Origin of the sequence: Bradyrhizobium sp. CCBAU 11430 (genome assembly GCF_028128855.1) — a bacterium.
Lineage (GTDB): Bacteria > Pseudomonadota > Alphaproteobacteria > Rhizobiales > Xanthobacteraceae > Bradyrhizobium > Bradyrhizobium ottawaense.
Map to the genome: position 1 here is coordinate 1 of NZ_LBJV01000060.1, position 54,477 is coordinate 54,477.

Here is a 54,477-nt window from a genome sequence, read left to right on the forward strand (position 1 = left end):
TGGAACCCCCAGGACGAACCCGAGTCAATCCGCCGCACCAGATATGTGCATGCCCTAGCGCGTTCGCGGGGACCCATACCGCGTGATCTGTCGATGAGCACAGCTGGCCATACCAACTGAAAGATCGCCCACGAACAGTCTTCGCCAAACTGCTCCCTGGGGGTATGGGTCCCCGCGTTAGGGGGACGACGCTGTGGAAGCAGTGCGGCCTACTACCACGCTTCCGGCGGCGGCGAGCGGTCGAGGACGTCGCCCTTGGCGCCCTCCAGCAGATCGACGCTGTAGGTCTCGACCACGAGGGGCCCGCGCTTGCGCTGCAATTGCGCGACCTGCGTCACCTTCGCAAAGAGGTCGTTGAGGACGGGATGACCGTCCGGGCGCAGCTCGTCGATATAGAGCAGCTTGCCCGCGAGCAGCTTTGGATCGGGCTCGCCCATGTTGACCCAGCGGATGCGCTGGTTCTGCTGCACCACGCAGGTGCCGCGGGGCAAGTAAAAGGCCAGCCAGCCCGTGGTGCCGTAGTCCTGCGCGAGCACGCAGGTCGCGCCATGGCGCGCGCGCACGGCTTCGATTTCGGCAGCGAGCTCGCGCCAGCCGACGCCGACGCTGCGCACGGTGGCATCGCGGCGATAACCCGAGAGCCAGCCGGTGTTGGCCTGCACGATGAGTGCTGCAAACATCACGATGCCGACAGGCGCGGCCCAGCGCAGGCAGAAATCCACCAGGCGGCGCTGGCGCGGCTTCCATTGCACGAGGTTGGCGGCAGCGGCCGCGGCGACGACGAAGGGCGGATAGACCGGCGCGAACCAGTTGGCCTCGACGCGGGCATGCAGCGAATGCCAGACGAAATAGGCGACGATGGTCCAGAACATCGCCTCGATCAGCACACGCGAGGCCAGTGCGCCGGCCCGGCGCCAGGTCAGCGCGTGCAGACCCATCGCGCCGAGGATGAAGACCAGCGGGGTTGCGAACGCGATCTGGGTGGGGATCAGCTCGGCGATGAAGACGGGTCGGAAGTCCTCGATCTTCGCGCGCCCGAGCTGCTTTGCGAACGAGACCCATTGATGGTCCGCATTCCAGAGGATCACCGGCGAGAACAGCGCCAGAGCAACGAGACCGCCGAGATAGGGCCAGGGCGAGAGGAACCAGCGCCTGAGCTTCGGCACGCAAGCGAGCCAGATCAGGATCCCGGCGCCAAAGAACATCGCCGTGTATTTCGACAGCAGTGCCGCACCGACGGCCGCGCCGACCGCAAGCCACCAGACGCCGCGGCCGGTCTCCAGTACTTTTGCGAGGAAGAACAGCACGAAGCTGGATGCGACCAGGAGCGGCGCATCCGGCGTCACGATCAGCGTGCCGACGGAGGCCATCATGGTTACGTTGAGCAGGACGGCGCTGGTCGCCGCCACGCGCGCGCCGCCGAACAGGATCGCAGCGGAGCGGTAGATCGCATAGCTCATCGGCAGTGCGAGCAGGATCGAGACGAGGCGGACGCCGAGTTCGGTATCGCCGGCGATCATGGTGCCGGCGCGGATGACATAGGCGACCATCGGCGGATGGTCGTAATAGCCCCCGGCGAGGTTGTTCGACCACATCCAGTAATAGGCTTCGTCGAAGGTGATCGGCGTGAACGCGGCCGCGACGAGCCGCAGGGCCACCAGCGCCAGAATCAGCAGCACGGTATTGCGGACGATCCGCGCGTCAGCCCCGCCCATCGTGGGTTATTTCTTGCGCCAGACGAACAGGCCTGACATCGCGTAGTTCCACACCACACCCATCAGCGCACCGGCCATGCCGGCCAGCCACCAGATCGGCTCCTGGTCGTAGACCGAGAAGGCGACGCCGACATTGGCGAGCAGGCCGACGCTGCACACGATGTAAAAGGCGATCAGGCCGCGCAGCAGCGCAAAGCCCTTCAGCCGCTGGTCGCGATAGGTGAGGAAGTTGTTGAGGATGAAATTGCTGGTCATGGCGACGATGGCGCCGGCGGCCTGCGCCTCCGCGAACGGCACCTTGAACAGCTGAAGTCCGATGAACAGCGTGGTGAGATGCACCACGAGGCCGATGCCGCCGACCATCGCGAACAGGATGAAGCGCAGCGAGACGATGTCGTTGCTCAGCTTGGCCAGCACGAGGCCGAGGAAATCGAGCGCGACCATGGAATCGAGCTTGCTTTCGCCGTGCTGACGGGCGCCGAAAGTGTAGGGAATCTCGACCGCCCGCAAGCCGCCGTGCGCGGTCGCGACGACGTCGAGCAGGATCTTGAAGCCGTGCACGGACAGCTTCGGCGCGAGCTGCTCGAAACGATCGCGGCGGATCATGAAGAAGCCGCTCATGGGATCGGCGATCTCGACCCGCAGCATCTTCCTGGCGAACTCGGTTGCCAGCGCGCTGGCGCCGGCGCGCTGCTTGTTGAAGCCCTCGCTCTTGTAGCCCTCGATGTAGCGGCTGCCGACCACGAGGTCGGCCTCGTCGCTTGCGAGCAGCAACAGCATCTTCGGCAGTCGCGTCTCGTCGTGCTGGAGGTCGGCGTCGATCACGGCCACAAAGGGCGCGCTGGACGCCAGGATGCCCTCGATGCAGGCGCCCGACAGGCCGCGGCGGCCGATGCGGCGGATACAGCGCACGCGGCTGTCCTGCTGCGCCAGCGCGCGCACGACGTCCCAGGTGCCATCAGGTGAATTGTCGTCGACGAACACGACTTCCCAGGCGACGTTGGCGAGCACCGCCTCCAGCCGCCGGTACAGCACCGTGACATTGTCGCGCTCATTGAAGGTCGGGACGATGACCGACAGTTCCGGCCCTGCTTGAGCCTGCAGCGGATTGTCGGAGCCCGGTCTGATCGCTTCATTCATGACGGCAGCGTATATCCGCCGCGTCCTGCGCTGCCAAGCCGGGGTTTCCAAGGGAATTTGGCCAAAAGAGGCCCTAAAATGCCAACGACCCCGGAACGGCGGGCCGCGCGTACATCCGGCGCGAGCCCAAGCTATTCCAAGGTCGTTCCAACGCCGGAGTTTTCGCTCAACGGCGCCGTTAAAAGCTAGATAGGAATGACAAGACCGCTTCGCAAGGGGCGAAAAGGACGATTTTCGTGCCTTATTGGTTGGGCACTTCCCGGATGATCGGCCCGCGCGGCGCCGGCGCGGCGGGAGCCGCGGGTGCGGCAGCCGGCGCCGGCTCGACTTTCGCCGGCTTAGGCGGCTTGCCGTACTGGCCAATCGGCCCGAACACGACGGCGACTGCAAGCACGATCGCGGCAGCGATCACGCCCAAAATGCCCCCTACCGACTCAGACGCCATGGAAACCCATCCCCGTTCCAGATACGCCCCGTGATATCACGGATGCGCGCGGAGCCGGAAGGGCTGCCGAAAGGCGAATGGCGGATGAGGCGGTCCAGGCTTCTCCCCTGCTCGCTATTGGCCATTGCCTACTTCGCCGGCGGCCTCTGCTTGACGAAGGCCGTCACGATGTCCTTCTGCGCGGCCTCCACTGCCCTGTTCGCGGTAGCGAGATGGGCGCCGGCATCGATGCTCGGGTACTGCGTGGTGAGATAGTCGAGCAGCGCCACTCGGTAATATTGCCGCTCCGACGAACAGGCGCCCGCGACCGAGCGGCCAAAATCCTGTTCCGTCATTCCCCGATTGCTGTCGCGCGAATATTCCCGCGCCAGGCAATGCCAGTAATCGTCGCGGCCCTGCATGGCGAGCTTCTGCGCGCCCTTCGCATCGTCGTCATCCGCCATGACTGGAGATATCATGGCAGCAGATGTCATCATGACGAGCGCCGCTCCCACCATCAGCATCCGCATCCTTTTTCTCCTTTTTCGCAGATCCTGCCGCGACCTTAGACGGGACGCAGCAACTGGCCAATCACAACTGGTTTGACTAGGATGACGGCATCCCCTCCACGTCGATGCGAGATCCTTCCGTGGCCAAAGCAAAAACTGCGTCCAAAAAGTCAGGCAACATCTTCATCGGCATCGGCGGCTGGACGTTCGAGCCGTGGCGCGGCGTGTTCTATCCGGAGAAGCTGACGCAGGCGAAGGAGCTGTCCTACGCGGCCTCGAAGCTGACCTCGATCGAGATCAACGGCACCTATTACGGCTCGCAGAAGCCGGAGAGCTTTCGCAAATGGGCGAGCGAGGTGCCCGACGGCTTCGTGTTCTCGGTGAAGGGACCGCGATTCGCCACCAACCGCCGGGTGCTGGCGGAAGCCGGCGATTCCATCAAGCGGTTCTATGATTCCGGCGTGCTGGAGCTCGGCGACCGTCTCGGGCCGGTGCTGTGGCAGTTCGCGCCGACCAAGAAATTCGACGGCGCCGATTTCGGCAAGTTCCTCGAGCTATTGCCGCGCAAGCTCGAGGGACGCGCGCTGCGCCACGTCGTCGAGGTCCGCCACGACAGCTTCTGCACACCGGACTTCGTGGCGCTGATCCGCGAGTTCGAGACGCCCGTGGTGTTCGCCGAGCACGGCAAATATCCCGCCATCGCCGACGTCGCCGGTGATTTCGTCTATGCCCGGCTGCAGAAGGGCAATGACGAGATCAAGACCTGCTACCCGCCCAAGCAGCTCGATGCCTGGGCCGAGCGCCTTCAGGCCTGGGCTTCGGGCGGTGAACCGGACGACCTGCCCAAAGTTGACAAGGCCAAGCCAAAGAAGGAGCCACGCGACGTGTTCGCCTACGTCATCCACGAGGGCAAGGTGCGCGCACCGGCCGGCGCCATGGAACTGATCGCAAGGGTGAGCTGAGGTGCGCCATGGCAAAGGCGAAAAAGCTGTTCACCATCGGCTATGAGCAGACGCCGCCCAAGGCGGTGCTGGATGAGCTGGTAGAGGCCGGCGTCAAGCTCGTGGTCGACGTGCGCGCGGTGACATCCTCGCGCCGGCCGGGCTTTTCCAAGAAGCAGCTTTCGGCAGGGCTCGACGAACGTGGTATCGCCTATGTCCACCTCGCCGCGCTCGGCACGCCGAAGGAAGGCCGGCTCGCCGCACGCAGCGGTCAGTACGATGTGCTGGAGAAGATCTTCTCAAAGCACCTCAAGGCGCCCGAGGCCAAAGAGGCGATGGACGAGCTCTCGGCGCTGGTGAAGAAGGCCGGCCCCGTCTGCCTGCTCTGCTACGAGAGGGATCACACGCATTGCCACCGCCAAATGATCGCGGAGATCATCGAGGAGCGCGATGGGGTTGCGGTGAAGAACTTGGCGGGACGGCAGGTGTAGCCGGAGCTCGGGCGGGGAACGAAACCACGACGGCGTGCCCCAGGTTGCACCTCGGCCGCGCATCCTTCGAGGCTCGCAAGGGCTCGCATCTCCAGCGACAACGGCTTCGCCATTGCGCGGGGATGATGGTTCCTATCCCTCCCCTGCCAGCTTGAACGTCCCCTCCATCATCCGCACACAGCTGCCGCCGACATGGGCGGAGACGATCTTGCCGTCCTGCTTGCGCACGCGCGTCAGCAGGATGCTCGGCCGGCCCATGTCAAAGCCCTGGCCGACCGTGAGCTTGAGCTCGCCATCGCGCACGGGATCGAGATCGGCGAACAGCGCGGCCGCGGCAACCGTGGCGCTGCCGGTGGCGGGATCCTCAGCGTAGCCGCCGGCGCCGCGCATGAACATCCGCGCCTGGATCTCGCTAGGCGCCTCCGCCGCGGGCACATCGCGCGTATAGAACCACACCGAGACTGCACCGTCGCGCGGCAAGAGCCTGCCGAAGGCCGCCGCGTCGGACCTGGCCCGCTTCAGCGCATCGCGCGAACGTACTTCCGCCACCACGAAGGGCGTTCCGACGCCGACGACCTGCGGCGCATGGCGATCGGTCCTGATGTCATCGGCGCTCAGGGAGATGCAGGCCGCGACGTCTTCGGCAGAAAGCTGCGCAAGCCGTGACAGCGGCTGCGGCGCGGTGAGCTCGGTGCTGACCACCCGGCCCTGCTCGCGAAAAATATCGACCGGCACGAGCCCGGCCTTCTCCTCGAATAGCAGGCGCGGCTTCGGCTCCTTGGCGAGGCTCGCCAGCACGAAGGAGGTCCCGATATTGGGATGGCCCGCAAACGGCATCTCCCGGACCGGTGTGAAGATACGCACCTCGGCATCATGGGCCTTGTCGCGCGGCGGCAGCACGAAGGTGGTCTCGGAATAGTTGAACTCGGTCGCGATCGTCTGCATCTGCGCCGTCGTGAGCCCGCCGGCGTCGAGCACCACGGCGAGCTGGTTGCCGCCGAAGGCGCGGTCGGTGAACACGTCGACGGTGATGTAGCGGCGCTGCATCGTCACTTCCTCATGCAAGTCGCGGCCGCGACCGGCCGCATCGGGCGGCAGTCTATAAGCCGGCGACATCGCTCGTCATGCCCCAAAATTCGGAGCAATCGGAGCAATCGCGGAAGAGATTCTAGAAGCCTTCAACGAACCGCGGCTCGCTTCAACGAAACGCGACTCACATTTGAAGGCCCCCTCAGCCGAGCTGAAACACCGCCACCTTCCGCTCATAGCCGCGCACCTCGACCTCGCCGAGCGCAACGGCATCGTCACCATCGTTGCCCAGCGCCTCGCGCACGGTCGCGGAAATCAGCAGTTGCGAGCCGAACTCCTTGTTCAGCGCCTCCAGGCGCGATGCGAAGTTCACGGTGTCACCGATCACCGTGTACTCCTTGCGCCGGGGCGAGCCGATATTGCCGGCGACGACCTCGCCGAAATGAATGCCGATGCCGATGCGCAGCGGCCAGCTCGTCTGCGCGTTGATGCGGTCCATCGCACTCAGCATCTCGCGGCCTGCGGCAACCGCGCGATGCGCGGCGTCGGAGGCTTCCAGCGGCGCGCCGAACAGCGCGAGAAAGCCATCGCCGAGAAACTTGTTCACGATACCGCCGTGGCGATCGAGAACGTCGACCAGCACCGCAAAGGCGCCATCGAGCCGGTCGACCACCTCCTGCGGGGTGCGCGACTGCGCGCCCGCCGTGAAGCCGCGGAAATCGACGAACATCACAGCGACGCGGCGGACGTCGCCGCCACCACTGGTTCCCGCCGCCATCAGCCGCTCCACCACCTGCGGAGAGACGTGCTGGCCGAACAGGTTCGTCACCCGGTCGCGTGCGGTCGCCGCCGCGATGCTCGCGGCGAACTGGCGGCGCAGCTGAGCGCCGACCGCGCCCGCCAGCGCGCCACAGATCAGGATGACGATGCTGCGCACAGCGTGGAAATAGATCAGGGGCTCGCCGGCCTCGTCGGCCGCGTTGTAGAGCAGCGCGACGGACAGAAGCCCGGCTGCGGCGACGAAGCCTGTGAACGCAGAGAGCCAGAAGTCGAGCCGCAAGGTCGAGAGGATGACGAAGATGAAGTACATCAGCGGCACGGCGAAACCGAGCGCCTGGCTCGCACCCATGGTGCGGGTTTGCAGGATCAGGATCACCGTTGGCAGCGAAGTCTCGATCAGCGTGCCGATATAGCGCCGGATCACCGGCAGATCGCGATCGAGCCGGAGGTTCTTCCTGATCTGGGTGTGGACCCAAACCTCGAACAGGATGAAGCCGCCGAGCAGGCCGTAGACCTCGACAAGCCCTTCCGTTCCGCGCCACACCCGGTTCACCACACTGGGGTCGATCAAATAGATCGCGGTGAGCAGCACCATCATGACGCAGCCCGTCATGATCAGCGCCCGCACCCGGAGCAGCTCGGTGCGAAGCACTTCGCGTGTCAGCTCGCGCTCGAAATCCTCCGATAGCACGGCGTGCTGCCGTGTCCTCCTGCTGGCAAATCTGACCATTCCGCCCCTCGATTCCGGGGTATTGTGCCTCAATCCAGCGTGCGGCGGAAGCGCGTCACGGCGATGGTCATGGCGAGCGCCATCAGGATCGCCAGTGCCAGGGCGTCGAAATGCAGATTCTGCATGGTCGCGCCCTTCAGCATGATGGCGCGGACGATGCGAAGGTAATGCGTCAGCGGCAGGCATTCGCCGAGATATTGCGCCCAGGTCGGCATGCCCGCGAAGGGAAACATGAATCCGGACAGCAGAATGCTCGGCAGGAAGAACATCATCGACATCTGCATGGCCTGGAGCTGGTTCTGCACCACGGTCGAGATGGTGTAGCCGATCGACAAATTGGTGGTGATGAACAGCGTCGAGAGCAGTGCCAGCAGGAATAGATTGCCGAGCACGGGGACGCCGAACAGGCCAACCCCGATGCCGATGATGAGAAACGCCTGCACGAAGCCGACGAGCACGTAAGGCACGATCTTGCCGAACATCACCTCCACCGGCTTGATCGGCATCGACAGCAGGCTCTCCATGGTGCCGCGCTCGACCTCGCGCGTGACCGACAGCGCGGTGAAGATCAGCATGGTCATGGTGAGGATGGTGCCGACCAGGCCCGGCACGATGTTGAGGCTGGAGGCCGCGGCCGGATTATAGCGGGCATGCGCGCGGATCTCGAACGGCATCTCCGGGGGATCGCCGATGTAGAGATCGTGCTTGAGCGCGGTCTGCACGACCATGCCGAGCGAGCCGATCGCCGCGCTCGCCGCCACCGGGTCGGTGGCATCGGCCGCAACCAGCAGCGCCGGCCTGTCGCCGCGCCGCACCGCGCGCTCGAAGCCGCGCGGGATCTCGACACCGAACAGCACCTTGCCGGATTTCAGCAGATTGTCGAAATCCTCGACATCGTGCACCTCGTAAAGGAAGCGAAAATAGGCAGTGTTCTCCAGAGCTTTCAGGATCGAGCGGGCGAGATCGGAGTCCTCCTGGAGCAGCACCGCGCTCGGCAGATGATGCGGCGTGGTGTTGATGGCATAGCCGAACAGCATCAGCTGCATCACCGGCAGCATCACGATCATCGCGAACGAGACGCGGTCGCGCCTCAGCTGGATGAACTCCTTGATCAGCATCGCATAGGAGCGCCGCAGGAAGCCGAAGCGCTCGCGGATTTCGTGCTGTGGTGCGGGATGATCGACGGCACTCATTGGAAATTGTCCTTGGAGCGCCCCATCAGTTCGATGAACACGTCTTCCAGTGAGGGGTGCGACTTCTGCCAGTGCAGGCCGCTCCGCTCGCGCCACGGCGCGATGCTGGCTTCCAGCGCGGCAACGTCCCGCCCCGAAACGTGCAGCGAGGTGCCGAACGGCGCCACCATATCCACGCCGGGCTTGCCGGTGAGCTCGGCCGCGAGCTCGTTCAGGTCTTCGCCCGTCACGGTGTAGGTCGTCAGCGCGGATTTCGCGATCACCTCCTCCACGGTGCCGTGCACCAGCAGATGGCCGTAGGCGATGTAGGCGATCTCGTGGCAGCGCTCGGCCTCGTCCATGTAATGGGTCGAGACCAGCACGGTGAGGCCCTCGGCGGCAAGCGCGTGGATCTCGTTCCAGAAGTCACGCCGCGCCTTGGGATCGACGCCGGCGGTCGGCTCGTCCAGCAGCAACAGTTTCGGACTGGGCAGCGTGCAGGCACCCAGCGCCAGCCGCTGCTTCCAGCCGCCGGAAAGCTCGCCCGCAAGCTGCTCCTCGCGTCCCGAGAGCCCGAGCCGCTTGATCATGTCGCGCGCTGCCCCGCGCGCATCGGCCAAGCCATAGAGCCGCGCGACGAATTCGAGGTTCTCGCGCACCGAAAGATCCTGATAAAGGCTGAAGCGCTGGGTCATATAGCCGACCTGGCGCTTGATCTTTTCGGCATCGCGGCGGATGTCGTAGCCGAGACAGGTGCCCTCGCCGCTATCCGGGGTGAGGAGACCGCAGAGGATACGGATGGTCGTGGTCTTGCCCGAGCCGTTGGGCCCGAGGAAGCCGTAGATCGAGCCGCGCTTCACCTGCATCGACAGATCGTGCACGACCTCGCGGCCGCCGAACGATTTGGTCAGGCCCTTGACGTCGATCGCGATGCCGCTCTCGCCATTCATCGCTTGTCCGCCACCGGTGTCTTCGGATTGAGATAGACGTCGATCGGCTGTCCGACCCGCAGCGCGTCGGGGCGCGACGGCCGCGCCTGGATCAAATAGACCAGCTTGTTGCGCTCATCGAGGCTGTAGATGACAGGCGGGGTGTATTCGGCCGAGGTCGCAATGAAGTAGATCTTTGCGGTGAGATCGGCCGCGCAATTGTCGCAGCCGATCTGCACCGTGTCGCCGATCGCGAGCTTCGGCAGCGCGGTCTCAGGCACGAAGAAGCGCAGCTTCATGTTGCCGGGCGGCATGATCGACAGCACCGGGCGCTGCGCCGCTACCATCTCGCCCTCGCGGAAATAGATCTGCTGGATGGTGCCGGCAACGGGCGCAAAGCCCTTGCGCCGCGCCATCCGCGTCTCCGACGTCGCCACCCGCGCTTCCGCGACGCGCAAGGCAGACACGGCCGAATCGAGATTGGCCTGCGTGCCGGAGCCGGTCTTGCTCAGCGAGGCCGCGCGATCATAGGTCTGTTGCGCGTTGGCGAGCGTCGCCTTTTGCTGATTGAGATCGGCAAGCTGAAGGTCGTCGTCGACGGAATAAAGGGCATCGCCGACCTTGACCTCGTCGCCCTCACGGACATTGAGCTTCGTCACCCGCCCCGCTTCGTCCGGGCTGACGAAGATCATGTCGGCCTCGACCCAGCCCTGGAAGCCGGGATCACGCTTCTCGTTGCACCCGGCGAGACCGGTGGCGAGTGCCAGAACCGCGATCGCACAGAGGCGCGACAGATTCGGCTGTCGATCCCTCACCCTGAGGAGCCGCGAAGCGGCGTCTCGAAGGGCGAGAAGCCACAGCCGGGCCTGCATCCTTCGAGACGCGCGTTCCGCGCTCCTCAGGATGAGGTGAGAGATGGTTCGTGACGACGTCATGTCGTCCTCCGTTCGCCAAAAATCAAATCGAGATGAACGCGCAGCATGTCCTGCGCGTCGAGCGGCGCGTGCCGCGCAAACAGGCTTTGCCAGATCACCGCAATCATCGCGGGCGCGACCAGGATCTGCGGATAGCGCGCGAGGTCCTTCTCCCGGATCTCGCCGCGGGCGATGCCGAGCTCGATCAGCGTGCGCATCGCGGCGATCCCGCGCGAGACGACCTCGCGGTAGTAGAAATCGGCGACGGACGGAAAGCGCGGGCCCTCCGCCACAATCAGGCGCACCAGATCACCCCGCCTGGTGCCGATGACCTCTTTCAGGAAATTGCTGGCAAAAGCCTCGACGAGGTCGCGCACCGAGCCCGTCGGCGGCGGCAGCGCGGTCAGCCGCGCCACGACAGGCACGATCACGACGCGCACCAGTTCCTCGAACATCGATTCCTTGTCCTTGAAGTGCAGGTAGATCGTGCCCTTGGCGACGCCGGCCCGTTTGGCAATGTCGTCGAGGCGCGTTGCGGCAAAACCGCGGGCGATGAACTCCTCCATCGCGGCGTCCACGATCGCCGCGCGCCGCTCCTGCGCGCGCGCAGCACGGTTCGATGCAGGCACCTCTCGGCGGGCTGACGCAGGCTCCGCGCCCTGTGCCGACTTGTTGGAGAGCTTGGTCGACTTCTTCATCATTAGATGAATATGACTGACTAGTCAGTCATAGTCAAGTTGAGGCTGTTATCTGGGTAGACTCAGAAGAATTAGTATTGACTAATGAATTAGCATCGACTAATTGAACGACATGATCGAAACCGCTCCAAACCCCGTCACCACTGTGATGCGCGCCCTCGCCGACCCGACGCGCCGGGCGGTGTTCGAGCGCGTGTTCGAGAGCAAGGAGATCACCGTCGCCGAGCTGACGCGCGGCAGCGGCGTAACTCAGGGCGCCATCTCGCAGCACCTGAAGTCGTTGAAACAGGCGGGCCTCGTCGCCGAGCGCGCAGAGGGCCGCAACGTCTATTACCGCGCCGCGCCGCAGGGGCTCGAACCGCTGGTCACCTGGATGGACCATTACGGCGTGTTCTGGCGCGAGCGCTTCCAGAATCTGCGTGACCTCTTGAAGGAGATCGATCCGTGAGTGCTGTTGCTTCCAAGATCCAGACCCAGGACATCGTCATCGACGAGGTCTTCCCTCACGCCGTCGCGACGATCTGGAAGGCGCTGACCAGCGCACAGCTGATTGCGCGCTGGCTGATGCCGCCGACCGGTTTCGAGGCCGTCGAAGGCAACACTTTCACGTTCAAGACCAACCCGGCCGGCGCGTGGGATGGCACGATCCATTGCCGCGTTCTGGAAGTCGTGCCGAACCAACGCTTCGCCTATGCCTGGAAGGGTGGCGACGAGGGTAACACCGGTTACGGCTCGGCGCTCGACACCGTCGTCACCTGGTCCCTCACGCCGGTCGAAGCAGGGACGCGCGTGCGCGTGGTGCACTCCGGCTTCGTGACGCCGACGAACGACACCGCTTATCGCAACATGTGCGACGGCTGGGTCAAGGTGCTGCAGCGGCTGGATGCCATCTCCGGCGAAGACAAGTAGGGAAGCACTTAAATGGACAAGCCCTATACCGGCGGCTGCGCCTGCGGCGCGATCCGCTATTCGATTGCCGGCGAACCCCTGTTCAGCAATCACTGCCAGTGCCGGGACTGCCAGCGCGAAAGCGGCAGTGCGCATGGCTCATACGCGACGTTCGCACGAGCCGGCGTCACGCTAACCGGCGAGGCGAAGCATTGGGATATGGTCGCCGACAGCGGCAACGTGAAGACGCGCGGCTTCTGCACGCAGTGCGGCGTGCCTGTGTACATGACCTTCGCGGCGCAGCCCGACGTCTTCACAATCCGCGCCGCGAGCCTCGACGAGCCTGCCCGCTACAAGCCGCAGGCAGTCACTTTCGCCGCGCGCGGCCATGACTGGGATCGCCTCGATCCCAGCCTGGTAACGTTCGAAGGCATGCCGCCTGGATGAGGCGCTAGCCGAAATCAAGCACCATGCGACCGTCGATCTTGCCGGCCTTCATCCGCTCGAAGACATCGTTGATCTGCGCGAGCGGCACCTTCGTCACTTCGGCCTTCACCTTGCCATCGGTGGCGAATGCGACGGCTTCGTCGAGGTCGCGCCTCGTGCCGACGATGGAGCCGCGCACCGTGATGCGCTTGAGGACGACGTCGAAGATCGGCGTCGGGAATTCGCCCGGCGGCAGGCCGACGAGGCTGACGGTGCCCTTCCGGCGCACCATCTTGAGCGCCTGGGCGAACGCGGCGGTCGAGACCGCCGTCACCAGCACGCCGTGGGCCCCGCCGTCGGTTGCCGCAAGAACCTGGTCCACCGCACCAGCGGTGAGGGCATTGACCGCGAGATCGGCGCCGGTTTCGCGCGCCAGCTCCAGCTTGTCCTCGGCGATATCGACGGCAGCGACCTTGAGCCCCATCGCCTTGGCGTACTGAATCGCGACATGGCCGAGCCCGCCGACACCTGAGATCACCACCCACTCGCCGGGCCTGGCCTCCGTCTCCTTCAATCCCTTGTAGGTGGTGACGCCGGCGCACAGGATCGGCGCGATGGCGGCGAAATCGACCGTCGCCGGCAGCTTTGCGGCGAAGGCGGCCGAGGCGATCACATATTCTGCGAAGCCGCCGTTCACGCTGTAGCCGGTATTGTGCTGGTGCTCGCACAGGGTCTCCCAGCCGGTCTCGCAATATTCGCAAGACATGCAGGCGTCGTGCAGCCAGGCGACGCCGACGGCATCTCCGACTTTCAGATTCTTCACGCCGGGCCCGAGCGCGGCGACGGTGCCGGCCGCCTCGTGGCCGGGAATGAAGGGCGGTACCGGTTTCACCGGCCAGTCGCCGGAGGCTGCATGCAGATCGGTGTGACAGACGCCGCAGGCCTTCACCTTGACCAGAATCTCGCCGGGGCCGGGCTGCGGAACCGGCACGTCCTCGATCACCAGCGGCTTGCCGAATTGCTTGACGATTGCGGCTTTCATGGTCGGCATCTGTCTGCTCCTCTGCATTTTGGAGCAGAATAACGACCCCGCGCCGCGCTCCTTTGATGGGCGTCAAACAGCACAAAGTTTGCGCAAGGCGGCCCCATCATGACACCACGATGACGCCGCGCCGATGCCGGCGTGTCAGCTATGGAACTTCAGGCCGTCGACGATCTTGTCGATCACCTTGCGCTCGGCGCGCATGGCGATGCCGACGAGATTGAGATCGTTGCGCGCCACGGCCCTCACCGCCTCGCGATTGGCGGCATCGTGCGTGGTGCTGAACATGTCCTCGGTATAGACCGCCGGCTTGACGTTGCGCACGAGCGCACGATCCAGCGCGCGCGATAGTGCCGGCCCGTCGGCGCCGTAGATCAGGATCGGCTGGCCGATCAACGCATGATAGTTCGTGCCCGAGGCGTCTTCATAGGCATCGCCAATGCATTCGGGAAAAGCCGCGGCAATGCCGCTGGTGAGGAAGGACGCGACGTTGAGCTTCTGCCAAGCCTGAAGATCGGTGCGGATCACGACCGCGATCTTGGTGTCGAACTGCATCTATTCCTTCCACTGTCATTCGGGGGCGGTCCAAAGGATCTCGAGATTCTCAGGTGCGCAATTGCGCACCATAGCTCGATGCTACGCATCGCCCCGGAATGACAGCAAGAGGAAATCAACCCTTGGCGTCGCAGGCCCAGGCGCGGATCACGCATTCCTTGCCGCCGTATTTGTAGCATTCGCGCGTGGCGGCGTTGAGCGAGGCGGAGATCTTCGGCTTGACGGCATAGCCATAAGCGCCGCAGGGGTTGGCGAGATCGACCGACATCGCAGCGCAGGCGCGCTTCATCGTCACGGTCGTGCAATCGCCCTTGCACTGCTTCTGCGCCGCGGCACGCGCCTCGTGCTCGTGGCCGTAATCAAAGGCCTGGCCATAAGCGCCGCATTTGCCGACTGCAATCGCGCCGGCGGCATGGGCTTCGGTGATGTAGCGGGCGCCCGTGACGGCAACTGACAAGACAAAGCAAAACATCGCGCAACGGCGCGCGACGACGTTCGAAGCCATGGAAAATCCCCTCCCCCAAGGCAGGTGGAGGCGACTCTAAGCGGCGGTCGTTTCCAGATGGTGAACGGGTGGTTGAAATCGTGCGCGCACGGGTGGATTAGCGAAGCGCAATCCACCTCTTTTGTCTCCGCGCAGACACACAGGTGGTGGATTACGCCTTCGGCTAATCCACCCTACGCAGCTACGGCACCGTCATCCGCCTCGCGCAGCTTCCAGCGCCTGCGGCGTGTCGATATCGAGGAAGGCGCTTTCGCCGTCGACGGGCACCTCGGCTACGGCCTCGGTGTGCTTGGCGATCAGATGGCGCGCGCCGACGTCGCCGTCGAGCGTCATCAGCTCCTTGAAGAAGCGGCGCGACCACAGCACGGGATTGCCGCGGCGGCCCTCGCTCACGGGCACGACGATGAGATTGCCGCGATCCGGTGCGAAGCCGTCGATGAGACGATCGATCAGGCCGGCATCGATCAGCGGCATGTCGCCCAGGCACACCACGGCGCCGTCGCAAGCTTCTGGGACGGCAGCGATGCCGGCCTTGACCGAGCTGGCGATCCCGCCGGCAAAATCCGGATTCCTGACGAACTTCACTCTCAGGCCCTGCAGCGCCTGCTCGACCAGCTCGGTCTGGTGGCCGGTGACCACGATCACCTCGGATGCCCTGGAGGCCAGCGCCTGCTCGGTCGCGATTCGCACCAGCTTCTTGCCGTCGAGTTCGGCGAGCAGCTTGTTTGGCCCGCCCATCCGGGTCGAACGGCCCGCCGCGAGCACGATGGCGGCGACCTGGCTATTGCCCTCGGTCTCGGGCTGTGCGCGCGGCTGCGGCCGCGTCACGATCTCCATCAGGAGGCCGCCGACGCCCATACCCATCAGCTCCGAGCGCGTCACCTTGATGCCGGCGAGGAGCCGCATCAAGACCCAGTCGAAACCGTTCTCGACCGGCGAGCGCGCACAGCCCGGTGCGCCCAGCACCGGAACGTCGCCGGCCCGCGCGATCAGCAAGAGATTGCCGGGGTCGACCGGCATGCCGAAATGCTCGATCTCGCCGCCGATCCCCGTGACGGCCGCCGGAATCACGTCGCGGCGGTCGGCGATCGCGGACGCGCCGAACACGATGACGAGCTCCGCACCGAGGCCGAGCAATTCCTTGATCGCCGCCGACAGCGCGGCTTCGTCGTGCTGGACCCGCCGCTCAGCGATGATGCTGGCACCGGCCGGTGCGAGCCGCTCGGCCGTGACGCGCAGCGTCTTGTCGATCACCTTGGATGACAGGCCCGGCAGCAGCGTCGAGACCACGCCGACGCGCTGGATCACGTAAGGCGCGACCTTCAGCACGTCCTTGCCTGCGGCCTTCACCGCGGCATCGCGCAAACTGCCTTCGACGCCGAATGGGATGATCTTGACGGTGCCGACCATCTCGCCCTCGACCACCGGCTTGTAGGCGGTGAGCGTCGCAAAGGTGATGGCTTCGTCGATGTTGTTGATGCGGTCGACCGCGGCGCGGTCGATCACCAGCACACCCGGACGTGCGGCGAACAGATTGGCACGGCCGGTGAAGGCACGCTCGACATGAATGCCCTCGCCGCCGACGGCCAGCGCGATGCCGGCGGCCGCAACGTCCTCGGAGACGTCGCCCGCCTCCATGCGCACCACGACGATGTCCTTGATGCCGGCGCGCGTGAGCTGCTCGACCTCGGCAGGCCCGATCGTCGTGCCCTTCTTCAGCACCAGCGGTCCCTGGCGCAGGGTGTGGACGGTCACCCCGCCGATTGCATCCTTGGGGCTCGCCGAGCCGAACTTCATGCCGCTTCTTCTTTTTCTTTGGGTGGCAGGCGGAGCACCGCGGTGATCTCCGCCATGATCGACACCGCGATCTCGGACGGGGAGACCGCGCCGATCGCAAGGCCAATGGGCGCGTGAATGCGCGCGATGTCGCTTTCCTTGGCGCCCTGCGCCCGCAGCCGGTCGCCGCGCTTGGCGTGCGTCTTCCGCGAGCCGAGCGCGCCGATATAGAAGCAGCCGCGCTCGAAGGCGTGCAGTAGCGCGGGGTCGTCGATCTTGGGGTCGTGCGTCACCGCGACGAAGGCGGTGTAGGCATCGACATTGAGCGGCGGCAGCGCGGTGTCCGGCCATTCGGCCACCAGCGGAACGTCGGGAAAGCGTTCGGGGCTGGCGAACGCCGTGCGCGGATCCACGACGGTCACGTCGTAGCCGAGCGAGCGCGCCAGCGGCGCCAAGGCCTGGCTGATATGGACCGCGCCGACGATGACGAGTTTTGCGGTCGGCGCGTAGACGTTGAGGAAAAGCTTCTTGCCGCCGGCCTCGACACTGGCGCTCTTGCCCATGCGGAGTTGCTTGTCGAGTTCGGCGCGCAAGGGATCTTTTGCAAAATCCTTCGCCTTCACCAGCCGCTGCTCGCCGCTCTCGGTGTCGGTCACCAGGATCACCGGCCGGCGCGCGGCGCGCTCGGCGTTGAGTTCGTGCAGGATCTCGAGCTTCACGGCTAACCGACCTTTTCGACGAAGACGCGGATGGTGCCGCCGCAGGACAGCCCGACATTCCAGGCGGTCTCGTCGGCGACGCCGAACTCCAGCATCCTCGGCTTGCCGCTCTGGATCACGTCCATGGCCTCGGTGACGACGGCGCCCTCGACGCAGCCGCCGGAAACCGACCCCAGGAACGTACCCTCGTCGTTGATGACGAGGCTGGAGCCTGCCGGGCGCGGCGCCGAGCCCCACGTCTCCACCACGGTGGCGAGCGCGACGCCACGGCCGGCCTTCTGCCAGTCCTCCGCCGCCTTCAGAATATCCTCGTCGCGATCGAGCATGGGGTGCCTCTCAAGCTGCGGAGCGGATCAGGCTGCGGTGATGCGGCGGCAGCGGCCGGGAGAGCGTCGTGATCAGCTCCTGGATCGAACTCAAATTATGTACCGGACGGAATTCGTCAACGTGCGGAAGCATCATTTTGATGCCCTGGGCCTTGGCCTCGAAGCCGCCGAACCGAAGCAGCGGGTTGAGCCAGATCAGCCGCCGGCACGAGCGGTGCAGCCGGTCCATCTCGAAGGCGAGCCTGGAATCCGCCTCCCGCTCCAGCCCGTCGGAGATCAGGAGCACGATGGCGCCCTGGCTCAGCACGCGCCGCGCCCACAATTTGTTGAAGTTGTGCAGCGAGGCCGAGATCCGCGTGCCGCCGGCCCAGTCCTCGACCGAGGCAGAACAGCTCGCCAGCGCCTCGTCGGGATCGCGCTGGCGCAGCGCGCGGGTGACGTTGGTCAGCCGGGTGCCGAACAGGAACACCGAGACGCGCTTGCGCGCATCGCCGATGGCATGGAGGAAATGCAGGAACAGGCGGGTGTACTCGCTCATCGAGCCCGAGATATCGAGCAGCGCCACGATCGGCGCCGGCTTCTCGATCCGCCCGAGACGATGGATGTCGATGATGTCGCCGCCGGTGCGCAAGGAGGCGCGCAGCGTGCGGCGCAGGTCGAGGCGAAGCCCGCGCGCATCAGGCCGGTGCCGGCGCGTCAGAAGCTCGGCCTGCGGCAGATGCATCCGCTCGACCGCACGCAGCGCCTCGCTGATCTCGGCGGCGCTCATCTGCGCAAAATCCTTCTTCTGAAGGATCTCCCTGTCGGACACCGACAGGCGCAGATCCTGCTCCTGGTGCTGCGGCGTCTCGGTCATGCGCGGCTGCGACATCGCCTCCTGCACGCGGCGGGAGCCCGCCTGCGGCTTCTTCTTGGCCTGGTCAGGTAGCGGCACCGAATCCAGCATGTGCTTCCATTCTTCCGAGGCGCGGAAGAACAGGTTGAAGGCCTGCTTGAAGATCAGCGCGTGCTCATGACGCTTGACGAAGATCGCCTCCAGCGTGGTGAAGACATCGGCGCGGTTGCCGATGTCGATCACCTGGAGCGCGCTCATGGCGTCGATGACAGCGCCCGGCCCGACCGGCATGCCCGCAGAGCGCAGCGCGCGGGCGAAGCCGACGATGTTGTCGGCGAATTGCTCGGTCTGCTCGGGCGCCAGGTGGTTGATGGCCATGGTCTCGTATCCATCCCCTCGTCATTCCGGGACGCGCCACTTGTCGCGAGCCCGGAATCCATACTCCCGATCGTGGTTATGGATTCTCAGGTGTGCAACTGCGCACCATAGCTCGCGACTTCGTCGCGCCCGGAATGACGAGCTCGATTGTGGCGCGAAATCAATTCTCGCTGGTCGCGTCCTTCAGCACCTTTTGCAGAGTGTCGCCCTGCATGCGGGTGATGTCGTCCTGGTATTTGAGCAGCGCGCCCAGCGTGTCGCCGACCACTTGCGGGGTCAGCGAGCGGGCATCTAACTCCGACAGCGCGGTGGCCCAGTCGATGGTCTCGGCGACGCCCGGCGACTTGTAGAAGTCCTGGTTGCGCAAAGCCTGCACGAAGCGCACGACCTGCTGCGACAGCTTGGCGGAGATGCCGGGCACGCGCGTCTTGACGATCGCGAGCTCGCGCTCAGCGGCGGGATAATCGACCCAGTGATAGAGACAGCGCCGCTTCAGCGCGTCATGGATCTCGCGGGTGCGGTTGGAGGTGATGATGACGATCGGCGGGCTCGGCGCCTTGACGGTGCCGAATTCGGGGATCGTCACCTGGAAGTCGCTGAGGATTTCGAGCAAGTATGCCTCGAACGCCTCGTCGGCGCGATCGAGCTCGTCGATCAGCAGCACCGGTGGTCCCGCGACGTCGGGCTCCAGCGCCTGGAGCAGCGGCCGCTTGATCATGTAGCGGTCGGCGAAGATGTCGCTCGAGAGCTGGTCGCGATCGGTGTCGCCGGCGGCTTCCGCCATCCGGATCGCGATCATCTGCGCGGCGCTGTTCCACTCGTAGACCGCGGAGGAGACGTCGAGGCCTTCGTAGCACTGCAGGCGGATCAGCTTCCGCCCGAGCGCAGCGGACAGGACCTTGGCGATCTCGGTCTTGCCGACGCCGGCCTCGCCTTCCAGGAACAGCGGCCGGCCCATGCGCAGCGAGAGATACGTCACCGTCGCCAGCGACCGCTCCGCGAGGTAGCCGCGCGACGTCAGGAGTTCGAGCATCGCATCGACCGATGCGGGCAACCCAACTGAAGTATTGGCCCCGGAAGTATTGGCCGCTGAAGTCATGAAAAAGCCAGTCTCGCTACGCCCTCACCGGGGACAAGTTTGGGCCGAGGCGTGAGGTCACCTCACTCCTTGGCGTTGGCGGCGTCGACGGCGCGCCGGGTCAGCACGCCGATGAGATGCGCGCGGTATTCGGCGCTGCCGTGGATATCGCTGTTGAGGCCCTCGGCCGGCACCTCGATGCCGTCAAGCGCCTTCGCGGCGAAGCGCTTCTTCAGGGCTTCCTCGAACGCAGTGACGCGGAACACGCCTTCGGAGCCGGCGCCGGTGACGGCAACCCGCACGTCGGACGGACGCCGCGCCACGAACACGCCAACCAGCGCATAGCGCGAGGCCTGGTTGCGGAACTTGACGTAGGCCGCCTTCTTCGGCAGCGGGAACATCACCTTCGTGATGATCTCGTCGGCTTCCAGCGCGGTCGAGAACAGGCCCTGGAAATACTCTTCGGCCTTGAGGCGCCGCTTGTTGGTGACGATGGTCGCGCCCAGCGCGAGCACGGCGGCCGGATAGTCCGCGGTCGGGTCGTTGTTGGCGAGCGAGCCGCCGATCGTGCCCTTGTGACGTACGGCGGGATCACCGATTCCGCCGGCAAGATTCGCGAGCGCCGGGATCGCCTCTCCAACGATGGCGGAGGTCGCGACCTCGGCGTGCTTGGCGGTGGCGCCGATCACCAGCGAACGGCCCTTCATCTCGATCGTATTGAGCCCCTCGATATGGGAGAGGTCGACCAGATGCGGGGGGCTGGCGAGGCGCTGCTTCATGACGGGAATCAGCGTGTGGCCGCCAGCGATCACCTTGGCGTCTTCGTTCTTCACCAGGAGGTTGGCGGCCTGCCGCACGGTCCCGGGGCGATGATATTTGAATTCGTACATCTGAATGTCCTGATCGCGGGATGCGCGTTACGCGAGGTCGGATTTCGCCATCGCCTTGGCGCCGGCGGAGATCGAGGCGACGATGTTCTGGTAGCCGGTGCAGCGGCAGAGATTGCCTTCCAGTTCTTCCCGGATCGTATGGTCGTCGAGCTCGTTGCCCTTGCGGTGCACGATGTCGATCGCGGTCATGATCATGCCCGGCGTGCAGAAGCCGCATTGCAGGCCATGGTGCTCGCGGAAGGCCTCCTGCATCGGATGCAGCGGCGCGCCGTCTGCGGCCAGCCCCTCGATCGTCCTGACCTCGTGGCCGTCGGCCATCACCGCAAGCGTGGTGCAGGATTTCACGGCCTTGCCGTCGACATGCACGACGCAGGCGCCGCACTGCGAGGTGTCGCAGCCGACATGGGTGCCGGTCAGGCGCAGATTCTCGCGCAAAAACTGCACCAGGAGGGTGCGGGGATCGACGTTGGCGGTGACTGGATTGCCGTTCACGATGAGGGAGATTTTTGCCATAAGCACTCTCTATCAGCGCCCCGACGGGTCCCGTCGAAGCGGTTCTTATAATTATTCCAACCCATCATATGGGCCATTATGCCCCGGGGCAACATCGCCCGGGACGCAAGGTGCCATGCCGAAGGCGATGACCTTCAGCCCTGTACCGCCTTGGCGAAGTTCGCGAAAAATTCGTCGGCGAGTTTCTTGGCGGCGCCGTTGATAAGGCGCTGGCCGAGCTGCGCCAACTTGCCGCCGATCTGCGCCTCGACATCGTAGGACAGCAGCGTGCCGCCGTCCTTCTCCGCCAGCTTGACCACCGCGCCACCCTTGGCGAAGCCGGCGACCCCGCCCTCGCCCTCGCCCGAGATCTTGTAGCCGTTCGGCGGGTCGAGATCGGAGAGCGTGACCTTGCCCTTGAAGCGTGCCGACACCGGGCCGACCTTCATTTTCGCCGTTGCGCGAAAGCCGCCGTCCTCGGTCCTCTCGAGCTCCTCGCAGCCGGGGATGCAGGCCTTCAGCACCTCGGGATCATTGAGCTTGGCCCACACGGCCTCGCGCGGCGCCGCAAGCTGGACTTCGCCGTTCATCGTCATGGCCATGAGGGTGCCTCCCGGATCGCGTAACTTATAGTGCTGATCAAGTAACGCAGGCACGCGGCAAAGGAAAGGGCGACACCCGGTCAAGTGCAATGCAAATTCGCAACTGCAAAAAGACGTGTGCGGGCGGTTGGGGATTGGCACAGCCGGGCCATGATGATTAGGTCGCGCGCAATATGAGCACATCCCTCTCCCCCCTGCTCGCACCGATGCTGTCGAGCGCCGCCATGCGCGCGGTTTGCGATGACCGGTCGACCCTGCAGAACATGCTCGATTTCGAGGCAGCCCTGGCACGCGCGGAGGCCGCCACGGATGTGATTCCGGCCTCTGCGGTGGGCTCGATCGAGGCCGCATGCAAGGCCGATTTCTTTGACATGGCGGCGCTGGCAGAGGCCGCGACGCGATCGGGCAATCTGGCGATTCCCCTGGTCAAGATGCTGACCGCCAATGTCGGCAGGGCCGACACCGAGGCCGCGCGCTACGTGCATTGGGGCGCCACCAGCCAGGATGTCATCGACACCGCGACCATGCTCACGCTTCGCGCCGGCCTCGATGCGCTGGACGCCGACCTCAGCCGCGCCATCAAGGGATTCGCCGCGCTGGCGCGCAGCCATCGCAACACCGCGATGGTGGCACGGACCTGGCTGCAGCACGCGCTACCGATGCCGTTCGGCCTGAAAGCCGCCGAATATGCCGCAGGCCTCGCTCGCGCCCGCTGCCGCCTGCGGCGGCTCTCCCGCGAGGGCCTCGCGCTGCAATTCGGCGGCGCCGCCGGCACACTGGCGGCCCTCGGCGACAAGGGGCTGGCGGTGGCCGAGCGGCTGGCGCAGGAGCTGAACCTGCCGCTACCGGAAGCGCCCTGGCACACCCATCGCGACCGCATCGCGGAGGCCGCTTCGGCTTTCGCTATTCTGGCTGGAACCTGCGGCAAGATCGCGCGCGACGTTTCGCTGATGATGCAGACCGACGTCGCGGAGGCCTTCGAGCCCGCGGGCGAAGGCCGCGGCGGCTCCTCGACCATGCCGCACAAGCGCAACCCGGTCGCCGCCGCAAGCGCGCTGGGCGCCGCCACAATGGCCCCGCAGCTTGCAGCGACGATATTTGCGGCCCAAGTGCAGGATCATGAGCGCAGCGCGGGCCCCTGGCACGCGGAATGGCCGACGCTGCCGCAATTGATGCTGGTCGCCTCAGGCGCGCTGGCGGCCATCGTCGACATCGCCGAGGGCCTCGACGTCGACGCCGCGCGCATGCGCAGCAATCTCGATGCGACGCACGGCCTGATCATGGCGGAAGCTGTCACCTTCGCGCTGGCCGACAAGATCGGCAAGAGCGATGCGCATCATCTCATCGAGACCGCCAGCAAGCGCGCGGTCGCCGAGAAGAAACATCTGCGCGAGGTGCTGACGGCCGATTCGCAGGTCACTGCCCATCTTTCTCCGGAAAAAATTGCGGCATTGTTCGAGCCGATGGCCTATCAAGGGGCTTCCCAAGCCTTGATCGACCGGCTGCTCGACAGCCTCGACCGCGAATAAGAACCGCAAAGCACGACGGAGACGCCGCATGCCCATGATCGATGCCGACGGTTGCCTGCTCAACGTCTCCGTCGAGGGCCGCGACGGCGGGCCGACGCTGATGCTGTCCAACTCGCTCGGCTGCACGCTGCAGATGTGGGAGCCGCAGATGAAGGCGCTGACGCAGGTGTTCCGCGTCATCCGCTACGACCGCCGCGGCCACGGCAAGTCAAACGTTGCGCCCGGCCCCTACACCATGGAGCGCTTCGGCCGCGACGTGCTCGCGATCCTCGACGACCTCAACATCGAGAAGGTGCATTGGTGCGGCCTGTCGATGGGCGGCATGGTCGGGCAATGGCTGGGCGCCAACGCGCCGGAGCGCTTCGGCAAGCTCATCCTCGCCAATACCTCCTGCTACTATGCCGAGCCGACCAAATGGCTGGAGCGCATCGACGCCGTGAAGAAGGGCGGCATCGCCGCGGTCGCCGATGCCGTGATCGCGGGATGGCTGACGCAGGACTTCCGCGAGCGCGAGCCTGACATCACCGCGAGGATGAAGTCGATGCTGCTCGCCTCCCCCGTCGAAGGCTACCTCGCCTGCTGCGAGGCGCTGTCGACGCTCGACCAGCGCGCGCTGCTGCCGAAGATCAAGAGCCCAACGCTGGTGATCGCCGGCCGTCACGACATGGCGACGCCGATCTCGGCGGGCGAGTTGATCCGCTCGAATATTCCGGGCGCAAGCATGACCATCATCGACGCCGCGCATATTTCCAACGTCGAGCAGCCGCACGCGTTTACGGACGCGGTGGTGGGGTTCTTGACGCAACGCTAGTTGTTGTCACCGTCATTCCGGGGCGCCTCGAAGAGGCGAACCCGGAATCTCGAGATTCTCAGGTGCGCAATTGCGCACCATGGTTCGATGCTTCGCATCGCCCCGGAGTGATTGACTGGAGGCACCACAATGGACGACCAGAAGCGCCGCGATGCCGGCATGAACGTGCGCCGAAAGGTGCTGGGCAATGCCTGGGTCGACAAGTCGATCGCGAACCGCAATGCGTTCAACACCGACTTCCAGGACATGATCACCCGCTACGCTTGGGGCGAAATCTGGACCCGGCCGCATTTCGACGAGCGCACGCGGCGTGTGCTGGTGATCGGCACCATGGTCGCGCTCGGGCAATGGGACGAGTTTCGCCTGCATGTGCGTGCGGCGCTCGCGGAGGGGGGCTTCACCCCCGACGACATCAAGGAAATCCTGCTGCAGCAGGCGATCTATTGCGGCGTGCCGGCGGCGAACCACGCCGTCAAGGAAGCCTCAGCGATTGTGCAGGAGCTCGGCCTGCTCAAGACCTAGCGACGCAGGGATCTCGGCAGGGGTCTCGACGCTCTGCGGAGCCGCATCGGGCCGCTCGATCAGGATCACGATAGCAGCACCGAGCAGCAGCAGCAGCTCGGTGGCGTGCAGCCGGAGCGCGGCCATCTCGCCGACCTTCGAAGCCATCACCATGCTGGCAAACGAGATCAGGCTGCCGATCGCCAGCGCGATCCCGAGCGCCTCGTCGCTGCTGCCGGACTTGCGGGTCCGGGGGACGCAGAGCAGAGCCAGATAGATCGCAAAGAACGCCACCACGGTGAGCCGGCCCAGCGCAAGCAGCCAGGCCGCGCGCACCGTGCTCATCCCTGCCATCTGGAGATGGTCGCTGAGGAACAGCGCGACGGCGACGCTCGGCCGCTCGTAGAGGCCATGCACCGGTGCGACGATGATGTTGAAGGCGACGATGGTCCAGGCCGGAATGAAATAGGCCGCCAGCAGCGCGCCGTTGACCGAGCCTATCCGCCAATTCCTGAACATGCCGCTTCCCGCTTCGTCGACCACGCGCCTTCCGCTGGGAAAGCTTTGCCGGGAGCTAACTCGCATCAGACTGTGGCGGCAATTTAAACCCTTTGTTTACCTTAACTGCCCTGCCCCCGGTCGTTCCGGGGCAATGCGCAGCATTGACGCGGCAACCAACTGCCAAAAAAAGACCCCGCCTTGCGGCGGGGCCTCCTCACTACCCTTCTTTCTCGGGCTCCCAAATTACTTATCCTGCTGGCCGCCCTGCTGCTGGCCGGGGCGATCGCCCTGGCGCATCGGATCGTTCTGCTGCTGCTGTCCAGGTTTCTGACCGCCGCCCTGCTGCTGGCCCGGCTGCTGACCTGGGCGCTGCTGGCCGGGGTTCTGACTCTGCTGACCCGGATTCTGGTTCTGCTGCTTCGTCATTCGGGGAACTCCCTTGTTGGACGTCAGAGGCGAGATAACGGCCGGCATCCGCTTTGGTTGCCCGAGGAACCCGGTTCCTCGCAGTTGCGGAACCGACGGCCAAATGAGCTCTGTACAAGACCTTCTGCCAGAGCGTGAGCTGTTGCAGCCGCCAGTTCCCTCCTGTTACAAATCCGGAAGAATGCTTAGGGGCTGCCGGGGCCCAAGAAACGGCCCAAGAAACCCACTCTCCTAAGAGCTCCTTTTGAGCCCGCGTCAGGTTTGGTACGGCAGCCCATGGATTACTTCGCCCAGCAGCTCATCAACGGTCTCGTTCTGGGCTCGATCTACGGCCTGATCGCCATCGGCTACACGATGGTCTACGGCATCGTCGGCATGATCAACTTCGCCCATGGCGACGTCTTCATGATCGGCGGCTTCATCGCCCTGATCACCTTCCTGATCCTGATCTCGTTCGGACTGACCGCGATCCCGCTGATCCTGCTGGTCGTGCTGCTGGTCTCGATGGCGATCACCGCGCTCTATGGCTGGACCATCGAACGCATCGCCTACCGGCCGCTTCGCCATTCCTTCCGCCTCGCCCCGATGCTGTCGGCGATCGGCATGTCCTTCGTGCTGACCAACTATTCGCAGGTTGCGCAGGGCGCGCGCGTCAAGCCGATCCCGCCCTTCATCACCGGTGGCTACACCCTGCATGAGAGCACGGACGGCTTCGTGATCCAGCTCTCCAACATCCAGATCATGGTGGTGATCACCACTATCGTGCTGCTGGCGATCTTCACCTGGCTGGTATCGCGCACCCGGCTCGGACGCGACATGCGCGCCTGCGAGCAGGACCAGACCATGGCGGCGCTGCTCGGCGTCGACGTCGACCGCACCATCTCCATGACCTTCGTGATTGGTGCCGCGCTCGCCGCGGTCGCGGGCCTGATGTACCTGCTCTATTACGGCCTCGTCGATTTCTTCATGGGCTTCGTCGCCGGCATCAAGGCGTTCACCGCTGCCGTGCTCGGCGGCATCGGCTCGCTGCCGGGGGCCATGCTCGGCGGCCTCGCGATCGGCCTGATCGAGACGTTCTGGTCGGCCTATTTCTCGGTCGAGTACAAGGACGTCGCAGCGTTCTCGATCCTGATCGTGGTGCTGATCTTCATGCCGACCGGCCTGCTCGGCCGTCCCGAAGTCGAAAAAGTCTGACGGTCGCGCGCGTGACAGCTCCCTCGACCAACACGGCCAAACCTGCAACTGGCATCTCCGCTCTCCTGAAGACGGCTTTCGTCAATGCGCTGATCGCGTTGGTGCTGTTCTCGCTGATGATCGGCATCCGCACCGAGGCGGGCTCCTCCGGCCAGCTCACCTATTGGACCCGCTTCGGCGACCTCGCGTCCATCGTCGCCGCCGTGTTCGGCGGCTCGATCGCGATCGAGCTGCTTCGGCAATGGATCGGCCCGACCGGCGCCGAGAAGCTGGTGCCGCCGGCGGTGCAAAGCGGCATATCGTTCATTGGCCGCTACCTCGCGCCGGCGCTCCTGATCTTCACGCTGCTGGTGCCGGTGATCTTCTATAACCAGCGCTACATCCTCGACCTCGCGATCCTGGTGCTCACCTATGTCATGCTGGGCTGGGGATTGAACGTCGTGGTTGGGCTCGCGGGCCTGCTCGATCTCGGCTACGTCGCCTTCTATGCTGTCGGTGCCTATTCCTACGGACTGCTCGCCACCAATTTCGGCTGGTCGTTCTGGATCTGCCTGCCGCTCGCCGGCATCCTCGCCGCCTTCTGGGGCGTCCTGCTCGGCTTCCCCGTGCTGCGCCTGCGCGGCGACTATCTCGCCATCGTGACCCTCGCCTTCGGCGAGATCATCCGCTTGGTCATCATCAACTGGCAGGATCTCACCGGCGGCCCCAACGGCGTCTCCGGCATTCCCCGCCCCACCTTCTTCGGTATCCCGCTCGACAACAGCGACGACGGGCTCGCCGCCAGGCTCGGCATCGAATATTCGCCGACGCACCGCATCGTCTTCCTGTTCTACCTGATCCTGGCGCTGGCGCTGCTCACCAACTGGGCGACGATCCGCCTGCGCCGCCTCCCGATCGGACGGGCCTGGGAAGCCTTGCGCGAGGACGAGGTCGCCTGCCGCGCGCTCGGCATCAACACCACGACCACCAAGCTCACGGCGTTCGCGACGGGTGCGATGTTCGGCGGCTTTGCCGGCGCGTTCTTCGCCACCCGGCAGGGCTTCATCAGCCCGGAATCCTTCACCTTCCAGGAATCGGCGCTGGTGCTCGCCATCGTCGTCCTCGGCGGCATGGGCTCGCAGCTCGGCGTCGCGCTGTCCGCGCTCGCCATGATCGGCGGCTTCGAACTGTTCCGAAGCCTGGAGGGCTATCGCATGCTGGTGTTCGGCATGGCCATGGTGCTGATCATGATCTGGCGGCCGCGCGGCCTTATCGGCCATCGCGCACCGACCGTGTATCTGACCAAGGCGCAAGCGATCTCCTCCGACCTCGTCAAGGAAGGGCACGGATGAGCGGCGACAAGATTCTCAGCGTCGACCGACTCGCCATGCGTTTCGGCGGCATCGTTGCCGTGCAGGACCTTTCTTTCGCCGCCGAGCGGAAGAAGATCACCGCGTTGATCGGGCCGAACGGCGCCGGCAAGACCACCGTCTTCAACTGCATCACCGGGTTCTACAAACCGAGCGGCGGCGCCATTCGCCTCAGCCATGCCGGCGGCAGGACGATCGCGCTGGAGCGGCTGAACGATTTCCGCATCGCCAAGCAAGCCAAGGTGGCTCGCACCTTCCAGAACATCCGGCTGTTTCCCGGCATGACCGCGCTGGAAAACCTGATGGTGGCGCAGCACAACGCACTGATGCGCGCCTCCGGCTTCACCTTCCTCGGCCTGATCGGCGCTCCCGGCTATCGCGATGCCGAAAAGCGCGCGATTGATCTCGCCACGGACTGGCTCAAGCGGGTCAATCTGCTCGACCGCGCCGACGATGCCGCAGGCAATTTCGCCTATGGCGACCAGCGCCGGCTCGAGATCGCGCGCGCAATGTGCACCGAGCCCGCGCTTCTGTGCCTGGACGAGCCCGCCGCCGGCCTCAATGCGCGCGAGAGCGCGGCCTTGAGCGAGCTCCTGCTCTCGATCCGCGACGAGCTCGGCACCTCGATCCTCCTGATCGAACATGACATGTCGGTGGTGATGGAGATCTCCGACCACATCGTGGTGATGGACCATGGCGTCAAGATCGCCGAAGGCACGCCGCGCGAGGTCCGCGACGATCCCAAGGTGATCGCCGCCTATCTCGGCGCCGACGAGGAAGAGGCGGCAGCCGTGATGGAGGGCGGGTCGTGACCGCGGCGCCCTCTCCCCTGCTCGCGATCCGGGGCTTGCGCGCCGCCTACGGCAAGATCGAGGCGCTGAAGGGCGTCGACGTCGAGATCAATGCCGGCGAGATCGTGGCGCTGATCGGCGCCAACGGCGCCGGCAAGTCGACGCTGATGATGACGATCTTCGGCAAGCCGCGCGCCCGCGCCGGCCAGATCCTGTATGAAGGCCGCGACATCACCGACGTCCCGACCCACGAGATCGCGCATTTGCGTATCGCGCAATCGCCGGAGGGCCGCCGCGTCTTCCCGCGCATGAGCGTGGCGGAAAACCTCCAGATGGGGGCGGATGCCACCGAATGCACGGAGGGCGAACGCGAGGCGACGCTGCAACGCGTCTTCACGCTGTTTCCGCGCCTGAAGGAACGCTACGCCCAGCGCGGCGGAACGCTGTCCGGCGGCGAGCAGCAGATGCTGGCGATCGGCCGCGCCTTGATGAGCCGTCCCCGCCTGCTCCTGCTCGACGAGCCCTCGCTTGGCCTTGCGCCGCTGATCGCGCGCCAGATCTTCGATGCGATCCGCACCCTGAACCGGCAGGACGGCCTGACCGTCCTGATCGTCGAGCAGAACGCCAACCACGCCCTCAAGCTCGCCCATCGCGGCTACGTCATGGTCAATGGCCTGATCACGCTGGCCGGTACCGGCGCCGAATTGTTGCAGCGCCCCGAGATTCGCGCTGCCTACCTGGAGGGCGGCCGGCACGGCTGACCGGCCGGCAAGCCCGACCCGCGTGCGGCCGAATGTGGCGAGATATCTCTGCCGATGCCCGTATTTTGCCGGTGACTTCTCGGTAAATTCATTCGAGAATGGCGTTGGTTTGGACCGGGCACGCCCGGCAACTTCCACAGGCGACCACCCGCGAGGTATCTCATGAAGTCACTGAAGCTCATCGGTCTGGCATTCGGCGCGTCGATCGCGCTGTCGAGCGCGGCGTTCGCGCAGGATGTCACCGTCGCAGTCGCAGGCCCGATGACCGGCGGCGAGTCCGCCTTCGGCCGCCAGATGAAGAACGGCGCCGAAATGGCCGTGGCCGATATCAATGCCGCAGGCGGCGTCAACGGCAAGAAGCTCGCGCTTTCCGTCGAGGACGACGCCTGCGACCCGAAGCAGGCGCGCTCGATCGCCGAAAAGATCGCCGGCGCGAAAATCCCGTTCGTGGCCGGGCACTATTGCTCGTCGTCGTCGATCCCGGCTTCGGAAGCCTATGCCGACGGCAACGTGCTGCAGATCACGCCGGCCTCGACCAATCCGCTGTTCACCGAGCGCAAGCTCTGGAACGTGGCGCGCGTCTGCGGTCGTGACGATCAGCAGGGCCTGATCGCGGCGCAGTACATCGCCAAGAACTTCAAGGGCAAGAACATCGCGATCCTCAACGACAAGACCACCTACGGCAAGGGTCTTGCCGATGAGACCAAGAAGGCGCTCAACAAGGCCGGCGTCACCGAGAAGATGTACGAGTCCTACAACAAGGGCGACAAGGACTTCAACGCGATCGTCTCGCGCTTGAAGCGCGACAACATCGACCTCGTCTATGTCGGCGGGTACCATCAGGAGAGCGGCCTGATCCTGCGTCAGATGCGCGACCAGGGCCTCAAGACCGTGCTGATGGCCGGCGACGCGCTCGCCGACAAGGAGTACGCCTCCATCACCGGCCCGGCCGGCGAAGGCACGCTGTTCACCTTCGGCCCCGATCCGCGCAACAAGCCGACCGCGAAGAAGATCGTCGAGGCTTTCAAGGCCAAGAATATCGACCCGGAGGGCTACACCCTCTACACCTACGCGGCGATGCAGGTGTGGTCGCAGGCGGCCAAGAAGGCCGGCACCACCGACGCCAAGAAGGTCATGGAGGCGATGAAGGCCGGCAAGTGGGACACCGTAATCGGTCCGGTCGAGTATGACGCCAAGGGCGACATCAAGCAGATCGACTACGTCGTCTACAAATGGGACGCCAAGGGCAACTATGCCGAGATCAAGGGCAACGGCACCTAAGCCCGCTTGCCGCGCCCTCGGACCGCCATACGATCGTCTCCACGCCCCGGCTTGCCCGGGGCGTTTCTTTTCGCAGCGGGTTCAGACGGCTGCAGGCAGCTCGCCGCTGGCCGCGGCCTGGGCTTTCCGAAGCGCTTGCAGGAGATCGTTCGGCCGAAACGGTTTCTGCAGGCAGACCACGTTGGCCAGGTGGGACGACTGCTCCATGAAATCCAGCGCCGTCATTCCGGACACCGCAACGACGGGAAGCCCCGGCGCCTGCTCGCGCAGGGTCGCGATGACGTCGACACCGCTGACGTCGCCAAGGAAAATATCGACAATCGCCGCGTCAAAAGAGCCTTCCGCAAAGGTTTTCAGCCCGGCCGCACCGCTGTCGGCCTCGGCAACCTCGTAACGGTTGACCCGAAGCACGATCGCGACCATCGCGCGCACGTCCTTCTGGTCGTCGATGATGAGAATACGAGGCATGGGAATGACCCCCACAGATCGATCCAAATCGTATGATTCAAACCTGGAACCCGCCGCGGCGGCAGGGCATTATGACACCGCCCAGTAAAGCGCATCTTACCCGATCCCTATTCCGCGCTCCCACCAAAATTAAGTAAGCTGTAACCTTCGGTTGAGTCGTCACTGCAACAGTTCACGACACGCGCCCGGAACGGGCTACCGTGGGGGGCCGTCAAGTCTGCCGTATCCTGGAACTGCGGAGATGCTCAAAACGGGTCTGCATGAGATGAACGTGCCTGCGATCGACCGAAGCACATTTCTTTCAACTCTGCCGGCCGCATCGGCCGACCGGACCGCGGCAATGTGGATCGTCGGCATCTCTTCGATCCTGTTCGCCTTGGCCGTGCCGTTTGCAGGTATCCAGCTGCCGCCGGTCCCCGCCTTCGTCGCGAGCTACCAATCCGCCCTGGCGGTGAGCGACATCATCACGGCTGTGCTGCTGCTGTCGCAGTTTTCGGTGCTGCGGACCCGCGCCCTGTTGTGGCTGTCGACCGGCTACCTGTTCACCGCCGCGGCAGCGCTGGTCCATGCCCTCACCTTTCCCGGCCTGTTCGCGCCGACCGGGCTGTTTGGCGCCGGCAGTCAGACCACGGTCTGGCTCTACATGGTCTGGCACGGCGCCTTCCCTCTGTTCGTGCTGGGCTATGCCTGGCTGAAGGAAAAGGACGGCGGCCCCAGGGTCCGGGGCACGACAAGCAACGTGATCTACGCCATCGTGCTCGGCGTCGTCGCGACCATGGCTGCCTTCACCTGGATCGTCACCGCCCAGCACGATCTGTTGCCGGTCCTGCTCCGCGACAGCCGATACACACCGACCATGATCGGGGTCGTTTCCTTTGTTTGGTCACTGAGCTTCGCCGCGCTCGTTTCACTGTGGTTCCGGCGTCCGCATTCGGTGATCGACATATGGCTCATGGTCGTGATGTGCGCATGGCTGTTCGACATCGCGCTGTCTGCGATCGTCAACGTCGTGCGCTTCGATCTCGGTTTCTACGCCGGCCGTCTCTATGGCCTCTGCGCGTCGAGCTTCGTGCTGGCGGTGCTGTTGATCGAGAACGTTCGCCTCCAGGCCCGGACGGTGGGTCTTGTCGGCAGGCTGCGCGAGCAATCGGCGTCGGATCGCGACTTCTACGGCAAGCGCCTCGCCCTGTATGGCGCCGTCGTCGAATCCTCCAACGACGCCATCATCACCCAGTCGCTCAACGGCGCCATCACCGGCTGGAACCGTGCCGCCGAGCACCTGTTCGGCTATTCCGCCGCAGAGGCCGTCGGCAAGCCGATCGACATCATCGTGCCTGAGGATCGCAAGCCCGAAGTCAGGAGCATTCTCAATCGCATCAGCAGCAACGAGTCGATTGCCCAGCACGAGACGGTCCGTCTCAGGAAGGATGGTCGCGCGCTCGACGTCGTCCTCAACGTCTCGCCACTTCGGGCGGAGAGCGGCGAGATCATCGGCGCCTCCAAGATCGCCCACGACATCACCGAGGAGAAGCAATCCAGGGAAAAGCTTCGCCGCGAGATCGAGGAGCGCCAGCGCATCTTCGAGACTTCGCAGGACCTGATCCTGGTCACCGACGGTTTCGGCAATTTCATCCAGGTCAGCCCAAGCGTGAAGGACATCCTGGGCTTCAGCCCGGAAGATCTGATCGGGCACAGCGCCACCGAGTTCATTCACCCCGACGACCTCGATAGAACCCGGGAGGAGATGCGCGCGGCGCGGCGCGGCGCGGTCAAGCGCAGCTTCGAGGCGCGCTACTATCACTACGACGGTCACGAGGTCACGCTGAACTGGATGGGCACCTGGTCCGAGCCGGTGAAGCGTCACTTCTTCATCGGCCGGGATCTCACGGAGAAGCAGGCCGCCGAAGCCCAGTTCCGGCAGGTCCAGAAAATGGATTCCATCGGTCAGTTGACCGGCGGCGTCGCTCACGATTTCAACAACGTGCTGACCGTCATCACCGGCACGATCGGCATCTTGTCCGACGCGGTCGCCGACCGGCCCGAGCTGGCTGCGATCACCAAGCTGATCGACGACGCCGCCGAGCGCGGCGCGCAGCTGACCAAGCACCTGCTTGCCTTCGCCCGCAAGCAGCCGCTCCAGCCCCGCGAGATCGACGTCAATGCGCTGGCACTCGAAGCCGCCAAGCTGTTGCACCCCACTCTGGGCGAGCAGATCACCATCATGCCGCAGCTCACCGAGGATGCATGGCCGGCTCTGGTCGACCCCGGCCAGCTTTCCACGGCGATCCTCAATCTCGCGCTGAACGCGCGTGACGCGATGCCCGATGGCGGCACCCTGGTGCTGGAGACCCGCAACGTCTTCCTCGACGACGGCTATGCCAGCATGAATGCCGACATGGTCGCCGGCAGTTACGTGATGATCGCGGTCAGCGACACCGGCTCCGGAATTCCGCCGGAGTTGATCGACCGGGTGTTCGACCCCTTCTTCACCACCAAGGAGGTTGGCAAGGGTACCGGGCTTGGGCTCAGCATGGTGTTCGGCTTCGTCAAGCAGTCCGGCGGCCACATCAAGATCTACAGCGAGGAAGGCCACGGCACGAGCGTCAAGATCTACCTGCCGCGCTCGAGCGGCGTGCAGGAGACCGAGATCGAAGTGCTCCAGAACGCGCCCATCACGGGCGGCGACGAGAAGATCCTGATCGTCGAGGACGACGCACTGGTGCGGCAATACGTGGTGACCCAGGTCAAGAGCCTCGGCTACACCGCGCTCGAGGCCGCCAACGGCGCGGAGGCCCTGACCATCATCGACAACGACAAGACCATCGACCTGCTCTTCACCGATATCATCATGCCGGGCAACATGAACGGCCGCCAGCTTGCCGATGAAGCCGCCCGCCGCCGCCCCGACCTCAAGACGCTGTTCACCTCGGGCTACACCGAGAACGCCATCGTCCACCACGGCCGGCTGGATTCCGGCGTGCTGCTGCTGGCAAAGCCCTACCGCAAGTCCGAGCTTGCCAAGATGCTCAGGACGGCACTGGCGAGTTGAGCCTGCGTCCTCTCTGCGCTATCGCAGTTCGCGAACTGCACTCAACGATGAGGCCGCCTTGAAAAATCTGCTCACCGATATTGCCGGCGTCCGCGTCGGCCATGCCGAAGATACGAAAGTGGCCTCCGGCACGACCGCGATCATCTTCGACCAGCCGGCGGTCGCGGCGATCGACGTCCGCGGCGGCGGCCCCGGCACGCGCGAGGACGCGCTGCTCGATCTCGCCAACACCGTCGAGCGCATCGACGCGATCGCACTGTCAGGCGGTTCCGCGTTTGGCCTCGATACCGGCGGCGGAGTGCAGGCCTGGCTCGCCGAGCAGGGCCGCGGCCACCGGGTTCGGGAAGCACTGATCCCGATCGTGCCGGGCGCGATCCTGTTCGATCTGCTCAATGGGGGCGACAAGGCCTGGGGACGGTTCTCGCCCTATCGCGACCTCGGCTACGCCGCGGCGGCCGCCGCCGGCACTGACTTTGCGATCGGCAGCGCCGGCGCCGGCCTCGGTGCCACCACCGCAACGTTCAAGGGCGGGCTCGGCTCGGCCTCGGCGGTAACGCCTGATGGCGTCAAGGTCGCCGCGATCGTCGCCGTCAACGCGGTGGGAAGCGTCACCGTCGGCAACGGACCCTGGTTCTGGGCGGCGCCGTTCGAGGTGAACGGCGAGTTCGGCGGACGTGGCCTGCCGGACAAGTTCACCGACGACATGCTCCGCATGCGCATCAAGGGCGGTCCTTCCGCGAACGCGCGCGAAAACACCACCATTGGCGCCGTCGTCACCGACGCAGTGCTGACCAAGCCCCAGGCCAAGCGGCTCGCGATGATCGCGCACACCGGATTCGCCCGGGCGATCTATCCGGTGCATGCACCGACCGACGGAGACGTGCTGTTTGCGGCCGCGACCGGTGAGAAGCCGATCGATCCGCTGGTCGGCCTCACCGAACTCGGCACCGTCGCGGCCAACGTGGTCGCACGCGCAATCGCCCGCGGCGTCTATAGCGCGGCCGCGCTGCCGTTCCCGGGGGCGCAGCCGTCCTGGAAGGACCGGTTCGGCTAGAAACCGAAACGACGGATACGGCGTTATCCTGGCGGGCGAAGGTGTACCGCCATGCCGTCTTCCGTGATCCGCTTCTTTTGCTATGCGCCGGATACGCGCGAGCTGAAGGTGGCTTTCGTCAGCGGACGCCTCTATGTCTACGAGGATGTTCCGCCCGAGGTCGCCGCCGCGTTCAGGGAAACGCGCTCAAAGGGGGCGTTCTTCAACCACGAAATCCGCGACCGGTACGCCTATCGTGACATCACGCAGGAATATGCCGGCTAATCTCGGATGCCGCTCACACGCTCATCGACATCGACGAACCGGCAGCCGCCGAAGAACCCTGCCCGCCTTGCTGCTGCATCAACTGCGCGAACAGATCGTAAGCCGAGTTGCGGGGGCTGGAGGCGCCCGGCACCGTCGTCGACATCTTGAAGCCGTCGGCATAGGTGACGGTCGTCGTGGTCGAGCCGTCGGCAGCGGTCGTCGTGGTCGAGGTCGATCCGCCGCCGGACTTCGACGAGGAATCCGATCCATCGCCCGCGCCGCCGGCGCCTTGCGCGTGATGGTGTCCGTAGCCGCTCTTCAGCGCCTTCGACATCTCGTCAAGGCTGACGTTGCCGTCGGCATTCGCATCCAGCTTCGAGAAGACATCGTCGGCCTGCGCGAGGTTGGTGCCGCCGGCGCCCAGCGCGTCCTCGAACTCGGACTTGGTAATGCTGCCGTCGCCGTCCGCATCGATCTGCGAGAACAGATCCTTGAGCGCAGTCTCCCGGCCCTTCGACATCGAGGACGACGAACTCGACGAGGTCGAGCTCGCCGAACTGCTCGCGCCGTCGGTCGACTGGCTCTGCGCGGCGAGCAGCGCGTTCATGGTCTCCGGCGCGATCTGTGGAGGACTGCCTGAGCCGACCAATGAGGTCGTCATGCTGCCCGTGCTGCTGTCGATCGCGAACGGGTTGGTTGCGCCTTGCGAAGATCCGGCCTTCTGCGTTGACCCGGCCTTCTGCGTCGACGAGGACGACTTCGAGTTCGTCAGCGACTGGATCGCGTCGAGCGCGCTGGACACGGCGCCAAGGGCTAACAGCATTGCACAACTCCAACCGACGCGGCATGCCGCGGCCAATGTTCTGTCGGGTAACGTCAGCAAGCGTCGTGCCAGCGCAAAAAGTTCAATGAAATCCGCCGCCACCGCGCCTTGGACGGCGCGGGAACACCGGCAATTCATGCCGGTCGCGGCAGAAATTTCCGCCCACAGGAAGCACGCCTGCCCTGCATTGCCCGCCACGGAGGCCCATGTTAGGCGAGGCCCAATCTTCTTTCGGCCGCCACGGGAAACCGCGCCATGACCCAAGCCTTCGCCCCCCGCCCCCTGGCAATCGCGCCCTCGATCCTGGCCTCGGACTTCTCCAGGCTCGGCGAGGAGGTGCGCAGCGTCGACGCCGCCGGCGCGGACTGGATCCATCTCGACGTGATGGACGGTCACTTCGTTCCCAACATCTCCTACGGTCCCGACGTCATCAAGGCGATGCGCCCGCACACGAAGAAGGTGTTCGACGCGCACCTGATGATCTCGCCCTGTGACCCCTATCTCGAGGCCTTTGCGAAAGCCGGCTGCGACCACATCACCGTGCATGCGGAGGCCGGTCCGCATTTGCACCGCTCGCTCCAGGCGATCCGCGCGCTCGGCAAGAAGGCCGGCGTCTCGCTCAATCCCGGCACCCCGGTCAGCACGCTCGAATATGTCCTCGACCTCGTCGACCTCGTGCTGGTGATGTCGGTCAATCCCGGCTTCGGCGGCCAGGCCTTCATCCCTTCCGCGATCGGCAAGATCCGCGACATCCGCGCGATGACGGCCGGACGCCCGATCGATATCGAGGTTGATGGCGGCGTCGGCCCCGATGTTGCAGGCGCGCTCGCCGCGGCCGGCGCCAACGCCTTCGTCGCCGGCACATCCGTGTTCAGGGGCGGCACGCAGGAAGCCTACAAGACCAACATCGCCGCGATCCGCAATGCCGCGCTAGGAGCTCGCGGCGAAGCGATTTGAGCTGGATCAAACGGCATGGGCGGACGGCGGAAAATCCCGCGGCTTTTACGGGTGTTGTGACGCGTATTGCCTAAAATTGCACTCTTGATCCGTACTCATCCGGACTTCACTGATTCGCGCAAATCACCGCAAGTGACTCCTGCCTGCTTTTGACGGGAGCACATCATGACGACGACCCTGGTCTGGACTGGCGTAGCGTTGTGGTTCGGGTTCAACGCGGCGATTGCAACTCGCAGCCTCTTTGTCGCACGACCGGTGAAGACCGCGGCTTGTGCCCGCATCATCCACCTTCATCGTCGCCGGGGCTGAGCGCCATGCAGATCGCACTCGTGAAGCGCCAGCCGAAGCGCAGGTGCCGCATCCCCCGCCGCCCGCATCCGGGCCTCGACTATTTCTTCGGCCGCCTCGAGCGTGCCGATGGCGCACTCGGCGAGGATGCCGGGCTCGACAATTCGGACCTCGATCATTCGTTCCCGTCGCAGCGCCGACACTGAGACACTCTTTTCCGGACCACCTCCCATGAAACCGCACTGCCCGAACTGCCTCAAGGAAATGACCAAGGCATCCGCGTCGCGTAACCTGTTCAGTTGCGAGCCCTGCCGCGAGATCATCCAGTATTTCGGCGGCAGCGCAGATCACGGCGGGCCCGGCCCGCAATTCTGTTGGCCGATCCGCCGCAAGCGCACCGCTCACTCCGCCCACGCGGCCTGATCCAGCCTCAAATCGGCCAGGCGGCCTATCCCGGCACTTCGCCGGCATTGGGCTCGCCGGCTTCCCCCGCCATCCGCGGCGGCCGTACCACGGTGACGGTGCAGGCCGCTTCCGAAGCCACCTTGGCCGAGACGCTGCCGAGCAGCGTGCGCCTGAACGAGCCCTGCCGCGCGCCGATGATGACGTGGTCGACCTGGTTGACCTCGGCGAACTCCAGGATCGCGGCGGCGGGATCGACCGCCTCCAGCACATGAGCCGACAGCCGGCTCTCATCCAGCTTGAGCGGCGTCGCCCAATGCCTGAGCGCGACCAGGCGGTCGATATGCTTGTTGGACCCCTGCTCGTCCAGGGTACGGTCGATCGCGATCCGGTTCAGCTTGAGCACGTTGACACAGGCAAGCCGCGCTGACGGCAAGGTGGCAAGGATGCGCTCGGTGGTCACGCGCAGCGCCTCGTTCAACTCCGGTGCGCCTTCCACGGTGTCGAGCGCGACGGCGAGGATAGGGCTCGATGCGATTTGAGCGGCAACATCCGATTTCGCGCGCGGCGCCATGACGCCCTGGTTGAAGCGGCGCCGCCAAGCGACGCCGATGGGGTCGCGCTTCACCCGCTCCGAGCGCGCGGTGAGCTTGACCTGGTCCGGATGGGCGAGATCGAAGGCGAGCTGCGACGCCGTCGGATAGCGCCACACCGGCTCGATCTCGAGACATCGCAACACCACCTCCTGAAGCCAGGGCGGGTAGTCGGCGCGCAAGCTTCGCGGCGGATACGGATCGCGCCACAGCCGGCGCCGCATCGCGCGCATCGTCTCGCCCTCGCCGAAGGGCCGCTCGCCAGTCGTGAAGAAATAGAGCAGCACGCCGAGCGAAAACAGATCGCTGCGCTGATCGTCGCGCACCCCTGACAGCCGCTCGGGCGCCATGTAGGGCGCGGTGCCGTAAGGCAGGCGGAATTCCTCCTGCAGGAGATCCGGCAGGTGGTTGTGATGCGACAGGCCGTAGTCGATCAGAACCGCCTCGCCGCTATCGCGGAACATGATGCTGCTCGGCTTGATGTCGTGATGGATCACGTTCTGGCGGTGGAGATCGGCAAGCGCGGTTGCGATCTTGGCGACGAGCTGCCGCGCCTCGTCGTAAGGCAACGGCAGGTCGGGCAGCCGCTTGTAGAGCGTGGTCCCGCCGATGCGCTCGATCACGACATAGGCCTGGTGCGCGAAATCGCCGGTGCCGAAACAGGCCGGGACGTGCGGACCCGCCAGCCGCGGCAAGATCATCATCTCCATCTCGAAGGAGACGATCGCGGCGGGATCCTCGCCCTCCGACACCCGCGGAATCTTCATCAGCAAGGGCACGTCGATGCCGGGATGGGTGACCGTCCACAACGTCGCCATGCCGCCGGCATGAACGCATTCACCGATGGTGTAACCATCGATCAACGCGCCGGATTTGACCAGGGGCTTCGGCATCGCCGTCAGCGCCCCTGCGAGAGCCGGTCGGCGAGCCAGTGCGGCAGGCCGTTGTCGCGAATCCTGTCCGCCGCGGTCTCGATGTCATAGGGCGCGCGGCAGTAGGTGATCTGGCACGTCTCGGTGTCGAACAATACGAAGGCCGCAGACGGATCGCCGTCGCGGGGCTGGCCGACCGCACCGAGCACGGCGAGCCATTGCCGGCCGCGCAGAAGCTGCACCGGGACGTCGGTCTTCGGAACGAAGCTCGTCATCTTGGCCGTCACCGACATCGAATAGAGCGCGGGACGATGGATGTGGCCGCAAAACGTGACATGAGCGGGCGTTGCAATCAGGCTCTTGGCGGCGTCCACCGTCGAGCGGACATAGTGCCAGCGCTGGGGGTTGGAGGCTTCCGAATGCACGAAGAGACGATCGCTATCCTCCACCAGCATCGGCAGTTCGGTCAGGAACCGCCTCTGCGCGCTATCAAGCCGGCCGCGGGTCCATTCGATCGCGATTTGCGCCTCGGCGTTCATGGTCTCCGTCGGGGAATTGACCGCCTGGTCGTGATTGCCGCGCACGGCGATCGCACCCTGGGCAACGAGCTCCATCGCGGTATCCACCACCCATTCCGGATCGGCGCCATAGCCGACGAAATCGCCGAGCAGGACGAACCGCTCAGCGCCCTTCGCACGGGCAACCTTCAGGCAGGCCTCGAAGGCCTGCCTGTTGCCGTGGATATCCGAAAAGACAGCTAGGAGCACGCACCCTCCACCCTCCAATTCTTATTGAAGGCCGGTAAGGCCAAATTGAGGGAGGTCAAAACCATGCGCCAGCGCCGCGCCGATTACCAGCGCAGCCTTGCGGTGATGATCTTGCGGTGATGATGATGAGCCTATTGCTCGTCCTTTGGCGGCATCCGGGGCGGCGGCAGCGGGGTGAAGCTCACGCCTTGCGCGCCGGCCGGCGGGGCGATGAATTCGCCGGTCGAGGAATCGCCGCCGGTGGTCTCCAAAATGGTCTTGGGCGTCACATATTCGCGGACCATGTCGATGAGGCTGCCATCGCCGCCGCCGAAATCAGCGGCGCGGCCGCCTTGCGGATGTCCCAACGCGATCTCGTTCTCCGCGGCATGGGTCTTGTCGGCGAGCCTGTCGTCGTAGGGCACGCGGAAGGCGCGCGGGATGCCGCTCGGGCGATTGTCCTCGTCGAGCTGCTCGACCCACAGATAGATCGAGCCGGGATCACCCTGAAGCGAATGCGGCTCGACGATGCGGGCCTTCAGCAGCTTGAAAGTCGCCGGCAGCCGGTCGGCACTGGCCCAACCGAGCAGCCCGCGCATTTCGGTGAAGCTGACGACGTAGAAGGCGCTGGTCACGACCACGGCGATCGCCTTCAGCGACCAGTGCAGCCGCGCGTAGACCAGCACGACCAGCAGCAGCGCGCCGATCACGGCGTAGGCGAGCGACAGCGTGAGGATGACCGTTTGCAGGCTAGTCACGGCGCACCCTCGCAGCGTTGTTGCTCACACCGGTCCTCGGGTCGAGATCGGCGCCGTTGCGCCACCCGGTGCGGAACGTCTCCAGCAGCGATTTCGGCCGCTGGTCCACATTGACGACCTTGCCCTCGGCATCGAGCCGGAACCGCACCGCGGTCTTCTCGTCGCCGGTGTGGTCGAGCGTGAACTTGTTGTCGAAGACCACCTGCGCGGTCGGATTGAGCTTCTGCACCTTCACATTGGCCGTGACGGGTTCGCCGGTCGTCGCCACGAAATGCGAGACGTTGACGGTGTATTCGCCGGCGACGATGCCGCGCACCGTGACGATCTCCTCGCGGATCGGCGAGGCGATCTTCTTGCCGTTGACCATGATGAAGTCGTTGGCCCCGCCGCGGTCGTCGCGATCGAGGGTCAGGAAGCCGGCCTCACGATGGCGGTACCAGGCGATATTGCCGACGGGATCCTGCACGAACAGGTCGAGGTCGTCGGGGTGGCTATCCGGCCAGTCCAGCGTGATCATGAACTCGGCCTTGGAATCGATCTTGCCCTCCTTGGCATCAGGGGAGACCGCGAGCAGCGCAAGAAAGAACAGGAACGCGATCACCTGGAGCGCCTTGAACAGCATCACGCCCAGCGGATCGAACGGCTCCTCGCGCGGATAGAGACCGAAATCATCCATCATGACGGGATTCCGACACCCTTGATTCCAGACCCCTTGCGCTCCAGCACCGGCGTCACATAGGTCTCGGTCAGCACCACCGCATCCGAGAACACCCGCTGGGTCGCGGCATCCAGCATATAGTACTGGATACGGACCAGGATCGAGCCGACGAGGCCGGCGAGCGTCGTGTACATCGCGACCGCCATGCCGTCGCTCATCAGCCCCATCGAGGAGCGCATCGCGACCTTGTCGGCGGCATCCAGCCCCGCGATCGGGGCCAGCATGATGATGAAGCCGACGATGGTGCCGAGCAGGCCGAGCTTCATCAGCGTATCCGAGACGAAGGCGCCGAATCCATTGGAGCCGCGCAGCCGGTCCGCGAGCGTCCGCAGCAGCAGCGTCTGGTCGACCGGGCGGTAGTCCTGCGCGGCCGCTTTCGTCACCAGGCTCTGGATGTGGTCGCGCACCAGCCCGCGCGGCAGCACCGCCGCGCTCGCGTCAAGCACCTTGCCGCCCTCAGGCGCGGCGAGCGCCTCGCGGCAGCGCCGCGCCGCTGCGCCTTCACGCGCGATCGCCCGCGTGCGCAGGAAGCAGTGGCCGCAGGTCAGGACATAGAGCACCGCGATGACGCTCGAAATGTAGGTCCGGTCCGAGGTCAGCATCAGATGGATCAGGCCGAACCGCCACAGCAGCACGACGGCGAAGACCGAGAGCCCCGTGAAGATCATCCAGAACAGGAGCGCGCTGCGCTCGGATGGGTCGGTCGCGGTTCCCGCGATCGGTCCAATCGTGATCGAACTCATGCTGCACTGCTCCCGGCCCGCAACGATTGGCCTGCAAAGATTTCCGGTCGATTAGATCAAAGCCGTCGTATCAGGTCCAAAGACCCATGCCCAATCCGGCTTGGGAAATTTGCCCGAGCTGCAATCCCGCCACACCCCGCAATTGGCAAGGCGCGGCGGCATTGTTAGGCTGAGCTTATCAAACGTCGAGGGTGATCGCATGCGCCTCGTGCTTCAGCTTGTCGCCCGTCTGCTGCTTATCGTAGCCCTGTGCCTTGGCGCGGCAACCATATGGGCCACATTCGACGCCTATCGCAGCGTCGACCGGTCGACTGCGGCCTCGGCGCAGCGGGTCGCGCAGGCGCTTCAGGCGCTGTATTGGCGCGAGCTTTTGTTGCGCAGCAGCAGAGCGCGCGAGCACCTCCTGCCCGTTCCGGACTGGCGCACCCTGGAGACCATGAAGCTGATCTCGCCCGGCGTCTGCGTCGAGTTCCAGCCGGCTGCCGCATTCGAGAAGCCGCTCTGCGGCCAGAGCGAGGGGCTGGGCAAGACCCCGCCGCGCTGGTTCGCCGCGATCGTGCCGACCTTCCTCGGCAGCCACGCCGAGGTGGTCCGGCCGGTCAGTCCCCGCGCCGCGACCGCCGGCACCGTGGTCGCGACGCCGGATGCCGCGGCCGCCGTCTCACTCGCCTGGGAATACATCCTCAACGTGATCGACGTCGCGCTGTTGATGGCGGCGGCGATCGCGCTGCTGGCTTCGCTGGCGATCGCGCATGCGCTGGCACCGGCGCGCACGATCGTGACCGCCCTGCAGCGCATGGCGCGCGGGCAGTATCGCACCAAACTCCCGCGTTTCCGCTCCATGGAGCTGGCGATGATCGGCGGCGCCGTCGACGAGCTCGGCGGCCGGCTGGAGGAAGCCACAGAGCAGCGCGCCGCGCTGACGCGGCGCCTGATCGAGATCCGCGACGACGAGCGCCGCGCCCTCGCCCGCGAGCTGCACGACGAGTTCGGGCAGAATCTTTCCGCCATTCTCGCCTTCGCCAACACGATCGAAACGGCGAGCACGAAGGACAATCGGGATAATGGCATCGCGCAGGACGCGCGCATGATCTCGCAGGCCACCCATCATCTGATGGCCTCGCTCCGCGATGCGCTGAAGCGTCTGCGCAATCCCCTGCCCGAGGAGCTCGGGCTCGAGGCAAGCCTCGTCAATCTCGTCGACAGCTGGCGCTCACAGAGCGCGGCGCGGCCGACGATCCAGCTCGATCTCAGGGGTGACCTCACTGACATCAGCGGTCCGGCCGCCACCACGGCCTATCGCGTGGCACAGGAATGCCTGACCAACGCGCTGCGTCACGGTACGGCGCGCGAGATCTCTTTGCGCATCGAACGCCGGGCCGGCGAGGATGACGCGCTGCTCATCCGTGTCGAGGACGACGGCGGCGGCGATGCGGAGCGCGTCTCGCAATCTGCCGGCTTCGGCCTGACCGGCATCCGCGAGCGCGTCACGGCGGCCGGCGGATCGCTCTCGATCCTGCCCGCCCGCGGCGGCCTCAGTGTCGCCGCCACCATCCCGCTCGCCGCGTGAGGGCGGAATGAGCGAGGTTGCAGCAACAGGCATCTCCGTGCTGCTCGTCGACGACCACCCGATCGTCCGCCAAGGCTATCGGCGCGTGCTGGAAAGCCAAGGCGATCTGCATGTCGTGGCGGAGGCCGACAACGCCGCGGACGCCTACAGTGCGTTCAAGGCGCATGATCCCGATGTCGTCTTGCTCGACATCTCGATGCCCGGCGCGAGCGGGCTGGAGGCGATCCGCAACATCCGCGCGCGCAGTCCGCGGGCGCGGATCCTCGTCTTCACCATGCACAACGAGGCCGTGCTGGTGAAAGCCGCCTTCAGCGCGGGGGCCAGCGGCTTCGTCACCAAGAGCAGCGAACCGTCCGCCGTCGTCACCGCGATCCGCGCCGTCGCGCGCGGCGAGCGGGCCATGAGCGACGATATCGCGCATATCCTCGCCGAGGACAGTCTGTCGGCGGGCTCAGCGCTGGATCAGTTGGGCGAGCGGGAGATCGAGATCCTGCGCCAGTTCGCCGGCGGCGCCACCACCGAGCAGATCGCGACGCACCTCAATCTCAGTGTGAAGACAGTGCAGAACTACCACTATCTGATCAAGACCAAGACCGGCGCGCGCACCGACGCGCAGCTGGTGCGGCTCGCCGCGACCTGCGGGCTGACGAAGATCTAGCAGCGGGGCTGCCGCTTTCCCCACGTCACTTGAAGATTTCGAATCTGCCGGGCCCGATGGAACGGAGGCCATCCGGCTCCGGTTAGGAGTAGAGTGGAGGAATCGCCATGAGTAAGGCTCATCACAAGGCAGTCGACCATCCCCCGATCATCACCGTAGGCGAGCTCATCGATGAACTTTGCCGCCTGCCCGATACGGCCGTCGTCCACTTCCGCTGCCCCATGCTCGAGCAGGAGCTGACATTCTACCGCCTTCGAAAGCGGTCAAAGGATGCCGTTGAAATCGCGGTCAATGCATATCCGGAGAGCCCGCCAGTCGTACCGGCGACCAACGGCGGTGCGTTTCAGCCGCGCAGGCACGCGACAGCCGCGCCCCCCGTTCGGGAGAGTGCGCTTCTTCACAAGGCAAGAGGGTGAGATAGGCCTCCGGGTCTAGGCCGCCTTCAGGCCGCGCAGCAGCAGCGCGAGCGTCGCATCGACGCGCGCGGAGAGATCCGCATCCTTCCACTCGTCGGCATGCGCCGGATGGTGGAAGCGGACGGTGGCATCGAAGATCGCGCGCGCAGTGGTCTTGACGTCGCCGATGGCGAATGCGCCCTGCTTCACGCCGTCAGTCAGGATCGCCGAGATCTGGTCGATCATGGTGTCCTTGTGACATTTGACGGCCGCGCAGGCCTCGCGCGCCAGCGTCAGATAGGTCTCGAACATCTCGGGGTCGTCGAGCACACGCGAACGCTTGGCGGCGAACAGCGTCCGCAGCCAGCGGTCGAGCCGCGCCGGCGCCGGGCCCTGCTCCGCAGCGATCTGGCGGAGCGGCGCGTCGATGCGGTCCAGCCAGCGTTTGGCAACGGCCTCGCGCAGCGAGGCCTTGCTCGGGAAATGGCGATACACGCTGCCGTGGCTCACATCGAGCGCACGGGCAACGTCGACCACGGTGGCCTTGGCAAGTCCGTAACGCCGCAAGACGTCCTCGGTCACTTCGAGGATCCGCTCCGGCGTCAAGACAACGGCTTCATTCATGCCAGCACCATGTTCCCGTTTGGGCTCAGTTATCCGGCGATAGAGCTGCTTCCGAAGCGCCCATGCCGGCCGTTTCGGAAAGCTTTCGCCTTAATGAGGCAGTTTTGCAGCCTGCGCCGCGATCTGGCGCGCCACCAGCAAATTGAGCCAATGCCCAATCGCCCCGGTGAGATTGATGATTTCGGTCGTCATTTTCTTATATCTCCATTCGTCCACGGCCCTCGCCCTTCGATGGCGACCTTCGATCCGAGAGGTATTTCGGATGTCGGGCTCCCCCTGGAGGTAACCGCGGGACGCCCAATCGGAGCGTCCGAGAAGGGATATACACGTCCCGCTGACAGATTTCAATATCTGTCAGTCAATGATCCGTGATTGACAGTTAATATTTGCGGCTGGCGTCGCCATCCCCTGCCATCCGGTCCGGTGGATAGCTCGGCGATCCCCCTCTCCCGGGGTCCAGACCGTTTGTTTCGCCCTGCCTGCTCTGTTAAATCACGGCGTAAAAAGCATTTTGGCCGGCGCCGCCCCTTGGGACCGCCCGCCCACCTTCCTGGAGCCGTCAGATGATCCCCCGCTATACCCGCCCGGAAATGGCCTCGATCTGGGAGCCGCAGACCCGGTTCAAGATCTGGTTCGAGATCGAGGCGCATGCGGCGGACGCCCTCGCCGCTCTCGGCACCATCCCCAAAGAGGCCGCCAAAACGGTCTGGGCCAAGGCCAAGGACGCCACCTTCGACGTCGCCCGCATCGACGAGATCGAGCGCGAGACCAAGCACGACGTCATCGCCTTCCTCACTCACCTCGCCGAGATCGTCGGCCCCGAGGCGCGCTTCGTCCACCAGGGCATGACCTCGTCCGACGTGCTCGACACCTGCCTCAACGTCCAACTCACCCGCGCCGCCGACCTCTTGCTCGCCGACCTCGACAAGGTGCTGGCCGCACTCAAGAAGCGCGCCTTCGAGCACAAGATGACGCCGACCATCGGACGCAGCCACGGCATCCATGCCGAGCCCGTGACCTTCGGCCTCAAGCTCGCTTATGCCTATGCCGAATTCTCGCGCGCCAAGGAGCGCCTGATCGCGGCGCGGAAGGAAGTCGCGACCTGCGCCATATCAGGCGCCGTCGGCACCTTCGCGCAGATCGATCCGCGCGTCGAAGAGCACGTTGCGAAAGCCATGGGCCTTGTCCCCGAGCCGATCTCGACCCAGGTGATCCCGCGCGACCGCCATGCGATGTATTTCTCGACGCTCGGCGTGATCGCCTCTTCGGTCGAGCGCATCGCGGTCGAGATCCGCCACATGCAGCGCACCGAAGTGCTGGAGGCCGAAGAGTTCTTCTCGGAAGGACAAAAGGGCTCCTCGGCGATGCCGCACAAGCGCAACCCGGTGCTGTCGGAGAACCTCACCGGCCTCTCCCGCATGGTGCGCGCCTATGTGACGCCTGCCCTGGAGAACGTCGTGCTCTGGCACGAGCGCGACATCTCGCACTCCTCGGCCGAGCGCATGATGGGCCCTGACGCCACCGTGACGCTCGACTTCGCGCTGGTGCGCCTCGCCGGCCTGATCGACAAGCTCCTGGTCTATCCCGCCAACATGCAGAAAAACCTCGACCGCCTCGGCGGCCTCGTCCATTCGCAGCGCGTGCTCCTGGCGCTCACGCAGAAGGGCGCGAGCCGCGAGGACGCCTACAAGCTCGTGCAGCGCAACGCGATGCCGGTCTGGCGCGGCGAAGGCGATTTCCTTGTTCTGCTGAAGAAGGACGCCGAGGTGAAGAAATATCTCACCGACGCCGAGATCGAGGAGCAATTCGACCTCGGCTATCACCTCAAGCACGTCGACACGATCTTCAAGCGCGTGTTCGGCGAAAGCTGAGCACCGCTTGCGTCGCCCAGGAGCCACGCTCGTGGCTGCCGGGGCTCGTGCAATTGCGGTCCATAGTCGCTTCTGCAGCCATTTCACGAGCGCGGGGCTGCCGATGGTGGCGGCGATGAAGCCGCACATATTGCCGTCGACATAGCCCGCGCGGCCGCGCCCTTGCACGTAGCGCTTGCTGAAGAAGATCGTGTGCAGCTTGTTGCCAGCGTCATCGAGGAAGACGAGCTGCCAGCGCAAATCGGGCTGGTAAGACAATTGTACAGGCGCCAGCGTCTTGACGGCTGCCGCCAGTTCGGTCGCGTCGGTCGCGGTCAGGACCTGCGTCTTGCGTCCGCTCGCGTAGCTCGAAAAATGCTCCGGCGAGATCGGGATGCTGGTGAGCAGCCGGTCGGAGATCTTCTGAAGATCGATCCGCTTGATCTGCCCCGCCTGGATCTTCTGACTGATCGATCCAATCACGGCAGTGGCCGGGCCGACATCGCAGGCGAAGGCCGGGCGCGCCATGATCGAGAAGCAGGCCGCCAGCACAAGAATGTCGCGTCCGAACTTCATGGCTTGCCCTCGTCCCCGGCGGATCGCTGCCGCACCTTATAGCCACGGAGCGGGGCGACGAAAGCCCGGCGACCATTTGCGGACCGCGATGCCGCGGAGTACGCTTCCAGCCCATCGACGCCTGCGAACACAGAAGAAACGGATCCCCATGCCCATCGTCAACCGCGTTGCCGCCCTCTCCGACGAAATGGCCGCCTGGCGCCATGACTTCCACGAGAACCCCGAATTGCTCTACGAGGTCCACCGCACGGCCGGCATCGTCGCCGAGAAGTTGCGCGAATTCGGCTGCGACGAGGTGGTGACGGGTATCGGCCGCACCGGCGTCGTCGGGGTGATCCGCGGCCGCAAATCCGCCTCCGGCAAGACCATTGGGCTCCGCGCCGACATGGACGCGCTGCCGATCATGGAGACTTCGGGGGTGCCTTATGCGTCGAAGGTCCCCGGCAAGATGCACGCCTGCGGCCATGACGGCCACACCGCGATGCTGCTGGGTGCCGCCAAATATCTCGCCGAGACGCGCAATTTCGACGGCACGGCGATCATGATCTTCCAGCCCGCCGAGGAAGGCGGCGGCGGCGGCAAGGCCATGGTCGAGGACGGGTTGATGACGCGCTGGAACATCCAGGAGGTCTACGGCATGCACAACATGCCGGGCCTGCCGGAAGGTCATTTCGCCACGACCCCCGGTGCGATGCTCGCCTCCTCCGACAACATCCAGATCACCGTCCACGGCAAGGGCGGCCACGCCGGCGCGGGTCCGCACAAATCCGTCGACAGCGTGCTGATCGGCTCGCAGATCGTCAACGCGCTGCAATCGATCGTGGCGCGCAACGTCGATCCGTTGAAGTCGGCGGTCATCTCGATCACGCAATTCCACTCCGGCACCGCCTTCAACATCATTCCGGAGGTCGCCGAGCTAGGCGGTACCGTGCGCACGCTCGATCCCGAGGTGCGCGATCTCGTCGAGCGCCGCATCGGCGAAGTCGCCGAGAGCGTCGCCCGCGCCTATGGCGGCTCGGCCGAGACGAAATACACGCGGATGTATCCGGTGACGATGAACCATGCGCGCGAGGCCGGCCTTGCCGCCGACGTCGCCCGCGACATCGTCGGCACCGATCGCGTCAACGACAAGTTCATCCCGATGATGGGCGCCGAGGACTTCTCCTTCATGCTGGAGGCGCGTCCCGGCGCGATGGTGCTGGTCGGCATGGGCGACGGCAACGAGTGCCATCACCAGGCCTACGTCTTCAACGACAACATCCTCGGCCACGGCGCCTCGTTCTGGGCGCGTCTGGTCGAGACGCGGATGCCGGCGGGGTAATCCCTCGCCTCAGCGGGGGCCGCTTCAATTGCAGACCTCGGTCAAGCCGCCACCGTTAATGGCAACGCTCGGCGATCGTCCCAGCTTGCAGCCGGGACGAAGGGGCCGGCAGCCGGCATTTGTGCATACGATCTGGCCGGACGAATTCGCTTGTGAAGCAGCCGGCGATGACTCACTCTTTTTCCGGTCCGAGTCACGCCTTGCGGGTTCATCGCGCGTCGCCGCATCTCGGAGGCATTGAGGTCTGTTTTGACATCGACCGCATCGAAGCCCGCCTTCTTGAACATATCGCCGACCAGGGCGGCATCGTTCACGGGATTGGTGAGCCGCAGCGTGTTCTTGTACGCGGAATTGCCGATCACGAGCGCGACGCGCTTCTCGGCCTGCGCCGGCGCGCAAGTTACGAGAGTGGCAACGATCAAAGCGCAGAAAGATCGAACAATATTCACGCACATTACCTATCAGCCTTGATGCATTTCATGTGACCATCGAAGGCTAGTTGCACACTTCCGCTTGGATCGCGCCGGAACTCCCCGGCCTTGGATCGCGCACAATGCGACACCCTTTGGCAACTGGCCTACATCCAGCACTTGTGCAGATTATTTGCCCTGAGGCCTGCGGGGGCGACGGCGCGGCCTCCTTTTGTTTTCGATCACTGTCCCGCCTCCGCGACTCCTCGCGCGTTGCGACCGGCTTCTTCTCCTGGACCTTCTCGCATTCATTGTCCTCGCCGACGCGATAGCCGGCGCGGCAGGTGATCTTGACGCATTGGTCGCCGTCGGCCTTGAAGCCGAAATTGCACACCAGCGGGCAAACCCTTCCCGGCTTCGCCTTCAGCGCATCGAGCGCATCCACGCTCGCGAGCTTCACGTCGAGCTGGGTGCCGGCATATTTGTTGAACAGCGTCAGCGAGCGCTGCGACGTCGCATTCCAGTCACCGTCCGCCGCGGCGGACAGGCAGCCGACGCGGCGCAACTCGCTCTGCACGGACTTAGTTAGATCAGCCGCCGACAATGTGGACGCCGGAGCGGGCGAGAGGGCGGCGACTTTCTGGTTCTCGACTTCGGGCATCTGCCGATCGGCCGTCGGCTTGGCCGCCTGCTCAGCCTTCTCCGCTGCCTGCTTTGCAGCAAGCTCGGCCTTGGCTTTCTCCGCCGCCTGCCTCTCGGCCAATGCCTTCGCTGCGGCCGCCTCGGCAACCTTGCGCTGCTGCTCGGCCGCCTCGGCCCTCGCCTGCTCGATCTGCTTCTGCTTCTCTGCGGCGATGCGGGCATCTTCGGCAACCTTGGCCGCAGCGGCCGCCTTGTCCTGCTCGGCCTTCTGGGCGCGTTCGGCAATGAGCCTGGTCTTTTCCTGCTCGGCCGCCTTGGCCTTCTGCTCGGCCGCAGCGCGCGTCTCTTCGGCGCCGATCTTGTTCAACTGGCCTTTGGCGAGATTCGCATAGAATCCGTCAGGATATTGCGCCAGGAACGCTTCCCAGCCGTCACGGGTGCCGAGTTGGAGCGCAAGTTCATAGTCTCGCCTGAGCTCAGACTGCGGATTGGCTTGCGGGCCGGTCGCAACGGGCTTGGCAGGAACGAGCGGCACGTCGTCGCCGCCGAGCGAGCCATACACGAATGGCTCTTGCTTGTTGGCCGTGCTCTTCAGCACGTCATCGCGCACGAAGCCGAACGCTTTGCGCAGATCCAGGCCGGGTTTTGGCAGGTGGTCCGAGAGAGCCGTGGCGAACGGGCTGTTCCGGGAGTCTCCATCGGACGCCGTCGAACCGGCCTTGGCCGCAAACGCAATCATCGTGTTCGGAGTTGTTGGCTCGACCTTGGCGAGGCCGCGGCCGATCGCGCGCGAGGCCACCGTGCGCTTCATCGTCTTCGCAAAGGGATTGTCTCGGCAGGCATCGAGGATGACGAGCCGAAGCTGCTTGGCAGGCTCGATGCTCACCAGCACGCGATCGATCGGCAACGCCTCGTCGTAGACGTCGGTGTCGGTCTCGAGCGCGGCATCGGTCGGGATCAGATAGTTGGTGCCGTCCACCTCCATGCCGTGGCCCGCATAGTAGATGACCGCGACATCGGCATCCCGGGTCCGCCCGCCGAATTCGCGCAGCGCCTTGCGCATTTCAGACGCGTTCAAGTCCTGCCTGACGTCGACCGTATCGAAGCCGGCCTTCCTCAACATGCCGCCGATCAAGCCGGCGTCGCTCGCGGGGTTGGCAAGCTTCGGCACGCTCTTGTAGGCGGAATTGCCGATGACGAGCGCGACGCGCTTGTCGGCGAGCGCCGGGCTGCAGGCGAGACAGCCTGCAAGAGCAAAAAAAGCAAGGGCCGTCAGCGCGATGGAGCAAGCCCGAAAGATGTGCTTCATCATCAGTTGCATATTTCAGCCGGTATCTTAGCCGCGGGATTGGAAGGATGATTAGCGGTCCCGAGCCGGCATCCCTTGGCGATCGGCCTGCATCCGGCGGCATTGCAGATCATCTGTCCCGAGGCTTGCGGCGCGGCCGGCGCGGCCTCCCTTTGCTTTCGATCCGTATCCCGCCTCCGCGACTCCTCGCGCGTCGCGACCGGCTTCTTCTCCTGGACCTTCTCGCACTCGTTGTCGTCGCCGACGCGATAACCGGCGCGGCAGGTGATCTTGACGCATTGGTCGCCGTCGGCCTTGAAGCCGAAATTGCAAACAAGCGGGCAGACCCGCCCCGGCTTCGCCTTCAGCGCGTCGAGCGCATCCACGCTGGCGAGCTTCACGTCGAACTGGGTGCCGGCATATTTGTTGAACAGCGCCAGCGAGCGCTGCGACGTCGCGCTCCAGTCGCCGTCTGCGACGGAGGACAGGCAGCCGACGCGGCGCAATTCGCTCTGCACGGATTTTGTCAAATCAGCCGCCGATAACGTGGATGCCGGCGCGGGCGAGAGCGCAGCGACTTTCTGGTTCTCGACTTCGGGCATCTGCCGATCGGCCGTCGGCTTGGCGGCCTGCTCAGCCCTCTCCGCCGCCTGCTTTGCGGCAAGCTCGGCCTTGGCCTTCTCCACGGCCTGCTTCTCGGCAAGCGCCTTCGCAGCCGCCGCCTCAGCTACCTTGCGCTGGTGCTCGGCCGCTTCCGCTTTCGCCTGCTCGATCTGCTTTTGCTTCTCTGCGGCGATCCGCGCCTCTTCCGCCGCCTTGGCAGCTGCTGCTGCCTTCTCCTGCTCGGCCTTCTGGGCGCGCTCGGCGATCAGCCTCGTCTTTTCCTGCTCGGCCGCCTTGGCCTTTTGCTCGGCCGACGCGCGCGTCTCTTCGGCGCCGATCTTGTTCAACTGGCCCTTGGCCAGGTTGGCGTAGAAACCGTCCGGATACGCCGCCAGGAACGCTTCCCAGCCGTCGCGCGTCGCAAGCTGAAGCGCGAGCTCGTAATCCCTGCGAATGGCATCCTGCGGGTTGGCCTGCGGACCGGTCGCGGCGGGCCTCACGACGAGGGGCACGTCGTCGCCGCCGAGCGAGCCATAGACATAGGGCTCCTGCTTGTAGCCGGTAGTCTTGAGCACGTCGTCGCGCACGAAGCCGAAGGCCTTGCGCAGATCAAGGCCCGGCTTCGGCAGATGCTCGACCAGCGCAGCGGCGAACGGACTGTTTCGCGCATCGCCATCGGACGCCGTCGATCCTGCCTTGGCCGCGAAGGCGATCATGGTGTTCGGGCTGGTCGGCTCGACCTTGGCCAGGCCGCGCCCGACGGCACGTGAAGCCAGCGTGCGTTTCATCGACTTGGCGAAGGGGTTGTCGCGGCAGGCATCCAGGATGATCAGGCGCAGCTGCTTGGCCGGCTCGACCGCGAACAGCGCGCGTTCGACCGGAATGGTCTCGTCGAGAACGTCGCCATCCGTCTCCAGTGTCGCGTCGGTCGGAATGAGATAGTTGGCTCCATCGAGCTCGATGCCGTGGCCGGCGTAATAGATCACCGCCATGTCCGCATCGCGCGACCTGCCGGCAAACTCGCGCAGCATGCGCCGCATCTCGCTGGCACTGAGATCCAGCCTGACGTCGACGGAATCAAAGCCCGCCTTCTTGAACATGCCGCCGACCAGCGTGGCATCGTTCACGGGATTGCTGAGCTTGGGCGCGCTCTTGTAAGCGGAATTGCCGATCACGAGCGCGACCCGCCGGTCGGCATGCGCCGGTCCGCAGGCAAGGCCAATCGCGAATATCAACAAGACAAACAGCCGAAACGGAATCACTTGCGTCCCCCCGGATGCAATTCCCTGAGACTATTCGCTAGCGTCGCCGATTGCTAATTCTTCCTATGTGATTTCCGTCACACAAGCCGATCTAACGGGGGTAAGGATAATGCGGCGAAGCGTCACCCTGGTCTTTCCAGGTGACGCCGCCGCCTGTCGAGGCCGCTATATTTGCACCACCTCGTGGCGCATCACGAAGGGTGCAAGCAGCGCGTGTACCTCGCTCGCAACCGCCTCGCGCTGGTCCGACGGCAGGCCGGCAAGGGTCACGGTGGCGATTGATCCGTGACTGCCATGGGCACCGACTTTAACCCTGCAATCGATGCCGCGCTCGACCAGCGGCGTGAGCACCTTGGTGAACACGCGCTCAGCCGCGTCCCAGCGCAACTGCGGCTTGAACACCTTGCCGACGCCGGTCACCGGCATCGGGTCG

61 protein-coding genes and 1 pseudogene (1 of these 62 only partly in view) are annotated in these 54,477 nt (G+C 65.1%); 27 read left to right on the forward strand and 35 right to left on the reverse strand.

Translation table 11 applies throughout. From position 1 onward, the window contains the following. Positions 1-212 precede the first annotated feature (212 nt). From XI04_RS19710 to XI04_RS19725, 4 genes are all read right to left on the reverse strand, one after another. Positions 213-1,715: a glycosyltransferase family 39 protein gene (locus XI04_RS19710; RefSeq protein WP_271610366.1), complete on the reverse strand. Its 1,503-nt coding sequence runs from the start codon at positions 1,713-1,715 to the stop codon at positions 213-215. 6 nt (positions 1,716-1,721) lie between these two features. Then, positions 1,722-2,855, reverse strand: coding sequence for a glycosyltransferase family 2 protein (locus XI04_RS19715; protein ID WP_271610365.1), 1,134 nt, complete (start codon positions 2,853-2,855; stop codon positions 1,722-1,724). Positions 2,856-3,096: 241 nt separating this feature from the next. Next, complete coding sequence (locus XI04_RS19720; RefSeq protein WP_028142922.1) at positions 3,097-3,300, reverse strand: hypothetical protein; 204 nt, start codon at positions 3,298-3,300, stop codon at positions 3,097-3,099. 128 nt (positions 3,301-3,428) lie between these two features. Beyond that, positions 3,429-3,809 (reverse strand): hypothetical protein, encoded by a 381-nt coding sequence (locus XI04_RS19725; RefSeq protein ID WP_028142921.1) that lies wholly within the window; start codon positions 3,807-3,809, stop codon positions 3,429-3,431. 104 nt (positions 3,810-3,913) lie between these two features. Between XI04_RS19725 and XI04_RS19730 the strand changes: the two genes are divergently transcribed. Together XI04_RS19730 and XI04_RS19735 are read left to right on the forward strand one after the other, a co-directional pair. Continuing rightward, positions 3,914-4,750 (forward strand): DUF72 domain-containing protein, encoded by an 837-nt coding sequence (locus XI04_RS19730; protein WP_085967720.1) that lies wholly within the window; start codon positions 3,914-3,916, stop codon positions 4,748-4,750. A gap of 8 nt (positions 4,751-4,758) precedes the next feature. Further along, positions 4,759-5,220 (forward strand): DUF488 domain-containing protein, encoded by a 462-nt coding sequence (locus XI04_RS19735; RefSeq protein ID WP_028142919.1) that lies wholly within the window; start codon positions 4,759-4,761, stop codon positions 5,218-5,220. Positions 5,221-5,352: 132 nt separating this feature from the next. Here the strand turns inward: XI04_RS19735 and XI04_RS19740 are convergent, their stop codons facing one another. The 6 genes from XI04_RS19740 to XI04_RS19765 form a co-directional block, all read right to left on the reverse strand. Beyond that, positions 5,353-6,267 carry a PhzF family phenazine biosynthesis protein gene (locus XI04_RS19740; RefSeq protein WP_271610364.1) on the reverse strand — a complete coding sequence of 305 codons (915 nt, stop codon included), beginning with the start codon at positions 6,265-6,267 and terminating at the stop codon, positions 5,353-5,355. Between the two features lie 184 nt (positions 6,268-6,451). Then, positions 6,452-7,759 carry an adenylate/guanylate cyclase domain-containing protein gene (locus XI04_RS19745; RefSeq protein ID WP_028142917.1) on the reverse strand — a complete coding sequence of 436 codons (1,308 nt, stop codon included), beginning with the start codon at positions 7,757-7,759 and terminating at the stop codon, positions 6,452-6,454. A 29-nt stretch (positions 7,760-7,788) separates the two neighbouring features. Beyond that, a complete protein-coding gene (locus XI04_RS19750) occupies positions 7,789-8,952 on the reverse strand; it encodes an ABC transporter permease (RefSeq protein WP_038948008.1) in 1,164 nt (387 codons plus the stop codon). After that, positions 8,949-9,881 carry an ABC transporter ATP-binding protein gene (locus tag XI04_RS19755; protein WP_028142915.1) on the reverse strand — a complete coding sequence of 311 codons (933 nt, stop codon included), beginning with the start codon at positions 9,879-9,881 and terminating at the stop codon, positions 8,949-8,951. Before XI04_RS19755 ends, XI04_RS19750 begins: the two co-directional genes overlap by 4 nt. After that, positions 9,878-10,795 carry an HlyD family secretion protein gene (locus XI04_RS19760; protein WP_271610363.1) on the reverse strand — a complete coding sequence of 306 codons (918 nt, stop codon included), beginning with the start codon at positions 10,793-10,795 and terminating at the stop codon, positions 9,878-9,880. Before XI04_RS19760 ends, XI04_RS19755 begins: the two co-directional genes overlap by 4 nt. Next, positions 10,792-11,475, reverse strand: coding sequence for a TetR/AcrR family transcriptional regulator (locus tag XI04_RS19765; protein WP_271610362.1), 684 nt, complete (start codon positions 11,473-11,475; stop codon positions 10,792-10,794). Before XI04_RS19765 ends, XI04_RS19760 begins: the two co-directional genes overlap by 4 nt. 109 nt (positions 11,476-11,584) lie before the next feature. Between XI04_RS19765 and XI04_RS19770 the strand changes: the two genes are divergently transcribed. From XI04_RS19770 to XI04_RS19780, 3 genes are read left to right on the forward strand one after another with little or no spacing between them, the layout of a single operon-like run. Then, the gene (locus XI04_RS19770) at positions 11,585-11,920 is read left to right on the forward strand and encodes an ArsR/SmtB family transcription factor (protein ID WP_028142912.1); all 336 of its coding nucleotides are present in this window, start codon (positions 11,585-11,587) and stop codon (positions 11,918-11,920) included. Continuing rightward, positions 11,917-12,381: an SRPBCC family protein gene (locus XI04_RS19775; protein WP_271610361.1), complete on the forward strand. Its 465-nt coding sequence runs from the start codon at positions 11,917-11,919 to the stop codon at positions 12,379-12,381. Before XI04_RS19770 ends, XI04_RS19775 begins: the two co-directional genes overlap by 4 nt. A gap of 12 nt (positions 12,382-12,393) precedes the next feature. Beyond that, positions 12,394-12,807 carry a GFA family protein gene (locus XI04_RS19780; RefSeq protein WP_038948014.1) on the forward strand — a complete coding sequence of 138 codons (414 nt, stop codon included), beginning with the start codon at positions 12,394-12,396 and terminating at the stop codon, positions 12,805-12,807. 4 nt (positions 12,808-12,811) lie between these two features. Here the strand turns inward: XI04_RS19780 and adhP are convergent, their stop codons facing one another. The 11 genes from adhP to XI04_RS19835 form a co-directional block, all read right to left on the reverse strand. Then, on the reverse strand, positions 12,812-13,837 hold the full coding sequence (gene adhP, locus XI04_RS19785; protein WP_271610360.1) for an alcohol dehydrogenase AdhP: 1,026 nt from the start codon (positions 13,835-13,837) through the stop codon (positions 12,812-12,814). Positions 13,838-13,972: 135 nt separating this feature from the next. Next, positions 13,973-14,383: a DUF2000 family protein gene (locus XI04_RS19790; RefSeq protein WP_038948016.1), complete on the reverse strand. Its 411-nt coding sequence runs from the start codon at positions 14,381-14,383 to the stop codon at positions 13,973-13,975. A gap of 115 nt (positions 14,384-14,498) precedes the next feature. Next, positions 14,499-14,888 (reverse strand): DUF4189 domain-containing protein, encoded by a 390-nt coding sequence (locus XI04_RS19795; RefSeq protein ID WP_028142907.1) that lies wholly within the window; start codon positions 14,886-14,888, stop codon positions 14,499-14,501. A gap of 192 nt (positions 14,889-15,080) precedes the next feature. After that, on the reverse strand, positions 15,081-16,685 hold the full coding sequence (locus tag XI04_RS19800) for an NTP transferase domain-containing protein (RefSeq protein WP_038948017.1): 1,605 nt from the start codon (positions 16,683-16,685) through the stop codon (positions 15,081-15,083). Next, positions 16,682-17,383: an XdhC family protein gene (locus tag XI04_RS19805; protein ID WP_038948018.1), complete on the reverse strand. Its 702-nt coding sequence runs from the start codon at positions 17,381-17,383 to the stop codon at positions 16,682-16,684. The genes XI04_RS19800 and XI04_RS19805 overlap by 4 nt, the downstream gene beginning before the upstream one ends. A 2-nt stretch (positions 17,384-17,385) precedes the next feature. Further along, positions 17,386-17,709, reverse strand: a complete 324-nt coding sequence (locus tag XI04_RS19810) for an XdhC family protein (RefSeq protein ID WP_007602422.1) — start codon at positions 17,707-17,709, stop codon at positions 17,386-17,388. Between the two features lie 10 nt (positions 17,710-17,719). After that, on the reverse strand, positions 17,720-18,922 hold the full coding sequence (locus XI04_RS19815; RefSeq protein ID WP_271610359.1) for a vWA domain-containing protein: 1,203 nt from the start codon (positions 18,920-18,922) through the stop codon (positions 17,720-17,722). Positions 18,923-19,082: 160 nt separating this feature from the next. Continuing rightward, positions 19,083-20,021 (reverse strand): AAA family ATPase, encoded by a 939-nt coding sequence (locus XI04_RS19820; RefSeq protein WP_028142903.1) that lies wholly within the window; start codon positions 20,019-20,021, stop codon positions 19,083-19,085. Positions 20,022-20,083: 62 nt separating this feature from the next. Beyond that, complete coding sequence (locus XI04_RS19825) at positions 20,084-20,890, reverse strand: FAD binding domain-containing protein (protein ID WP_028142902.1); 807 nt, start codon at positions 20,888-20,890, stop codon at positions 20,084-20,086. Positions 20,891-20,917: 27 nt separating this feature from the next. After that, on the reverse strand, positions 20,918-21,403 hold the full coding sequence (locus XI04_RS19830) for a (2Fe-2S)-binding protein (protein ID WP_028142901.1): 486 nt from the start codon (positions 21,401-21,403) through the stop codon (positions 20,918-20,920). Positions 21,404-21,537: 134 nt separating this feature from the next. Further along, positions 21,538-21,984: an SRPBCC family protein gene (locus XI04_RS19835; RefSeq protein WP_028142900.1), complete on the reverse strand. Its 447-nt coding sequence runs from the start codon at positions 21,982-21,984 to the stop codon at positions 21,538-21,540. Positions 21,985-22,157: 173 nt separating this feature from the next. Between XI04_RS19835 and XI04_RS19840 the strand changes: the two genes are divergently transcribed. The 3 genes from XI04_RS19840 (at position 22,158) to XI04_RS19850 (ending at position 24,846) form a co-directional block, all read left to right on the forward strand. Next, the gene (locus XI04_RS19840; protein ID WP_152102731.1) at positions 22,158-23,513 is read left to right on the forward strand and encodes a 3-carboxy-cis,cis-muconate cycloisomerase; all 1,356 of its coding nucleotides are present in this window, start codon (positions 22,158-22,160) and stop codon (positions 23,511-23,513) included. 28 nt (positions 23,514-23,541) lie between these two features. Further along, positions 23,542-24,324, forward strand: coding sequence for a 3-oxoadipate enol-lactonase (gene pcaD, locus XI04_RS19845; protein ID WP_028142898.1), 783 nt, complete (start codon positions 23,542-23,544; stop codon positions 24,322-24,324). Positions 24,325-24,453: 129 nt separating this feature from the next. After that, complete coding sequence (locus XI04_RS19850; RefSeq protein ID WP_028142897.1) at positions 24,454-24,846, forward strand: carboxymuconolactone decarboxylase family protein; 393 nt, start codon at positions 24,454-24,456, stop codon at positions 24,844-24,846. Here the strand turns inward: XI04_RS19850 and XI04_RS19855 are convergent. Both XI04_RS19855 and XI04_RS19860 read right to left on the reverse strand, forming a co-directional pair. After that, positions 24,808-25,344: a hypothetical protein gene (locus XI04_RS19855; RefSeq protein WP_038948021.1), complete on the reverse strand. Its 537-nt coding sequence runs from the start codon at positions 25,342-25,344 to the stop codon at positions 24,808-24,810. The two genes, XI04_RS19850 and XI04_RS19855, sit on opposite strands and share 39 nt — an antisense overlap. A gap of 225 nt (positions 25,345-25,569) precedes the next feature. Next, the gene (locus XI04_RS19860; protein WP_018316535.1) at positions 25,570-25,752 is read right to left on the reverse strand and encodes a hypothetical protein; all 183 of its coding nucleotides are present in this window, start codon (positions 25,750-25,752) and stop codon (positions 25,570-25,572) included. 276 nt (positions 25,753-26,028) lie between these two features. Between XI04_RS19860 and XI04_RS19865 the strand changes: the two genes are divergently transcribed. The 5 genes from XI04_RS19865 to XI04_RS19885 all read left to right on the forward strand — a co-directional run bounded on the left by XI04_RS19865 (position 26,029) and on the right by XI04_RS19885 (position 31,128). Then, positions 26,029-26,946, forward strand: coding sequence for an ABC transporter permease subunit (locus XI04_RS19865; RefSeq protein WP_028142895.1), 918 nt, complete (start codon positions 26,029-26,031; stop codon positions 26,944-26,946). Between the two features lie 11 nt (positions 26,947-26,957). Beyond that, entirely contained in the window at positions 26,958-28,277 is a 1,320-nt protein-coding gene (gene livM, locus XI04_RS19870) for a high-affinity branched-chain amino acid ABC transporter permease LivM (protein ID WP_028142894.1), read from the forward strand. After that, entirely contained in the window at positions 28,274-29,107 is an 834-nt protein-coding gene (locus XI04_RS19875) for an ABC transporter ATP-binding protein (protein ID WP_028142893.1), read from the forward strand. The genes livM and XI04_RS19875 overlap by 4 nt, the downstream gene beginning before the upstream one ends. Then, entirely contained in the window at positions 29,104-29,847 is a 744-nt protein-coding gene (locus XI04_RS19880; RefSeq protein ID WP_026201689.1) for an ABC transporter ATP-binding protein, read from the forward strand. The genes XI04_RS19875 and XI04_RS19880 overlap by 4 nt, the downstream gene beginning before the upstream one ends. A gap of 162 nt (positions 29,848-30,009) precedes the next feature. Beyond that, a complete protein-coding gene (locus XI04_RS19885) occupies positions 30,010-31,128 on the forward strand; it encodes a branched-chain amino acid ABC transporter substrate-binding protein (protein ID WP_028142892.1) in 1,119 nt (372 codons plus the stop codon). Between the two features lie 81 nt (positions 31,129-31,209). On the opposite strand, the gene XI04_RS19890 is transcribed toward XI04_RS19885, so the two are convergent. Next, positions 31,210-31,596 carry a response regulator gene (locus XI04_RS19890; protein ID WP_028142891.1) on the reverse strand — a complete coding sequence of 129 codons (387 nt, stop codon included), beginning with the start codon at positions 31,594-31,596 and terminating at the stop codon, positions 31,210-31,212. Between the two features lie 241 nt (positions 31,597-31,837). Between XI04_RS19890 and XI04_RS19895 the strand changes: the two genes are divergently transcribed. Genes XI04_RS19895 through XI04_RS19905 form a run of 3 tightly spaced genes read left to right on the forward strand, consistent with a single transcriptional unit; the run spans position 31,838 to position 35,963 of the window. Then, on the forward strand, positions 31,838-34,645 hold the full coding sequence (locus XI04_RS19895) for a PAS domain S-box protein (RefSeq protein WP_028142890.1): 2,808 nt from the start codon (positions 31,838-31,840) through the stop codon (positions 34,643-34,645). Positions 34,646-34,703: 58 nt separating this feature from the next. Beyond that, positions 34,704-35,699: a P1 family peptidase gene (locus tag XI04_RS19900; RefSeq protein ID WP_028142889.1), complete on the forward strand. Its 996-nt coding sequence runs from the start codon at positions 34,704-34,706 to the stop codon at positions 35,697-35,699. Between the two features lie 51 nt (positions 35,700-35,750). Beyond that, positions 35,751-35,963, forward strand: a complete 213-nt coding sequence (locus tag XI04_RS19905; RefSeq protein WP_028142888.1) for a KTSC domain-containing protein — start codon at positions 35,751-35,753, stop codon at positions 35,961-35,963. A gap of 13 nt (positions 35,964-35,976) precedes the next feature. On the opposite strand, the gene XI04_RS19910 is transcribed toward XI04_RS19905, so the two are convergent. Next, positions 35,977-36,717 carry an EF-hand domain-containing protein gene (locus XI04_RS19910; RefSeq protein ID WP_271623754.1) on the reverse strand — a complete coding sequence of 247 codons (741 nt, stop codon included), beginning with the start codon at positions 36,715-36,717 and terminating at the stop codon, positions 35,977-35,979. On the opposite strand from XI04_RS19910, the gene XI04_RS19915 reads away from it, so the two are divergent. The 5 genes from XI04_RS19915 to XI04_RS19935 all read left to right on the forward strand — a co-directional run bounded on the left by XI04_RS19915 (position 36,605) and on the right by XI04_RS19935 (position 38,436). Further along, entirely contained in the window at positions 36,605-37,027 is a 423-nt protein-coding gene (locus XI04_RS19915; protein WP_244439157.1) for a hypothetical protein, read from the forward strand. The genes XI04_RS19910 and XI04_RS19915 overlap by 113 nt on opposite strands. After that, a complete protein-coding gene (gene rpe / locus XI04_RS19920) occupies positions 37,024-37,725 on the forward strand; it encodes a ribulose-phosphate 3-epimerase (protein WP_028142886.1) in 702 nt (233 codons plus the stop codon). Before XI04_RS19915 ends, rpe begins: the two co-directional genes overlap by 4 nt. A 165-nt stretch (positions 37,726-37,890) precedes the next feature. Continuing rightward, complete coding sequence (locus XI04_RS19925; RefSeq protein WP_179879964.1) at positions 37,891-38,034, forward strand: hypothetical protein; 144 nt, start codon at positions 37,891-37,893, stop codon at positions 38,032-38,034. A gap of 5 nt (positions 38,035-38,039) precedes the next feature. Then, positions 38,040-38,219, forward strand: a complete 180-nt coding sequence (locus XI04_RS19930) for a hypothetical protein (RefSeq protein WP_271610358.1) — start codon at positions 38,040-38,042, stop codon at positions 38,217-38,219. Positions 38,220-38,244: 25 nt separating this feature from the next. Next, the gene (locus tag XI04_RS19935) at positions 38,245-38,436 is read left to right on the forward strand and encodes a hypothetical protein (RefSeq protein ID WP_028142885.1); all 192 of its coding nucleotides are present in this window, start codon (positions 38,245-38,247) and stop codon (positions 38,434-38,436) included. 25 nt (positions 38,437-38,461) lie between these two features. Here XI04_RS19935 and XI04_RS19940 read toward each other — a convergent pair whose 3' ends face one another. The 5 genes from XI04_RS19940 to XI04_RS19960 all read right to left on the reverse strand — a co-directional run bounded on the left by XI04_RS19940 (position 38,462) and on the right by XI04_RS19960 (position 42,845). Then, positions 38,462-39,901, reverse strand: coding sequence for a serine/threonine protein kinase (locus tag XI04_RS19940; protein WP_028142884.1), 1,440 nt, complete (start codon positions 39,899-39,901; stop codon positions 38,462-38,464). Between the two features lie 5 nt (positions 39,902-39,906). After that, positions 39,907-40,647, reverse strand: coding sequence for a metallophosphoesterase family protein (locus XI04_RS19945; RefSeq protein WP_271610357.1), 741 nt, complete (start codon positions 40,645-40,647; stop codon positions 39,907-39,909). A 131-nt stretch (positions 40,648-40,778) separates the two neighbouring features. Then, positions 40,779-41,384: a hypothetical protein gene (locus XI04_RS19950; RefSeq protein WP_028142882.1), complete on the reverse strand. Its 606-nt coding sequence runs from the start codon at positions 41,382-41,384 to the stop codon at positions 40,779-40,781. Continuing rightward, a complete protein-coding gene (locus XI04_RS19955; protein ID WP_028142881.1) occupies positions 41,377-42,063 on the reverse strand; it encodes a hypothetical protein in 687 nt (228 codons plus the stop codon). The genes XI04_RS19950 and XI04_RS19955 overlap by 8 nt, the downstream gene beginning before the upstream one ends. Further along, entirely contained in the window at positions 42,060-42,845 is a 786-nt protein-coding gene (locus XI04_RS19960) for a MotA/TolQ/ExbB proton channel family protein (protein WP_028142880.1), read from the reverse strand. The genes XI04_RS19955 and XI04_RS19960 overlap by 4 nt, the downstream gene beginning before the upstream one ends. A gap of 199 nt (positions 42,846-43,044) precedes the next feature. Here XI04_RS19960 and XI04_RS19965 point away from each other — a divergent pair, with 199 nt between their 5' ends. The 3 genes from XI04_RS19965 to XI04_RS19975 all read left to right on the forward strand — a co-directional run bounded on the left by XI04_RS19965 (position 43,045) and on the right by XI04_RS19975 (position 45,489). Next, positions 43,045-44,415 (forward strand): sensor histidine kinase, encoded by a 1,371-nt coding sequence (locus tag XI04_RS19965; RefSeq protein ID WP_028142879.1) that lies wholly within the window; start codon positions 43,045-43,047, stop codon positions 44,413-44,415. 7 nt (positions 44,416-44,422) lie between these two features. Next, positions 44,423-45,073 (forward strand): response regulator, encoded by a 651-nt coding sequence (locus XI04_RS19970; RefSeq protein WP_028142878.1) that lies wholly within the window; start codon positions 44,423-44,425, stop codon positions 45,071-45,073. Between the two features lie 107 nt (positions 45,074-45,180). Then, positions 45,181-45,489: a hypothetical protein gene (locus tag XI04_RS19975; protein ID WP_018316558.1), complete on the forward strand. Its 309-nt coding sequence runs from the start codon at positions 45,181-45,183 to the stop codon at positions 45,487-45,489. Between the two features lie 15 nt (positions 45,490-45,504). Here XI04_RS19975 and XI04_RS19980 read toward each other — a convergent pair whose 3' ends face one another. Then, positions 45,505-46,092, reverse strand: coding sequence for a TetR family transcriptional regulator (locus tag XI04_RS19980; RefSeq protein ID WP_028142877.1), 588 nt, complete (start codon positions 46,090-46,092; stop codon positions 45,505-45,507). Positions 46,093-46,655: 563 nt separating this feature from the next. On the opposite strand from XI04_RS19980, the gene purB reads away from it, so the two are divergent. The 3 genes from purB to XI04_RS19995 all read left to right on the forward strand — a co-directional run bounded on the left by purB (position 46,656) and on the right by XI04_RS19995 (position 49,839). Further along, positions 46,656-47,963: an adenylosuccinate lyase gene (gene purB, locus XI04_RS19985; protein WP_038948031.1), complete on the forward strand. Its 1,308-nt coding sequence runs from the start codon at positions 46,656-46,658 to the stop codon at positions 47,961-47,963. A gap of 192 nt (positions 47,964-48,155) precedes the next feature. After that, a complete protein-coding gene (locus XI04_RS19990) occupies positions 48,156-48,560 on the forward strand; it encodes a hypothetical protein (protein ID WP_271610356.1) in 405 nt (134 codons plus the stop codon). Positions 48,561-48,666: 106 nt separating this feature from the next. Next, a complete protein-coding gene (locus XI04_RS19995) occupies positions 48,667-49,839 on the forward strand; it encodes a M20 aminoacylase family protein (RefSeq protein ID WP_271610355.1) in 1,173 nt (390 codons plus the stop codon). A 218-nt stretch (positions 49,840-50,057) separates the two neighbouring features. Here the strand turns inward: XI04_RS19995 and XI04_RS20000 are convergent. From XI04_RS20000 to XI04_RS20015, 4 genes and pseudogenes are all read right to left on the reverse strand, one after another. Continuing rightward, positions 50,058-50,294 (reverse strand): annotated as a pseudogene (locus tag XI04_RS20000) (caspase family protein); the annotation flags it as partial. Positions 50,295-50,334: 40 nt separating this feature from the next. After that, positions 50,335-52,203, reverse strand: a complete 1,869-nt coding sequence (locus XI04_RS20005; RefSeq protein ID WP_157158054.1) for a caspase family protein — start codon at positions 52,201-52,203, stop codon at positions 50,335-50,337. Continuing rightward, positions 52,203-54,044, reverse strand: coding sequence for a caspase family protein (locus XI04_RS20010; protein WP_028142872.1), 1,842 nt, complete (start codon positions 54,042-54,044; stop codon positions 52,203-52,205). Before XI04_RS20010 ends, XI04_RS20005 begins: the two co-directional genes overlap by 1 nt. Positions 54,045-54,209: 165 nt before the next feature. Next, on the reverse strand, positions 54,210-54,477 hold the 3' portion of the coding sequence (locus tag XI04_RS20015; protein ID WP_271610354.1) for an acyl-CoA synthetase. The gene runs 1,640 nt beyond the window's last position; 268 of the gene's 1,908 nt are visible here — the last part of the coding sequence; its start codon lies beyond the right edge, outside the window; it ends in the stop codon at positions 54,210-54,212.

Coding starts and splice junctions, on each gene's coding strand:
- XI04_RS19740 (WP_271610364.1), bottom strand. CDS start 6,267: ATGCAGCGCCGCTACATCACCGTCGACGTGTTCACCGACCGCGCCTTC.
- XI04_RS19830 (WP_028142901.1), bottom strand. CDS start 21,403: ATGGCAAAAATCTCCCTCATCGTGAACGGCAATCCAGTCACCGCCAAC.
- XI04_RS19850 (WP_028142897.1), top strand. CDS start 24,454: ATGGACGACCAGAAGCGCCGCGATGCCGGCATGAACGTGCGCCGAAAG.
- XI04_RS19955 (WP_028142881.1), bottom strand. CDS start 42,063: ATGATGGATGATTTCGGTCTCTATCCGCGCGAGGAGCCGTTCGATCCG.
- XI04_RS19760 (WP_271610363.1), bottom strand. CDS start 10,795: ATGACGTCGTCACGAACCATCTCTCACCTCATCCTGAGGAGCGCGGAA.
- XI04_RS19935 (WP_028142885.1), top strand. CDS start 38,245: ATGAAACCGCACTGCCCGAACTGCCTCAAGGAAATGACCAAGGCATCC.
- XI04_RS19865 (WP_028142895.1), top strand. CDS start 26,029: ATGGATTACTTCGCCCAGCAGCTCATCAACGGTCTCGTTCTGGGCTCG.
- XI04_RS19895 (WP_028142890.1), top strand. CDS start 31,838: ATGCTCAAAACGGGTCTGCATGAGATGAACGTGCCTGCGATCGACCGA.
- XI04_RS19715 (WP_271610365.1), bottom strand. CDS start 2,855: ATGAATGAAGCGATCAGACCGGGCTCCGACAATCCGCTGCAGGCTCAA.
- XI04_RS19735 (WP_028142919.1), top strand. CDS start 4,759: ATGGCAAAGGCGAAAAAGCTGTTCACCATCGGCTATGAGCAGACGCCG.
- XI04_RS19825 (WP_028142902.1), bottom strand. CDS start 20,890: ATGTACGAATTCAAATATCATCGCCCCGGGACCGTGCGGCAGGCCGCC.
- XI04_RS19725 (WP_028142921.1), bottom strand. CDS start 3,809: ATGCGGATGCTGATGGTGGGAGCGGCGCTCGTCATGATGACATCTGCT.
- XI04_RS19970 (WP_028142878.1), top strand. CDS start 44,423: ATGAGCGAGGTTGCAGCAACAGGCATCTCCGTGCTGCTCGTCGACGAC.
- XI04_RS19745 (WP_028142917.1), bottom strand. CDS start 7,759: ATGGTCAGATTTGCCAGCAGGAGGACACGGCAGCACGCCGTGCTATCG.
- rpe (WP_028142886.1), top strand. CDS start 37,024: ATGACCCAAGCCTTCGCCCCCCGCCCCCTGGCAATCGCGCCCTCGATC.
- XI04_RS19840 (WP_152102731.1), top strand. CDS start 22,158: ATGAGCACATCCCTCTCCCCCCTGCTCGCACCGATGCTGTCGAGCGCC.
- XI04_RS19710 (WP_271610366.1), bottom strand. CDS start 1,715: ATGGGCGGGGCTGACGCGCGGATCGTCCGCAATACCGTGCTGCTGATT.
- XI04_RS19995 (WP_271610355.1), top strand. CDS start 48,667: ATGCCCATCGTCAACCGCGTTGCCGCCCTCTCCGACGAAATGGCCGCC.
- XI04_RS19815 (WP_271610359.1), bottom strand. CDS start 18,922: ATGGCCATCAACCACCTGGCGCCCGAGCAGACCGAGCAATTCGCCGAC.
- XI04_RS19930 (WP_271610358.1), top strand. CDS start 38,040: ATGCAGATCGCACTCGTGAAGCGCCAGCCGAAGCGCAGGTGCCGCATC.
- XI04_RS19730 (WP_085967720.1), top strand. CDS start 3,914: ATGCGAGATCCTTCCGTGGCCAAAGCAAAAACTGCGTCCAAAAAGTCA.
- XI04_RS19790 (WP_038948016.1), bottom strand. CDS start 14,383: ATGCAGTTCGACACCAAGATCGCGGTCGTGATCCGCACCGATCTTCAG.
- XI04_RS19960 (WP_028142880.1), bottom strand. CDS start 42,845: ATGAGTTCGATCACGATTGGACCGATCGCGGGAACCGCGACCGACCCA.
- XI04_RS19965 (WP_028142879.1), top strand. CDS start 43,045: ATGCGCCTCGTGCTTCAGCTTGTCGCCCGTCTGCTGCTTATCGTAGCC.
- XI04_RS19750 (WP_038948008.1), bottom strand. CDS start 8,952: ATGAGTGCCGTCGATCATCCCGCACCACAGCACGAAATCCGCGAGCGC.
- XI04_RS19800 (WP_038948017.1), bottom strand. CDS start 16,685: ATGAAGTTCGGCTCGGCGAGCCCCAAGGATGCAATCGGCGGGGTGACC.
- XI04_RS19925 (WP_179879964.1), top strand. CDS start 37,891: ATGACGACGACCCTGGTCTGGACTGGCGTAGCGTTGTGGTTCGGGTTC.
- XI04_RS19810 (WP_007602422.1), bottom strand. CDS start 17,709: ATGCTCGATCGCGACGAGGATATTCTGAAGGCGGCGGAGGACTGGCAG.
- XI04_RS19975 (WP_018316558.1), top strand. CDS start 45,181: ATGAGTAAGGCTCATCACAAGGCAGTCGACCATCCCCCGATCATCACC.
- XI04_RS19770 (WP_028142912.1), top strand. CDS start 11,585: ATGATCGAAACCGCTCCAAACCCCGTCACCACTGTGATGCGCGCCCTC.
- XI04_RS19820 (WP_028142903.1), bottom strand. CDS start 20,021: ATGACTTCAGCGGCCAATACTTCCGGGGCCAATACTTCAGTTGGGTTG.
- XI04_RS19875 (WP_028142893.1), top strand. CDS start 28,274: ATGAGCGGCGACAAGATTCTCAGCGTCGACCGACTCGCCATGCGTTTC.
- XI04_RS19855 (WP_038948021.1), bottom strand. CDS start 25,344: ATGTTCAGGAATTGGCGGATAGGCTCGGTCAACGGCGCGCTGCTGGCG.
- XI04_RS19835 (WP_028142900.1), bottom strand. CDS start 21,984: ATGGCCATGACGATGAACGGCGAAGTCCAGCTTGCGGCGCCGCGCGAG.
- XI04_RS20005 (WP_157158054.1), bottom strand. CDS start 52,203: ATGATGAAGCACATCTTTCGGGCTTGCTCCATCGCGCTGACGGCCCTT.
- XI04_RS19795 (WP_028142907.1), bottom strand. CDS start 14,888: ATGGCTTCGAACGTCGTCGCGCGCCGTTGCGCGATGTTTTGCTTTGTC.
- purB (WP_038948031.1), top strand. CDS start 46,656: ATGATCCCCCGCTATACCCGCCCGGAAATGGCCTCGATCTGGGAGCCG.
- XI04_RS19885 (WP_028142892.1), top strand. CDS start 30,010: ATGAAGTCACTGAAGCTCATCGGTCTGGCATTCGGCGCGTCGATCGCG.
- XI04_RS19860 (WP_018316535.1), bottom strand. CDS start 25,752: ATGACGAAGCAGCAGAACCAGAATCCGGGTCAGCAGAGTCAGAACCCC.
- XI04_RS19940 (WP_028142884.1), bottom strand. CDS start 39,901: ATGCCGAAGCCCCTGGTCAAATCCGGCGCGTTGATCGATGGTTACACC.
- XI04_RS19890 (WP_028142891.1), bottom strand. CDS start 31,596: ATGCCTCGTATTCTCATCATCGACGACCAGAAGGACGTGCGCGCGATG.
- XI04_RS19905 (WP_028142888.1), top strand. CDS start 35,751: ATGCCGTCTTCCGTGATCCGCTTCTTTTGCTATGCGCCGGATACGCGC.
- XI04_RS19720 (WP_028142922.1), bottom strand. CDS start 3,300: ATGGCGTCTGAGTCGGTAGGGGGCATTTTGGGCGTGATCGCTGCCGCG.
- XI04_RS19780 (WP_038948014.1), top strand. CDS start 12,394: ATGGACAAGCCCTATACCGGCGGCTGCGCCTGCGGCGCGATCCGCTAT.
- XI04_RS19755 (WP_028142915.1), bottom strand. CDS start 9,881: ATGAATGGCGAGAGCGGCATCGCGATCGACGTCAAGGGCCTGACCAAA.
- XI04_RS19765 (WP_271610362.1), bottom strand. CDS start 11,475: ATGATGAAGAAGTCGACCAAGCTCTCCAACAAGTCGGCACAGGGCGCG.
- XI04_RS19980 (WP_028142877.1), bottom strand. CDS start 46,092: ATGAATGAAGCCGTTGTCTTGACGCCGGAGCGGATCCTCGAAGTGACC.
- XI04_RS19915 (WP_244439157.1), top strand. CDS start 36,605: ATGCTGCCCGTGCTGCTGTCGATCGCGAACGGGTTGGTTGCGCCTTGC.
- adhP (WP_271610360.1), bottom strand. CDS start 13,837: ATGCCGACCATGAAAGCCGCAATCGTCAAGCAATTCGGCAAGCCGCTG.
- pcaD (WP_028142898.1), top strand. CDS start 23,542: ATGCCCATGATCGATGCCGACGGTTGCCTGCTCAACGTCTCCGTCGAG.